A 56932-nucleotide genomic window follows, 5' to 3' on the forward strand; every position below is an offset into this window, starting at 1 on the left:
CCGCTCGTGCGCGTGCATCCGGAGACCGGAGAGCGCGCGTTGTATGTGAGCCCGGGCTTTCTGAAGTCGATCGTCGGCCTGACGCCGCGCGAGAGTCAGGCGCTGCTCGAATTGCTATGGGAACACGTGACGCGACCGGAGTTTACGGTCCGCTTCAAGTGGGAGCCAGGCAGCATCGCGTTCTGGGACAACCGCACGACGGCCCACCTTGCGCCGACGGACATCTTCGATCTCGACTTCGACCGTCAGCTCTATCGCACGACGCTCGTCGGCGATGTGCCCGTTGGACCCGACGGCAAGCGGTCTATCGCGATAGAAGGGTCGCCTGTCGGCGCGGCGGCTGCCGTCGCGTTGAACTGAGCGCAGCGGCGACCGGGTCGCCGCGCATCCTCATCACAGGACAGGCAGCGGCTAAAGCAGCTTGGCGGCGGCCTTGAATCTGCGTTTTTGTTCTTTCTCCAGCACCCGCAACGCGCGGTCCGCCGCGCCGTCGGGCAATGCCGCGCGGTGCTCGAGCAGCAGATCGCGGCTCGCGACCACATCGTTCAGTTCACCGAAGCGCTTTTGCACGCGCTTCAGGTTCTTCAGGCCCTTGCGCTGCTTCTTGCCCAGAAGCGGCTCGAAGAATTCCAGCAGATAGCGAACCTTCTTCCCAGCCTTGCGGACTTCATGAAACGACTCATAGTCCGAGCGGCCCTTGCGTGATGCCACGCGCATGCGCTTCTTGAGCTGCTTTTGCGCTGCAACGACGCGCTGTCTGGCAAATTTCGTCAGCGGCGTGCGTTGCGCGGCCGTGTTCAACTCGCGATTCGCTTCGCTCATCGCTTCACGCAGCGTTTGCTTAACACTAGCATGAGCGAGCGTTTCGAGGCTCTTTCGCGAGGCTTCGGAGCGGCTCTGGCGGAATGCGTCGAGCAGTTCGCGGTCGCCGGTCGCTTCCACGAGACCGATGAGAATGTCCCAGTCGCGCGTATTGCCTGCGGCGTTCGCGAGAAATTTATAGATGGCGCGCTGCTGCGTATCGAAGTCTTCGTGAAGAATGGGCCGGTACGCCCACAGCAGCGTGCGCAGGCGTCGTAGCGCCACGCGCAGCTTGTGCAGTTGTTCCGCCTCGCCTTCATTTTCCAGCGCGGACGCCTGAGCGATGGCTTCACCGACGAGCGGCTCCGCGAACGTCGAAAAGTTCGTCTCAGCGGTCGCCGGGCGATTGTCGGCGTTCTCGTCGTCCTTTTTCATGATCGTTTCCCGGTGTGATGCAACGGCATCTACGAGGCAAGATTCATACCGCATCAGCCATGCGGTACGAACCTTGTCCGTCGCCGGGACTTTGTCACAAGAGCTTCATATTCAACGGCGGCGTTGCTTCTGAAGGACGATGGTTTCGAACAGTTCGTACTCGGCGGTGGGCGTCTTGTCCGCGCCCGGCGCGTGGTAATAGTTCATCGTGATCGACGTCTTTCCGCCGCGTTCGCCCGGATCGTGATCGAACACGGCGATGCCGTAGCCCGTGCCGGTATCACGTTGTGCGGACCAGATGGCGTCCTCCACCGCGTCGGCGGCAGGGCGCACGAAGGTGCCCGCCGTCTTGCCGGGCACCGGCCGATTCGGCTTGGTGAAGACCTGCGCTTGCGGATTGCCCGTGCCCGCATCGGTGCCGTAGACGTCGAGCGGCGCGCTCGTGCCGCCGCCGCCGAGTATCAGATGCACGGTTCCGTGCGTCGTGTCGATCGGATCGTTGGCGCGCTGCGTGGTGGTGACCGGGCGCGGCTGCAACGTGTCGACGCTTTCGCCCGTCACGGCATCGCGGCCCGCGTGATGGTTGCAGCCGCGCACGGGATGGCTGCGCTCGTAGTCGTGATCGTGGCCGCACAAGACGAGGTCGACGCCGTAGCGGTCGAAAAGCGGCAGCCATGCTTCGCGAATGCCCTTGTCGGAGCCGTTGCCCGTCTTCGACGAACTGAGCGCGTCCTGATGCATCTGCACGACGATCCAGTCGATGTCGTCATCGTGCTTCGCCTCGCGCAAGGTCTTCTCCAGCCAGCGTGTTTGTTCGCCGCCGCTATAGCCACGCACATAGAACGACGTGCCCGGTTGAATCGCGGGATGGCCGGTGCTCGCCGCCGGCACCAGCGGCGACGGTCCCGCGACGAACGCGGCGGCGTCCTGATACACGACATCGTCCGCATCGAGCGAAATGAAGAGCACGGAGCTCATCCGAAAGCTGTACCAGCGGCCGCCAAAGCGCGTGCCGTTGTCGGGCAATGTGTAACGCGACAGGTACGAATCGAAGCCCTGCGGGCCGTTATTGAACTCGATCTCATGGTTACCGGGACACGGCATCCACGGGCGATTCGCGGCCGAGACTTGCGCGTTGTTGCCGAAGTCGCGCCACACGTCCGGCTGATGCGTCGGGTTCAGATTCGCGTAGCAGAGGTCGCCGTTCAGCAGATGAAAGAGCGGCTCAAAGCGTTCGACGGCCTGCACGGCGAAGCCGCTTTGCGGCGACGACAGCACCCATCCCGTGTTGGGCGTCGCGAGATCGCCGTAACTCGTGAAGCGGAATTTGCAACGCCCGCGAGGCGCTGTGCGAAAGCTCGCGCAGAACGGCTGCGCCGCGCTGCTGTCGTTGTCAGCCGTTACTTCGTAGCGGTAGGTCGTGTCCGGATGCAGACCGTCGAGCCGCGCGTGGTATGTGCAGACGATTTCGCCATTGAGACCGTCGGTATAGGTGCGCTGCACGGCGTGCATGAGCCTCGCATGACCATCGTGCGTGGTAAGGCGAACGCGCGGCTTGACGGCCGGCGCAAGCGACGCCCAGCTCACGACCACTTCGTGCGCGGGATCTTCGCCCCATGTGAGGTGGATCTGTTCGGGCGTGCCGTCGGGCGAGGCCGCCGCCGCGTTCGCCGCGCCGCTGAGGGCGTTCGCGGCCGTCGCGAGCCCCGAGGCGCCGGCGAGCTTCAAGAAACCGCGGCGCGATGCAACGCGCCCGCTGTCGTGCGAATCGTGTGTCGTCATGGGAGGCTCGGTGTCGTGGGCGCGTCAGTGGGCGTGATGGTGGTCGTCGTGATCTTCGCGGTCGATCCGGCAGAACGCCTCGCCGCGATGCGGCAGGCGCTGCGCTTCGTAAGCCGGAAGATCGGATGCATCCACCGCGAAGACGAAGAAGCGGTTCGGATTGTCGATGCCGTTCGGATGATGCGTATCCGTCACCGTGCCGATGAAGTCGTTGTCGTTCGCGATGAAGAGCGTGTGCTTGAGCGCGCCGTTTATGCGCACGTCGGGGCCGAACGCAAGGCTTTCCAGCTTCGCGGGAATGTCGTTGGCCGCGAAGCCTTGCGCGGACAGCGCCGCGACCACATCCAGAAAGAGCGTCTTCTTTAGCGCGAACGGCGCGAGTCCTGCGGCACCGCTCGCCTGGCTCACATCCTGCGCGCCCGTGAGATCGACCTTGTACACGCGCTTGAACACCGCAGCCGAGTCGTCGCCCAGACCTTTGCCGTCGCGTTCGTCGAGCAGCAATTCATGATCGTTGATGGCGACGATATCGCTGATCGTCGGATAGTTCGGCTTCGCGGTCGTGCCGATGTTGCTGAGCGGATACGCGAATTGCGTCGTCTTGCCCGTGCGCAAGTCGATGCGCAGGATGCGCGTGTAGCCGCCGCTCGTGCCGCCGTCTTGCAGCAGCGGGCTTTGCATCGCGCCGAAAAGCGTCTCGCCGTCGGGTGAAATGGCGAGGCCCTCCATGCCCTTGTTCGCGACGCGTCCCGACGTGTTCTTGCTGATCTCGTCGCTGCCGACGGGCGAGAGCGTCGTGACCGCGAACGATGAGGGCACGCGCACGACCGCCGTGCGATCGCCGGTGCGCCGATCGAAGCGATAGATGTACGGGCCGTACTCGTCCGAGATGAAGACGCTCGCGCCATCGCGCGATACGCGGATGCTTTCGGGATCGAAACGCGCATCGAGCGGATACGTGGAGGGCTGCGTCGGCGTGAAGTTATCCGAGCGGCCGGTGAAGTAATGCGTGTGGTTCGTCGCGTTTAGCGCGGGTGCGCCGTTGCCGACGCCAGCGGCAGCGCCGTCGCCGTAGACGAGCGCATCGCGCGTATGAAGCAAGGTCGTATCGAGCAGACGGGGCGTGAGCGTGTAGGGCAGCGTTCCGTTCTTGCCGGATGCTTCGAGCTTCAGACTCAACGTCTGGAAGCGGTTGATGTACGAAGCGGTATCGTCGAGCGCCTTGTTATACGAGATCGCGTTCGGACCGCGATCGGGCACGGCGACAAAGGTATCGCAGCCCGCATACGCGAGCCCCGAGCCGAGTCCGCCGAGCAGATTGCCCGGCGCGCCGTTTTCGAGCGGCGCGGCGGTCTGCTGCGAGCGGTCCACGCTGTTGCCGCTCAATTGGCCGATGGCGATGAGATCGACGCTCGCCCACGCCGATGAACATGCGGCGCACAGCGCGAGGCTCAACGTCACATGACGCGCAACAGCGGGGGCTCGAAGCATCGATGTCTCCTTCATCCGGCATGCGAAGTGATCGGACTCGCATTATTGCGGGATTGAAGTGACGTTTGTATGACTCATGCAATGAACGGCTCGTCATACCGAAGTCTGCGCCCTCAGCGTACCGGCATGCGCCATTGGTTCACGCGGACCCATACGTATCGCGCAATCAGCCTGAACGGTGGATTGGCGAACAGCACGAGCGCGCCGAGCGCGAGGCATCCGCAGACGAGAAACGTGCCGCGATAGCCGATGGCTGCGACGAGCGCGCCCGATAACACGCCGGAAAGAATGGAGCCGACGCGCGATGCGTTGAAGAACAGCGCAGTCGCCGCGCCGGGATTGCGCGGCATCAGGTCTTGGACATAGGTCATGCCGAGGCACGAGGTCACCGCGACGACGAACGCGTTGAACGCCTGCATCGGAATGAGAAACTGAATGGAGCGAGAGGACGCGACCGCCACGAAATAGACGATATGCACGGCTGCGCATGCCGCGAGCCAGCGTTGCTTGTCGAGATTCGAGCCGCGCGCGCCGAGCGCGAGCATCATCGGGATTTCGAGGAACGCGCCGAGCCCGAGCATGATCGATACTTCTATCTGCGTGCCACGCAGTCCCTGCACGACATAGAGCGGCAGCACGATCATCGTCGCGTTGGCCGCGAGACCGATGAGCGTCAACGCAATCGTCGCGCGCCAGATCTGCGCGCGGCTCGCGGGCACGTGCTTCGCCGCATCGTGCGGTTCGTCGTGCTCCGTCATCGTCGTGACTTCGAGCAATGAGGCAGGATCGCCCGCATAGTGGGCGTTCGGCGCGATCGGCTTCTCCTTATCCTTGATGCGCCAGGCGATCGCGCCACACGCCGCGAACGATGCCGCCGCGAACAGAAAGAGGCCGTGAAAGCCCGCGGCGGCCAGCACCAGCGCGCCGACGGACGGACCGAAGACCCACGCCATCGAGAGCACGGTGCGCAGCGTGGCGAGCGCGAAGGAACGCTCCGCGTCGTCGGTGACCGGCAGCGCCGCGCGGCCGAAGGAGAACACGAGCGTCATGGCCGCGCTGCCCACGCCGAGGAACACGATGCCCACCGTCACGAGCGACGCATAGCTGCGCAGCACGCACAACAGCACGAAGCCGAGCGCCGACGCGGCCAGCGCGCCCATCAGCAACACGCGATGATGACCGTGCCTATCCGACCACTTGCCCGCGAAGGCGCTCGCGAGCACGCCGCTTGCCGCGATGAGCGTCATGAAGAGCCCGAGTTGCAGCGGCGTCATGTCCGCCTCCTGCACGCCGAAGAGCGACAGAAACGGCGCGGTGAAAGACATGGCGACGCCCAGCATCAGCGTGACGCCGGCAAGCGGCATGAACGAATGCAGGCGCGCAAGACGAAAAAAGCGAGCGTCCATCGACGGGGAAATCCTTCGGAAAATGCGGGCGCGGAATGCGTGCGCGTGACAGTAGCGCAATCGACATTCCGCGCGTAAAAGAGTGAGCGATGCCAGGTGGAGACGCGGGGATCACGCCTGCGGCGGCTGTCCGTTGGATGCGCTCAAGCCACCGTCCACGGGAAGATTCACGCCCGTCACGAAGCGCGCATCGTCGCTCGCGAGAAACGCGATGACGGCGGCGATGTCGTCCGGTTGCGCGGCGCGGCCGAGCGGAATGCGCTCGCGAAACTTGGCCATGAGTTGTTCGTCGCCGAGCATGTCTTCGGTCAGTTCCGAGGCGGTCAGGCTCGGGCATACCGCGTTCACGCGCACGCCGTCGCGGCCATGATCCATTGCGAGCGCGCGCGTGAAGTTCGTCACCGCGCCTTTCGCCGCGTTGTAGAAGCTCATGCCCCAGTCGCCGCCGAGGCCCGACACCGACGACACGTTCACGATCGAGCCTTTCGCCTGAATCAGATGGCGAATGGCGGCGCGGGAGCAATAGAAGACGCCGTCGAGATCGGTCGACATGATCGCGCGCCAGTCATCGAGCGATGCCTCGTCGATGCGGCCCGTCGGCGCGACGCCCGCATTGTTCACAAGCACGTCGATGCGCCCGAAGCGCGCGATGGTGGCGTCGATCAACTGCTGCGCGTCTTCGAAGCGCGAGACGTCGCACGCGTGGACGAGCGTGCGCGAGGCATCGAGATCGCGCGCCACGCGTTCGAGCTTGTCCTGCGTGCGGCCGGCGAGCACCACGGAGGCGCCCTCGGCCGCGAAGCGGCGCGCGGTGCCTTCGCCGATGCCGGAGCCCGCGCCTGTCACGATGACGACTTTCGAAGCGAAGCGGGAAGACTGCGTGGAAGCGTTCATGGTGATGGTTCCTCGTTAAACGAATCACCCGAACGCGCAGATTTCGTTCCAGCGTCAGTCACTTCGTGCGCCACGCTTCTCCGTCCGGAAAGTGATGCTTGTCCAGCGACGGCGCGTGCATTTCGATGCTGTAGCCCGGCCGCTGCGGCGGCATATAGCGGCCATTGCGGATCACCACCGGATCGATGAAATGCTCGTGCAGGTGATCCACATATTCGAGCACGCGATTTTCGAGCGACGCCGATACGCAGATGTAGTCGAACAGCGAAATATGCTGCACGTACTCGCACAATCCGACGCCGCCTGCATGCGGACACACCGGCACGCCGAACTTCGCCGCCATCAACAGCACGACGATCACTTCGTTGAGACCACCGAGACGGCAACTGTCGATCTGACAGAAGTCGATGGCCTCCGCCTGCAGCAACTGCTTGAACATGACGCGATTCTGGCAATGCTCGCCCGTCGCCACGCCGATGGAACCGAGCCGGCGCCGAATGGCCGCGTGCCCGAGTATGTCGTCGGGGCTCGTCGGTTCCTCGATCCACCACGGGTCGAACTCGGCGAGACGCCGCATGTTCGCGACGGCTTCATCGACTTCCCATACCTGATTCGCATCCATCATCAGCTTCGCGTCTGCGCCGATTTCTTCGCGCAGAATGCGGGCGCGGCGCACGTCCTCTTCGAGATTGCCGCCCACTTTCTGCTTGAAGTGCGTCCACCCTTGCGCGACGCCTTCCCGGGCCAGGCGGCGGATCTTCTCGTCGTCATAGCCGAGCCATCCTGCCGATGTCGTATAGGCCGGATAGCCTTGCGCGAGCATCTCCTTCTCGCGCTCGCTCCGCGTGCTGGCGTGGCGGCGCAGCAGCGCAATGGCTTCGTGAGGCGTGATTGCATCCGTCACATAACGGAAGTCGAGACAACGCACGAGTTCTTCCGGCGTCATGTCGACGAGCAGCTTCCACACCGGCTTGCCTTCGGCCTTCGCCCACAGGTCCCATACCGCATTCACGACGGCCGCCGTCGCGAGATGAATCGCGCCCTTGTCCGGACCGATCCAGCGTAGCTGACTGTCGGAGGTGATCTCGCGCCAGAACGCGCCCATGTTCGCCGCGATGTCTTCGAGCTTCTTGCCGACGACGAGATGACTCAGCGCCTCGACGGCGGCCACGCAGATTTCGTTGCCGCGTCCGATGGTGAACGTGAGTCCGTGTCCGCTGGTTCCGGCCGATGAATCGGTGTCGAGCGTGACGTATGTGGCGGAATAGTCGGGCGCGGCGTTCATTGCATCTGAACCGTCGAGCGAACGCGAAGTGGGAAAGCGGATGTCCCGAACGGACAGCTTGGTGATCGTTGTCATGGGTATGCCTCCGGGGCAATGTGCGATCGACTACGCTCTGCGGGAAAACACTGATGAGCTTCGACGCAGCAAGGCGATGCAGGCAGCTTTGTGCGTTCTTAGGCGTTTGCACGCGTTGACAACGTCGAATCTGCTTTCTAGCATGCTAGCATCTTCAACGGAAATCAAGCCCGCCGTGAGCCCTTCATCCGATGCGGTCATCGTGAGTAGTCCGTATGATGCGCTGCACAAGATTGCCGCCGGCCAACGCGGCAGTCTGACCGGCGCGGTGGAAGAGGCATTGCGGGAAGCCATCGTCACGCTGGCGCTCGAACCGGGAATGATGATCGACAAGATAGCGGTTTGCGAGCGCATGGGCGTCTCGCGTTTTCCCGTATCGGCCGCGCTGGCGAGGCTGGAGCACGCCGGTCTCGTCGAAGTCTTGCCGCAGCGCGGCACGCGCGTGAAGCCCATCGCGCTGCGCGATATCCGTCAGCATTTGTTCATTCGCAGCGCGCTCGAAGTGGAGACCGTGCGCGGCGTCGCTGCCATGCATGACCCCGCCATACTCGAGGCGCTTGAAACCAACCTCACGCAACAACGCGAAGCCATGGTGAACGGCGCGCGCCTCGCGTTTCATGCACTCGATCTGGCGTTTCACGAGATTCTGCTCGACGCCATTGCGCTGCCGCGCGTGAAAGAGATCGTCGCGGTGTCGCGCAATGCGCTCGACCGCGCGCGGCAGTTGCTCGCGAGCCCCGAGCGCCTCGTGCATACGCTCGACGAACACGAACGCATCTTCGACGCGCTCAAGAAAGGCAAGGCCGATGCCGCCGCCAAAGCGATGCACGACCATCTGGATCAGGTCGTCGCCGAATTGCACCGCTCGGCGAAGGACAGGCCGGACCTCTTCGAGCCATGACCCGCATGTGGGCTCCCCGGTCGCACTATGAACGCTCATCCACGACGACTCCATGACTCCGCTCATTTCCGTCAGCAATCTCAGCAAGCGTTTTCCCGGTGTACGCGCGCTGCATGAAGTGCAGTTCGAACTCATGCCGGGCGAAGTCCACGCGCTCATGGGCGAAAACGGCGCAGGCAAGTCCACGCTCATGAAGATTCTCGCGGGCGTCTATAACCGCGATTCGGGCGAGATGCTCGTCGATGGAAAGCCCGTCGAATTCACGAGTCCGCGCGAGGCGCAGGCGCTCGGCATCGGCATCATTCATCAGGAACTGCATCTGATGAACCATCTGACGGTCGCGCAGAACATCTTCATCGGACGCGAGCCGCGCAAGCTCATGGGCCTGCTGCTCGACGAAGACAAGCTCAACGCGCAAGCCCGCGAAATACTCGATCGCATGCATGTGAAGCTCGATCCGCGCGCGGTGGTCGATACGCTGACCGTCGCGAGCCAGCAGATGGTGGAAATCGCGAAGGCGTTGTCGTTCGAATCGCGCGTGCTCATCATGGACGAGCCCACGTCGGCGCTGAACGACGCCGAGATCGCCGAGCTATTCCGCATCATTCGCCAGCTGAAGGAGCGCGGCGTCGGCATCGTCTATATCTCGCACAAGATGGACGAGCTCAAGCAGATCGCGGATCGCGTCACGGTGTTGCGCGACGGCGAATACGTCGCCACCGTCAGCGCGCGGGAGACGAGCGTCGAGAGCATCATCGGCATGATGGTCGGCAGAACGCTGACCGACCTCACCTCGTTCCTCGGCGGCGCGCATCAGGGCGAAGTGGCGCTAGAAGTGCAGCATCTGAACGCCGGGCCGCTCGTGCGAGACGTGAGCTTCACGCTGCGCAAGGGCGAGATACTTGGCTTCGCGGGACTCATGGGCGCGGGCCGCACGGAAGTGGCGCGCGCGGTGTTCGGCGCGGACCCGGTGGAGTCCGGCGAGATCATCGTGAAGGGCGCGAAGGCGACCATCAAGAAGCCGAGCGACGCAGTGGCGCGCGGCATCGGCTATCTGTCCGAAGACCGCAAGCGGTTCGGGCTCGCGACGGGCATGGACGTGGAATCGAACATCGTCATGTCCAATCTCGGCAAGTTTCTTTCAGGGCGCGTGTTTCTGCGGCGCTCGAAGATCCGCAAGACGGCAACGCATTTCATCAAGCTGCTCGGCATTCGCACGCCTTCCGCGACGCAGCCCGTGCGCCTGCTATCCGGCGGCAACCAGCAGAAGATCGTCATTGCGAAGTGGCTCGAACGCGACTGCGACGTGCTGTTCTTCGACGAGCCCACGCGCGGCATCGACGTCGGCGCGAAGAGCGAGATCTATCGCTTGTTGCGCTCGCTCGCCGAACAGGGCAAGGCCATCGTCATGATCTCGTCCGAGCTGCCCGAGGTCCTGCGCATGAGTGATCGCATCGTCGTGATGTGCGAAGGGCGCATCACGGGAGAACTTTCCGCAAGTGAAGCGACGCAAGAACGCATCATGCAGCTTGCGACGCAACGCCCGACTCTACAAGCGGCATGAGCCGCCAAGGACTTAAGATGACACAGCCTACCGATACCGCCGCGCTCGCCAGCGACAAACCCGCCAACGGCCTGCGCTCGCGCGTGTTCTCGCCGACCGCGCTGCAGAAGCTCCTTGCATTCGCGAGCCTGATCGTGCTGCTCGTGTTTTTCAGCTTCGCGTCGCCCGCCTTCATGCAGATGGATAACATCCTCGGCATCTTGCAGGCGACGGCCGTGAACGGCGTGCTCGCCATTGCATCGACATTCGTGATCGTGACGGGCGGCATCGACTTGTCCGTAGGCACGCTCATGACATTTACCGCCGTGATCTGCGGCGTGTTCCTCACCTACTGGCACATGCCGATGTGGGTAGGCATCATCGCGGCCATTGTGACGGGCGCGGTGTGCGGCACTATTTCCGGCACGCTCACGGCCAAGATGAAGATTCCGCCCTTCATCGCGACGCTCGGCATGATGATGCTGCTCAAAGGTCTTTCGCTCGTGGTGTCGTCGGACAAGCCGATCTACTTCACCGATACCGAGAACTTCTACATGATCTCGCAGGACTCGCTCATCGGCTACTTTCTGCCGAGCGTGCCGATTCCGAATGCGGTGCTGATCCTGTTCGTCGTGGCGATCGTGAGTTCCATCGCGTTGAACCGCACGGCGCTCGGCCGTTATACGTTCGCGCTCGGCAGCAACGAGGAAGCGGTGCGTCTGTCGGGCGTGAATGTGGATCGCTGGAAGATCGCCATCTACGGGCTCGGCGGCGCAATTTGCGGCATCGCGGGCCTGCTGATCGCTTCGCGTCTGAACTCGGCGCAGCCTGCGCTCGGACAAGGCTATGAGCTCGATGCCATCGCGGCCGTCGTGATCGGCGGCACGTCGTTGAGCGGCGGCTCGGGCACGATCCTCGGAACCATCATCGGCGCGTTCATCATGAGCGTGCTGACCAACGGTCTGCGCATCATGTCGGTCGCGCAGGAATGGCAGATCGTCGTGACCGGACTCATCATCATTCTCGCGGTGTATGGGGATATTCTGCGTCGCAGGAAGCGTTGAGCATCAGGCGCGCAAAGAAGACGTAACAGCAAATCAAAGAGACAGTCTATCCAGGAGGAGAACCTTCATGTTCAAAAGAAGAATCATCGGTGTCCTGATCGGTTTCGGCGCGATCGCCACGGCGGCCAGCACGGCCTACGCGGACGAAGCGTACATTCCGCTCATTTCCAAGGGGTTTCAGCATCAGTTCTGGCAAGCGGTGAAGTCGGGCGCGGAGCAGTCGGCGAAGGAGCATAACGTCAGGGTGACGTTCGAAGGCCCCGAAACCGAAGCCATGGTAGACAAGCAGATCGACATGCTCTCGGCCGCGCTTTCGAAGAAGCCGCAGGCTATCGGCATCGCGGCGCTGGACAGCAAGGCGTCCGTTCCGCTGCTGAGGCGCGCGCAGAACAACAAGATTCCGGTCATCGCATTCGACTCGGGCGTCGATAGCGACATTCCGCTCACGACCTGCACGACCGATAACCTCGCCGCCGCCGCGCTCGCCGCCGACAAGATGGCCGACGCCATCGGCAATTCCGGCGAAGTCGGCGTGATCGTGCACGACCAGACGAGCCGCACGGGCATCGACCGCCGAGACGGTTTTCTGAACGAGATGAAGTCGAAGCACCCGAACATCAAGATCGTGTCCGTGCAGTACGGCGGCGGCGATCACCTGAAGTCGGCTGAAATCGCGAAGGCGATGATTCAGGCGAACCCGAACATCAAGGGCATTTTCGGCGCGAACGAGGGCTCGGCGGCAGGCGCGGCCATCGGCATCAAGGAGTCGGGAAAGAAGCTCGTGCTGATCGGCTACGACTCGGGCAAGGAGCAGAAGGAGGACATCACTTCGGGGCTGATGTACGGCGCGATCACGCAGAACCCGATCGGCATCGGCAGATGCGTGGTCGATTCGGCGGTGAAGGCGCTCAAGGGCGAGAAGCTGCCGAAGAAGATCGATACCGGCTTCTACTGGTACGACAAGAGCAACATGAGCGATCCGAAGATCGCGGCTGTGCTTTACGACTGATCGTGGCATAGCGGCGCATCGCGCGGCTTCGTGCGATGCGCTGCTTTGCTACTGGCCCGTGCCGCCGTTTCTCGTCGATCCTGTCGATGACTCTCGGCCGGTCGGCGTGCCGCCATTGCCGCTGCCCGGCGTCGCGGCGGTTCGGCCGCCGCCCGTTCCGCCGCTATTGCCCGTTCCGCCGACGCCGCCTGTGGTCCCGCCGGGGCCGCCTGTCGCGCCAGTGGCCGCGGCGCTGGTTCCGCCGTTGCCGCCCGTCGATTCACCCGCGCTGACGCCGCCTGTATGTTTCGCGTCGCCCATGCCGCCGAGGCCGGCGCTGCCTGCGGCGAATGCCGCGCTGGAAAGCGACACGATCGCGGCTGCGATCAGTGTTCTGGATACGTTCGTCATCTGCGTTCTCCGTTCGACTGCCCTTGACTGCCTTTGACGCCCGCAATGCGCATGCCATTGCAGCGCAGCAGCGCGTTAGAGCGCATCGACGGATGAAGCGAACGCGCGCGCCGTCTCGATGAAGTTCGCGGTCTTGGCGCGCGTCGCTTCTATCCGCGAAGCCAGCGCGAGCCGGATCGAAATGACCTTGCCCGACACCTCGCGGTACGCGACGCCTTCCACCTGAATCTGGCAGACGGACGCGGGCACGAGCGACACGCCGAAGCCCGCCGCCACCAGATTCACGACCGACGAAAGCTGCGGCGCCTGCTGGCCCGCAATCGGCTCGAACCCGGCCTCCCTGCATGCGCCGACGATCACGTCATGCAGCGTCGGACTCGCCACGCGCGGGAGCATCACGAACGGGTCGTCCGCGAGCGCGGACAGCGCGATCTTTTTCTTCTGCGCGAGCGGGTGCGTGCTGGGCAGCACGGCCCGCATCGGCTCGATGGCGATGTGATTGAACTCGACGCCCGCTGGCGACTGACTGCCGAGTCGCACGAACGCGACGTCGACGGTGCCTGCATCGAGCCACGCGAGCAACTGCGCCGTGTTGCCTTCGGCGAGCGTCAACACGACGTTCGGATACGACTGGCGATACGCGCGAATGAGCTTCGACACGACCGGATTGAACGCGGCCGAACCCGTGAAGCCGATGTTCAGTTGCCCCATCTCGCCGCGCCCCGCGCTTTGCGCGTTCTCGACGGCGGCGCGGGCATCTTCCAGAATGCGCCGCGCGTCGGTGGCGAACGCTTCGCCAGCTTCCGTGAGCACGACGCCGTGCCCCGTGCGGCGAAAAAGCCGCACGCCGATTTCGTCTTCGAGCGCGTGAATCTGCTGGCTCAGCGGCGGCTGGCCGATGCCGAGGCGTTCGGCTGCGCGCGTGACGTTCCGCTCTTCCGCAACGGCCAGGAAATACCGGATATGACGCAGTTCCATTCGATATATGCCAAACGTATTTCAGATAGAGGAGATAGATATTGGACAGTATAACAATCGCGCGACAAAATACCGCTGTCGCGCAGTCCGCGCGTCTGTTACGCGCCCGTCATGCGCCCGCGAACATCGTCAGCCGGCCCGCAGAGAGGCACGCGACGAATCGCGACCCACGCGTGAGGGCAGCGTCTGCGTTCATCGGGATTCAGAGAAAGAAGGGGTCTAGCATGGCTGAAGCCGTAAAAAAACCAAGGCCCGAGTACCGGAACATCGGGCTTGGACAGATCGCGAAGTATCGCTTGCCGTGGGCGGGCAAGGTGTCCATTCTGCATCGCATCAGCGGTCTGTTGCTCTTCATCGCGCTGCCCTTTCTGCTGTATCTGCTCGACCAGAGCCTGACGTCCGAGATCAGCTTCGAGGCGTTCAAGGGCTTTCTCGCGCACCCCATCGTCAAGATCATCACGCTCGTGCTGTCGTGGGCGTATCTGCATCACTTCTGCGCGGGTATCCGCTTTCTCGTGCTCGACATGCACGTGGCCGTCAATAAGGAAGGCGGACGACAGACCGCCATCGCGGTGCTGGTCGTCTCGCTCGTGCTGACGCTTGCCGTCGCGCTGAAACTTTTCGGAGCCTTCTAACATGGGAACGCAAAACCGGGTCGGCCCGAAGCGCCTCGTCGTGGGCGCGCATTACGGCACAGGCGAATGGCTCGCGCAACGCGTGACGGCCGTCGCCGTGGCGGTGTACACGCTCTTGCTGCTCGTGCTCTTTTTCGGCGCACATAACTTCTCTTACGAAGGCTGGGCCGGCATCTTCGCGATGCAGTGGATGAAGCTCGCCACCTTCGTCGCCTTGCTCTCGCTCTTCTATCACGCGTGGGTCGGCATGCGCGACATCTGGATGGATTACGTGAAGCCCGTCGGATTGCGCCTGGGCCTGCTGGTGCTCACCGTCCTGTGGCTCATCGGATGCGCCGGCTACGCTGCACAGATTCTCTGGAGAGTTTAAAGAACATGGCTGCAATCAAGACTTCCTTGCCGCGTCGTCGTTTCGACGTGGTGATCGTGGGCGCGGGCGGATCGGGCATGCGCGCGTCGCTGCAGCTCGCGCGCGCGGGCCTGTCCGTCGCGGTGCTCTCCAAAGTGTTTCCGACGCGCTCGCATACGGTGGCCGCGCAAGGCGGCATCGGCGCATCGCTCGGCAACATGAGCGAGGACAACTGGCACTACCACTTCTACGACACGATCAAGGGCTCCGACTGGCTCGGCGATCAGGACGCCATCGAGTTCATGTGCCGCGAAGCGCCCAATGCGGTCTATGAACTGGAACACATGGGCATGCCGTTCGACCGCAATCCGGACGGCACCATCTATCAGCGCCCGTTCGGCGGCCACACTGCGAACTACGGCGAGAAGCCGGTGCAACGCGCGTGCGCCGCGGCCGACCGCACGGGTCACGCGTTGCTGCACACGCTCTATCAGCAGAACGTCGCGGCCAAGACGCACTTCTTTGTCGAGTGGATGGCGCTGGACCTGATCCGCGACGCCGACGGCGACGTGCTCGGCGTGACCGCGCTCGAAATGGAAACGGGCGAAGTCTATATCCTCGAAGGCAAAACCACGCTCTTCGCCACGGGCGGCGCGGGTCGCATCTTCGCGGCATCGACCAATGCGTTCATCAATACGGGCGATGGTCTCGGCATGGCCGCGCGCTCGGGCATCGCGCTGCAAGATATGGAGTTCTGGCAGTTCCACCCGACGGGCGTCGCGGGCGCGGGCGTGCTGATTACCGAAGGCGTGCGCGGCGAAGGCGGCATTCTGCGTAACGCGAACGGCGACCGCTTCATGGAACGTTACGCGCCGACGCTCAAGGACCTCGCGCCGCGCGACTTCGTTTCGCGCTCGATGGACCAGGAGATCAAGGAAGGCCGCGGCGTCGGCCCGAACAAGGATCACGTGCTGCTGGACCTGTCGCACATCGGCGCCGAGACGATCATGAAGCGTCTGCCGTCGATTCGCGAGATCGCGCTGAAGTTCGCCAACGTCGACTGCATCAAGGAGCCGATTCCCGTGGTGCCGACCATCCACTATCAGATGGGTGGCATCCCGACGAACATGCACGGGCAAGTCGTCGGCACGGCGAAGGGCTACGACGATCCGGTCAACGGTTTCTATGCAGTGGGCGAATGCTCGTGCGTGTCGGTGCACGGCGCGAACCGTCTGGGCACGAACTCGTTGCTCGACCTCGTCGTGTTCGGCCGTGCGGCGGGCAATCACATCATCAAGCACGCGACCGAGATGAAGGAGCACAAGCCGCTGCCGGTCGATGCCGCCGACTTCGCGTTGGAGCGTCTCGCGGTGCTGGAGAAGTCGACCTCGGGCGAATACACGCAGCATATCGCCAACGACATCCGCGCGACGATGCAATCGCACGCGGGCGTGTTCCGCACCTCGAAGCTGCTGGAAGAGGGCGTCGAGAAGGTGGCGGAATTGGCCGAGCGCGTGAAGCACGTGCATCTGAAGGACAAGTCGAAGGTGTTCAACACCGCGAAGGTCGAGGCGCTGGAGCTGGCGAATCTGATCGAAGTGGCGCGCGCGACGATGGTCTCGGCCGAGGCGCGCAAGGAAAGCCGCGGCGCGCATGCGCACAGCGACTACGAACATCGCGATGACGAGAACTGGATGCGTCATACGCTGTGGTTCAGCGAAGGCAATCGCCTCGACTACAAGCCGGTGCAGATGAAGCCGCTGACGGTCGAATCGGTGCCGCCGAAGGCGCGTACCTTCTAAGGCAAGGGCAAGGATATCCAAATGGCAAAGAGAATTTTTGAAGTCTACCGGTACGATCCGGACAAGGACGCCGCGCCGCGCATGCAGAGCTACGAGCTCGACCTGACGCACGAACGCATGCTGCTCGACGCGCTGGTGAAGCTGAAGGAGCTGGATGAAACGCTGTCGTTCCGTCGCTCGTGCCGCGAGGGCGTGTGCGGCTCGGACGCGATGAACATCAACGGCAAGAACGGGCTCGCGTGTCTCACGAACCTGAACGATCTGCCGCAGCGCATCGTGCTGCGGCCGCTGCCGGGGCTGCCGGTGGTGCGCGATCTGATCTGCGATTTCACGCAGTTCTTCAACCAGTATCACTCGATCAAGCCGTATCTGATCAACGACACGCCGCCGCCCGAGAAGGAGCGTTTGCAGTCGCCGGTGGAGCGCGACGAGCTGGACGGTCTTTACGAGTGCATTCTGTGCGCAAGCTGCTCGACGTCGTGCCCGAGCTTCTGGTGGAATCCGGACAAGTTCGTGGGTCCGGCGGGCTTGTTGCAGGCGTATCGCTTTATCGCCGATAGCCGCGACCAGGCGACCGGCGAGCGACTCGATAATCTGGAAGACCCGTATCGCCTGTTCCGCTGCCACACGATCATGAACTGCGTCGATGTGTGCCCGAAGGGTCTCAACCCGACGAAGGCCATCGGCAAGATTCGGGAAATGCTGGTGCGGCGGGCGGTTTAAGACACGCATCGTTCCGACTCGCGGCTCATCGCGGGCCGCGCCTGACTACCGCAAAGCTCAACGCGATCGATCCGGTCGCGCGTCTGTCCTCTTCTTCGCTCTCGACCGCCCGGTAACGCGGCGGTCGAGACGATGTCTTTGTTTCATCTTTCACCGAAGCCGCTTCAGCCTGCATGTCGTTGCCGCGACGCGCAGCGCGACGACGCACGGTCGTGCGAGATGTCATGTCCGTTCCTTGAGTTCAATTCCAGCCCTCATTCAACGACTGCGCGTTCCATTTGTAAAATGAATGATTTTCCGCATCTGATAACGGCGTCGAATGGAATTGAAACTGTTGAAGACGTTTCTCGCGGTGGCCGAACTGCGCCATTTCAGCCGCGCGGCGGACGCGTTACACGTGAGTCAGCCCGCCCTTAGCAAGCAGATCGGCGCGCTCGAAGCGAGTCTGGGCGGCAAGCTGTTCGAACGCGGCAGGCATGGCGCGGAGCTGACGCTCTTCGGTGAAGCGTTTCTGCCGGATGCGCAGGCGCTGATGCGCGACGCCGACGATATCCTCGCCCGCGCGCGCGATGCCAGCAGCGGCAGAACCGGGCATTTGCGCATCGGCATTTGTCTTTCGGTGCTCACGCTGGTGCCGCGGCTCATTGCGGACTTTCGCCGGCAGAATCCCGGCGTGGCGATCACGCTCTCGGATCTCTCATCGTCGGAGCAGAGCCGGCGCATTCTCGCCGGCAAGCTCGATGCAGGCTTCATGCGTCTGCCGGCGGCGAGCGGACTGACATCGTTCAGAGTGATCGACGAAGGTCTCGCGCTCGCGATGCCCGCGGATACCCGCTACAAGCGCCTTCCGAAGGACCTCGGCGTGCTCAACGACATCGGCTTTATCGCGTTGTCGCGCGCACGCGGTCCCGGTCTCGCGGCCCAGATCGACCGATGGTGCGGCGAACGGCGTTTCGTGCCGAACGTCACGCAGCACGCGGAAGACGTGCAATCGGTGCTCACGTCCGTTGCGGCGGGCGTGGGCGTCGCGTTTATCCCGTCGCGCGCGCAGCATTTGCTACGCGATGCAACCGTCCTGCCGCTGAACGGCAAACATGCGAAGTGGCGCGTGGGTTTGGCGTGGCCATCGGCGAAAGAGAACGCGGTCACGGCCCGCTTCGTACGTCATGTGCGCGAGGCATTGAAGGACGCCGCAAGATAATAAGGACGACGAACGTTATTTCCGTAGCTCGCCCGGTCCCTTGCCCGTCCAGCGTTTCAACGCGCGACGGAAGTTCGCCGTATCGCTGAAGCCGAGCAGCATCGCGACGTCGTCGGTATTCATCTTTGTGGTCTTCAGGTATTCGAGCGCGAGGGAACGGCGCACATCGTCGACGATCGCGAGAAACGACGTGCCTTCTGCTTGCAGACGCCGCCGCAGCGTGCGCGTTGTCATGTGCATGTGCTCGGCTGTCGCCTCCATGCCGGGAAAGACGCCGGGCGTGCTCATCAGTATCTGATAGACCTCGCCCGCGACACCGCTCGATGTCTTCGCCTGACCGATGAGCCTGTCGCACGTTTCCTGCAACAGCGACGCCGTGAGCTGATGCGCGAGTTGCGGCTTGCGATCGAGAATCGCGCTGTCGTAGATCAGCTCGCATTGCTCTTGCTCGAAGTAGCAAGGACAGCCGAGATACTCCGGGTAAATGTCCGCATGCGCAGGCGCGGCATACGAGAAGCATGCCTTGATCGGCGGACACAGCCCGCCCGCGACATCCTGCAGATGCGTGACGTGCTGCGTGTACTGCTGCTCGATGATGAACTCCCGTAACTCGCGCGACGGACTGGAGATGAACGCGTCGGGAAAAGTCCAGACCATGCGGTCCGGATACTCGGTCCATTCGATGGCAACCGTCGGCGTGGCGAGCCGATGGTACTTCACGCCCAGCTTGAAGTAGTCCCGCAGCGAGAGACAGGACATGAGCGCATAGCCATACATGCCGTAAGCCGAAAGATGCAGCTTCCTGCCGACCTTGAACGGCGTCGCGGGATCGCACGACAGCGAGATCGCGTTCCTGCACACGGTGGCGTACTGGCCGATGGACGTGAGCACGGACGCATCCTGCAGCGCCTCGACGCTGACGCCCGTGCCCCGCAGACTGTCGGCGGCGGCGATGCCTTGCTCCGCCAGCACCTCGACCAGCGCCGCGATTTTGTACGGCGCGTACATGCGTTCGTTGAGTGGGGGCCGGATCGTCGCCATGACTCGCTCGCTGGATTCGCTATGTCCTCGCAGGACTCTCGCCTGTCCGGAAATGACCTTTCCGGCCGGATGCTAACTCAATAACATCAGTGTCACAAGCCGCCGTTGCGCGAAGCGCGGCGGCATCATGGAGACGAGGACAGCATCATGAGCAATCCCGGCCGCAAGGTCATCATCTCGTGCGCCGTCACGGGCGCCACGCACGTTCCTTCGATGTCGGAGCATTTGCCGCTCACGCCCGACGATATCCGTACACAGTCCATCGAAGCCGCCGAAGCGGGCGCCGCCATCATCCATCTGCATGCGCGCGATCCCATCGACGGACGCCCCACGCCGAGCCCCGACATCTTCAGGCAGTTCGTGCCCGCTATAGCCGAGGCGACCGATGCCGTCATCAACATCACGACGGGCGGCAGCACCCGCATGACGCTCGAAGAACGGCTCGCATATCCGCTGGCAGCGGCTCCCGAGATGTGCTCGCTCAACATGGGCTCGATGAACTTCTCGATTCATCCGCTGGCATCGAAGATTTCGACGTGGCGCTATGAGTGGGAGAAGGGCTATGTGGAAGGCATGGAAGACATGATCTTTCGCAACACCTTCAAGGACATCAAGCACATCCTGCTCGAACTGGGCGGCAAGGGCACGCGCTTCGAATTCGAATGCTACGACCTCGGGCATCTCTACAATCTCGCGCATTTCGTGGATCAGGGGCTCGTCAAGCCGCCCTTCTTCATCCAGTCGGTCTTCGGCATTCTCGGCGGCATGGGCCCGGACCCGGAGAACATGACGGTGATGCGCGCCACCGCGGACCGCTTGTTCGGTCGCGAGAACTACTTGTTTTCCGTGCTCGGCGCAGGACGCCATCAGATGCCGCTCGTCACGATGAGCGCCATCCTCGGCGGCAACGTGCGTGTCGGGCTGGAAGACAGCATCTATCTCGCGAAGGGCGTGAAAGCCGAATCCAACGCGCAGCAGGTCAGGAAAATCCGCCGCATTCTCGAAGACCTGTCGTTCGAAATCGCGACGCCCGCGGACGCCCGCGCCATGCTCGGCCTCAAGGGACGCGATCACGTCACGCTCTGATTAACGCAGTTATCGAATCCACACGGCCTGCCTAAAGCAACACATAACAACGGCAGCCATTCTTTCAGGAGACAACATGAACACCGGCGCTCTCAACGACACGGTCGACGCGATCCATCGCGCCGCGACGCGCAAGGCGATGCTGCGGCTCATCCCGCTCATGTGCGCGATCTATTTCATGTCCTTTCTCGATCGCACGAACGTGGCGCTCGCGAAGGTGCAACTTGCCGCCGACGTGGGCATCAGCGCGGCCGCGTACGGCCTCGGCTCCGGCATCTTCTTTATCGGCTATGCGCTGCTCGAAGTGCCGAGCAATCTCGCGGCGCATCGCGTGGGGCCGCGCCGCTGGATCGCGCGCATCGCGGTGAGCTGGGGCATTCTTTCCACCGCGATGATGTTCGTGCAGGGCGAGTGGTCGTTCTATGTGCTGCGCGTGCTGCTGGGCATCGCGGAAGCGGGGCTCTTTCCCGCGCTCATGTACATGGTCACGCTGTGGTTCGCGCCCGCTGACCGGCCTATCGCGGTAGGCTGGATCTACACGGCGCCGGCGCTCGCGCTGGTGCTCGGCAATCCGATCGGCGGCGCGCTGATGCAGTTGGGCGGCATCGGCGGCCTGCATGGCTGGCAATGGATGTTCATGATCGAAGGCATTCCCAGCGTGCTCGCGGGCGTGCTGCTGTACTTCAAGCTGCCGGAGCGTCCGCATAATGCGCGCTGGCTCTCGTCCGATGAAGCGCAAGCCCTCGAAGCGCGCGCGGTCATCGATACGCACGGGCATCCGGAGCTGACGTCGGCGGACTGGCTCGCGGCGCTCAAGCGGCCGACGACCGTGCTCATCGGGCTCATCTACTTTCTGAATCAGGTCGCCTTCGTCGGGCTTTACTTCTTCACGCCCGCGATGATTCATCAGATGCACGTTAACTCGCCGTTCATCGTCGGTCTGCTGTCGAGCAGCGTGGGCGTGGGCTTTCTGCTCGGCGTGCTGATTCTGCCGCGCATCCATCGTCGTTATGGCAACGACTGCGTGTATCTGGGCATACTCACGGCTGGGCTCGTCGCGGGCGCGTGTGCGTTCGTGGCGACGGCCCATCCCGCGGCGCGCATGACATTGCTCGCGGTCACGGCGTTCTTCGGCGGCGGCGTCCTGCCTTCGTACTGGGCCATCGCGATGAAGCGGCTGCAAGGCATTCAGGCAGCGGCGGGCCTCGCGTTCATCAATACGATCGGGCTGATTGGCGGATTCGTCGGACCGTATCTGTTCGGCATGACGGAGACGGTCACGGGGCGCAGCGATTCCGGCTTCCTCGTGATCGTCGTGGCCTCGGTGCTCGGGCTCGCGCTCGTGCCGGTTTTCGCGCGAGCGATCCGGCGCGAAGCGGGCGCGGCGTCGGCAATGAGCAATGGCAAGGCGGCCATCCACTCCTGACTGACACGAGAAGACTTCAACGATGAGACTCCAGAACAAAGTAGCGATCATCACGGGCGCGGGACAGGGCATCGGCGCGGCCACGGCATTGAAGTTCGCGCGCGAAGGCGGGATCGTCGTCGCGTGCGATATCAACGACTCAGCCGCGAAGGACGTGATCGCGCAATGCCGCGAGGCCGGCGCCGAGGCTTCGGCGTTTCGCGTCGACATGTCCGACCGTGACAGCGTGGACGCGATGGTCGCCGCCGTGCGCGAGCGGCACGGCAAAATCGACGTGCTCGTGAACAACGCGGGCATCACGCGCGATGCGCGCCTGCAGAAGATGACTATCGAACAGTTCGACGCCGTGATCGACGTGAATCTGCGCGCCGTGTTCCATGCCAGCCAGGCGGTGGTGGACGGCATGATCGCGCAAGGTTCGGGCGTGATTCTCAACGCGAGCTCAGTGGTCGGCATCTACGGCAACTTCGGGCAGACCAATTACGCGGCGTCCAAGTTCGGCGTGATCGGCTTTACGAAGACCTGGAGCCGCGAGCTGGGGCCGAAGGGCATTCGCGTGAACGCGGTCGCGCCGGGTTTCGTCGAGACGCCGATTCTCTCCACCATTCCCGACGACGTGCTCGGCAAGATGCGCGCGCAAGTGCCGCTCGGGCGGCTCGGGCGTCCCAAAGAAGTCGCCAACGTCTACGCCTTCCTCGCAAGCGACGAAGCGAGCTATATCAACGGCGCGGTCATCGAGGTATCCGGCGGCATGACGCTTTAATGCCTCGATGCCTCGATGCTTCGATACGGTCCCGCGCTAACGCATGGTCCACCTGAACATGAACACATTCGAACTTCTGAAACCGCAGCCGGGCTTGCGCGTCCTCATTAGCGGCGCGGCGTCGGGCATCGGCGCGGGCATTGCACAAGCCTTTCTTGAGACGCAGGCGCAGGTATTCATCTGCGATGTGGATGCCGCGGCGGTCGAACGCTTCACGGCCATGCACGCGTCGCTGCATGGCTGCGTGGCCGACGTGAGCGATCCGCAGCAGGTCGATCACGTCATCGACGAAGCGCGCGCCGCGCTCGGCGGCCTCGACGTGCTCGTGAACAACGCGGGCATCGCGGGTCCGACGGGATCGGTCGAAGAACTCGATCGCTCGCAGTGGGAGCGCACCGTCACGACCAATCTCAACAGCCAGTTCTACTTCTTGCGCAAGGCGGTGCCGCTCATGAAGGAGACGTCGGCGCGGGCGAGCATCATCACGATGTCGTCGGTGGCGGGACGGCTCGGCTATGCGTTTCGCACGCCGTATGCCGCGACGAAGTGGGCGCTCGTGGGCCTCATGAAGTCGCTCGCCATCGAGCTCGGCCCGAGCAACATTCGCGTCAACGCGATCTTGCCCGGCGTGGTGCAGGGCGAACGGATGGATCGCGTGATCGCGGCGCGCGCGCAGTCGGTCGGCGTTTCGTTCGATGCCATGCGCGACGAGTATCTGAAGAAGATATCGCTGCGTCGCATGGTGACGGTCGAGGATATTGCAGCGATGACGCTTTTTCTTGCGTCGCCGGCGGCGAGGAATATCACGGGGCAAGCCATTAGCGTGGATGGGAACGTAGAGTATTTGTAGGCAGCATGTTCAGTCAGCGCGGAAGCGAAGCCGCGCTGACTAGCAAGCTAACCGCGCTCACTCCCGCTTCTCCCCACCCGCAAGCAAGCTCTTGATCTTCTCCTCCGTCTGCGCGTACTGCCCTTCCCCGAAGTGGCTGTACACGAGCTTGCCGTTCTGATCGATCAGATACAGCGCGGGCCAGTACTGATTGCCGTACGCGCGCCACGTCGCGAACTGGTTGTCCTGCGCGACCGGATACGTAATGCCGTTTTTCGCAATCGCTTTCTTGAGATTGCCCGTGTCGCGTTCGAATGCGAATTCCGGCGAATGCACGCCGATCACCACGAGCCCTTTGTCGCGATAACGCGCGTTCCACTCCTTAATGTACGGCAGCGTGTGCGCGCAATTGATGCAGTCGAAGGTCCAGAAATCGACGAGCACCACCTTGCCGCGTAACTGCTTCAACTGCAGCGGCGCGCTGTTGAACCAGTTGTCGATGCCCGTGAATTCGGGCGCTTGTTCTCCATTCGCGATAGCCGCGGAGCCGAGCGCCGAAGCGCCATTCGACGCGAATGCCGCAAAGCCCGCCGTCGCCGCGATGCCGAGCGCGACTGCTGCAATCCTCAGACGACCGAACATGGTGACTCTCCTTGGGTGGTTGATGTCAGCCTGTATTGCAGCGCGCCGATGTATCCGCACTGTGTCCCGCGTTGAAGCGAATCGCGTCGTCATGTATCGCCGCGCGCCGCAGATACATGGCGATACATAACGCCCGAATCGCGACATTCGCGCGATACATGCCAGCCGTGAAATAGCGCCATCGCTCATTCATGGAGGGCAGTCTCATGTTGCTGATCATCGTGGCTTTTCTGGGCGGCGCGTTCACCGTGCTCAGTCCCTGTATTCTGCCGGTCGTGCCGTTCATCTTCGCACGCACCGACCGGCCGTTTCTCACCGATCGACTGCCGCTCCTCGCCGGCCTCGCCGGCATGTTCACGCTCGTCACCGGCCTGGGCGCGGCGGGCCTCGCCGGCGCGGCGCAGTTGAGCCAGTACGGCCGCTGGCTCGCGCTCGGCCTGTTCGCGCTGTTCGGCGCGTCGCTGCTCTTTCCCGCTATCGCCGCGCGGCTCGCGTTGCCGCTCTCCGCGCTGGCGAACCGCTTCATCGCGCGGTCTGAGGCGCAAAGCGCATCGCGCCGCATTCTTCCCGCGATGCTGCTCGGCGCGGCCACCGGCCTGCTCTGGGCGCCGTGCGCCGGTCCGATACTCGGCGCGATTCTCTCCGGCGCGGCGCTGAATGGCGCCAGCTGGCACACCGGCGCGGCGCTCGCGGCCTACGCGACGGGCGCGGCGTGCGCGCTCGCGGTGGCGTCGTCGCTCGGCAAGCGCGCGCTCGACGGCCTCAAGCGATCGTTCGGCATCGGCGAGCACGTGCGCCGGGCGATGGGCGCGCTCGTGCTGCTGACCGTCGCCGCCATCGCTTCGGGCGTCGACACGCGCGTGCTCGCGATCGTCAAGGGCGTCTCGACCGATGGCATCGAGAGCCGGCTCGTCGCGCTCTTGTCCGCGCGCGCGCCGTCGCCCGGCGAAGCGCAAAAGCCGCGCATCGTGCGCGTGGCGATGTCGTCTTCTGACGCATCGGCGAATCTTCCGGTACAAGGCGCGCTGCCCGCGCTCGACGGCGCGACGCAGTGGCTCAACTCGCCGCCGCTTTCGCGCGATGCATTGCGCGGCAAGGTCGTCGTCGTCAACTTCTGGACGTACTCGTGCATCAATTGCCTGCGCACGCTGCCGTATCTGCGGACGTGGGCGCAGCAATACGGCGGCAACGGGCTTGTCGTGCTCGGCGTGCATACGCCCGAATTCGGCTTCGAGTACGACACCGGCAACGTTCGGCGCGCGCTGCGGGATCTGCGCGTGTCGTATCCCGTCGCGGTCGATAACGATTACCGCATCTGGCAAGCGTTCGGCAATCGCTATTGGCCGGCGTTCTATATCGTCGATCAGGAAGGGCGCATTCGCTATCACCACTTCGGCGAGGGTGGCTACCAGGAGGCCGAGCATGTGATCCGCCAATTACTGGGCGATGCTGCGCGGACGCCGGACGCGGGCGCGCGCCCGGCGGTCGTCGCGAGCGGGACGCAAGTGGCCGCCGATCCGGCGCACGAGGCGTCGAGCGAAACGTATGTCGGCTATCGCGAGGCAGAAGGACAGGCGCTCGGCCAGCAAGTCGTGCGCGATGCCGCCGCCGACTACGCGCTGCCGCCCCGTCTTGCGCTGAACGAATGGGCGCTCGGCGGGCAGTGGAACATCGGCGCGGAGGCGGCCGTGCCTGTCGCGTCGCATGCGCGCATCGCGTATCGCTTTCATGCGCGCGATCTTCATCTCGTGCTCGCGCCCGCCGCCGACGGCAAGCCGGTGCGCTTTCGCGTGACCGTGGATGGCGCGGCCCCGGGCGCGTCGCACGGCGCGGACGTCGATGCGAACGGCAACGGCGTCGTCGATAGCGCGCGCCTCTATCAACTGGTGCGCCAGAGCGGAACCGTCGATGACCGCACGTTCCAGATCGAGTTTCTCGACGGCGGCGCGCGGGCCTATGCGTTCACCTTCGGCTGATGTTTGTATCGCTGTGTATCCGGCGCGGCGCATGACACATGCGCTTGCGCTGGGCAGCGCTGGCGGAAACAAGCCAGATACGTTGGCGCGTTCAATACGTCTCATGCAAGGCCGATTCGATTCCGGTCTTGCAGTCAACCCCTCGACGTTTGGAGAACATCATGAAAGCCATGCAACTGATTGCTGCCGCCGCGCTTGCCGTCGCGCCCATCGTTACCTTCGCGCAGAGCGACAGCGACATCACGCGCGCGCAAGTGCGTGCCGAGCTCGTTCAACTGGAGCAGGCCGGCTATAACCCGGCAAGCGATCATTCGCAGTATCCGAAGAACATCGAGGCCGCGGTTGCGCGCCTGCATTCGGGCGATGGCGCGTACGGCGGCGCGGCGGCCGGCGCGTCGCAGGCGGGCGTGCGACGGGGTGAGGTCGTCGGGCTGGGCTCCGTGTATGCGCGTCCGTGATGCGGATGCGTTCGGATCGCGCGGATGTAAAGTCGTCTTGGCGTTCATCGTAAGTTGCCGATTAGGCGCCCTTCCTACCGGTATCGCCTCGCATCGCGCGAGCGAGTCGTGCAGCATGCAACGCGAAACAACCACTCACAAAACCAGCCGCGCCTCCAAGCCGCCGCCTTCTCGCGCATGCAACGTCAACGTGGCATCCATCGCCCGCGCGAGTTGCCGCGCGATGGCAAGTCCCAGCCCCGTGCCGCCCGTATCGCGATTGCGCGAGCTTTCCAGCCGCACGAAAGGCTCGAACACCGCTTCGAGCGACGCCTCCGGGATGCCCGGTCCGCGATCCATCACCGAGATGCGCGCGCGGCCGTCGGCGAGCGACTTCATTTCGATCTCCGCCGCGCCCGAAAACTTCAACGCATTGTCGACGAGATTGCCGACGATGCGCCGCAACGCCTGCGGACGCGTCACCATCGCATGACCGATGCGGCCTTCGAGCGACACGCTCTTTCTCGCGTCGCGGTAGTCGTCGACGATGCTTTCGATGAGCGCATCCGGATCGATGCGCACGGGCGCTTCCTGCGTGCCGTGCAACGTCCGCGCGTACGTCACGCCTTCTTTCACGAGCGTTTCCATCTCCTGTAAGTCCTGCCGGAGCTTCGCGCCAGTCGCGCTGTCGTCCATCACGTCCACGCGCAGGCGCATGCGCGTGATCGGCGTTTGCAGATCATGCGTGATCGCCGCGAGTATCTGCATGCGCTGCGCCATGTACATCGCGACGCGATCCTGCATCGCGTTGAACGCCTTCGCCGCGCGCAGCACTTCGTCCGGGCCTTCTTCGGGCAGCCGCTGTCCCTTCAGATCGGGACCGAGCGTGTCGGCCGCGTGCGCCAGTTCCGCGAGCGGGCGCGTGGCGAGGCGCACCGCGATCCAGCAGCACGCCACCACCACCGCGAGTTGCAACGCGAGCACGAAAGGCAGCCAGCTCGACAGCGGCGTGCCTTTCATCGGGCGCATGTCGATGGTGAGCGGCGAGCCGTCGGAGAGGCGCAAATGGATCTGAAACCGTTCGGCGTGGCCGGGCACGGCGTTCGCCTTCAGCGGATAACGCTTGCCGATGCCCTCCGCAATCGACTGCGCGAATCGCTCGGACAGCGCGGCGTCGGGCGGCGCGCCGCTCACGCCCGGACCGAGAATGAAATCGTACGTGCGCCGCGCGAGCCGCGGCAGCCACGCGGCGCGCTCGCCGGGCGGCAGATGATCGAGCAGCGCGACCGAACTCGCCACTTCGCGCTCGACGTAGCCCGTCATCACGTTCGTCATGCTTCGGTCGCGCTCGGTCATGGTGAGCCAGAACGCGGCCGCCTGCGCCACCGCGAGCCCGATCAGCAAGATGACCGCTAGCCGCGCGAAGAGCGTGCGCGGCAGGCGCAGCCACGCGGCGGCTGCGCGCGGCGCGTCCTCCGATACCCCGATGCGCGCGCTCATGGCGTGCCGCCGAGCGGCGTCACCGCGGCGGAGAACACATAGCCCTCGCTGCGCAGCGTCTTGATGTAGCGCGGCTCGCGCGCTTCGTCCTTCAGGCGCTGACGCAGGCGGCTCACGAGCAGGTCGATGGAACGGTCGAACGGATCGGCCTGACGGCCTTGCGTCAGATTGAGCAGCTGATCGCGCGTGAGCACGCGCTGCGGGTGATCCAGAAACACGCGCAGCAAGCGATATTCGGCGCCCGAGAGCGCGACCATCGTACCGTCGGCGTCGACCAGATGGCGCGCGGTCGTGTCGAGCCGCCAGTCGCCGAAAGCCAGCACGGGCGCCGTCTCCGTCACCTGCATGCCGGGCGGCAGCATGCGCGTGCGGCGCAGGACGGAGCGCATGCGCGCGAGCAGTTCGCGCACGGCGAACGGTTTCGGCAGATAGTCGTCCGCGCCCATTTCGAGGCCGAGAATGCGATCGGCTTCCTCGTTGCGCGCGGTCAGCATGAGCACCGGAACGGAGCGGAACTTGCCCGCGCGCAACTCGCGGCATAGCACGAGTCCGTCTTCGCCCGGCAGCATCAGATCGAGCACGATCAGATCCGGCGCGCCCTGTTCGAGCACGGCGCGCATTTGCCGGCCATTGGCGGCAAGCGACACGCGCATGCCGTTCTTCTCCAGATACGTCGCGAGCAGTTCGCGGATGCCGCGGTCGTCGTCGACGATCAGCACGTGGTCGGTGGTTTCCATCGATCGCTCATGGCTTCTTGCGCTTGGATTGCACCCGGGCGGGCGTGAGCAACAGGCACTGCACCGGATGCGCGAGTTCGGCCGCCAGTCCGCCCGCGAGAAAGGCGACGATTGCCAGCATGCGTTTCACGGATGACTCCAGCGTTGACATGCAAGCTTTATAGCCCAAAGCGCGCGCGGTTTCGACACGCGGGCGGCGCGTTTTGTATCGCAGTGTATCCGCGGCTTTGGGCGATACATAGCGTTGCATGCGTCGCTCACGTAGCGACCCGCGCGGCGCCGCGTTTGTATCGCCTTGTATCCGGAGGCGGCCTGATACAGAGCGATTCGAACACGGCGCTTATCTGAAACATGGCGGATACACGGGCGCGTTTCAATGGCGTCACGGCAGCAGACGGTGCAGACAACGCAAGTACACACGCAAGTACGCACGCAAGTGAGCGCGCGCCGGCACCTGATAAGCGTCGTCACTTTCAACCTCAAGGAGCTCAATAATGAAAACTTCGATCATCGCTTTGTTCGTCGCCGCCAGCGCATTTGCGGGAGCCGCGCAAGCCGCAGTCAACGATACCGCGCCCGCGTCGCAGGATGCGCAGTCGTCGGCGGTGCATCGCGTCATGGGCAAGACGCGCGCTGAAGTCCGCAGTGAACTCGTGCAGGCGCAAAAGAGCGGGCAGATCGCGGCGCTGGCGAGTCTCTATCGCGGTAGCTAAGCGCCTGAGCATTCATCGCCTGATTTCGAACCATTTGAGGATCACCATGACGACACACATGGATACTGTGCTCTATACCGGCAAAACGCGCGTGACCGGAGGCCGCGAAGGACACGCGCGCAGCTCCGACGGCCGGCTCGACGTGAAGCTATCGACGCCCGGCGCGGCCGGCGCGGGCACCAACCCGGAGCAGATGTTCGCGGCGGGCTGGTCGGCGTGTTTCATCGGCGCAATGCGCAAGGCCGCCGCCGTGCTGCAAGTGAAGCTGCCCGACGATACGGCCGTCGACGCCGAAGTGGATCTCGGCACGCACGACGGCGCGTATCTGCTGCGCGCGCGGCTTGCGGTGAGCGTGCCGGGCATCGACCGCGATACGGCGCACGCGATCGTCGAGGGCGCGCATCAGACCTGCCCGTACTCGAAGGCGACGCGCGGCAATATCGACGTGACCATCGAGGTCATGTGAGCGCGGCGGCATGGCGGCGGCGCGAGGATGCGCTCGCTGCCGCCGAAATGTCGTGACTTCCGGGGATGCGTAAGAGCGGGCATGGCGCGTGCCTCGACCGAACGCGGTCGTCGCAAGGCCCGAACCGCCGTGCGATTGCGCGGTCCGCGGTTGAACGGCGCGAGACGACCTGATATGTTCGCTTGAACCTCACTCAGCTCTCGGAGTCACGATGCAGTCCAAGTTGCGCGAAGAAGATATCCGAACCCGTGCCTATCTCCTCTGGGAGGCCGACGGCCGACATTCCGGGCGCGATCACGTTTATTGGCAGCAGGCCATCGCTCAACTGAAGGAAGAAGGCGTCGCGCCGTCGCGCGATGCGGTCATCGACGAGCATGCGGCGTCGAGCGCAAAGAAGCCGGCGAAGGCCAAGAAGGGCGCTGCATCCGCGAACTCTGATGCGTCCGATGCGTCCGAGGCCGACAAGAAGACGAAAGCCAAGACGAAGACGCCGGTAAAGACCGCAGCGAAGACCGCAACCAAGAGCGCAACCAAGACGGCGGCGAAGTCGGCGCCGAAGTCCGAACCGAAGTCCGCCGCGAAGAAGCCCGCGAAGGCGAAGGAACCGGCGGCCGAAGCGAAGGCCAAATCTGCCGCCGCTGCGAGCGAGCCGAAAGCCAAACGCGGCAGCAAGACGGCCGATGCCGACGCTCCCAAGCCCGCGAAGAAGCCGCGCGGGACGAAGGCCGTCGAAGGACAGGCCGAGTCGAACTAGGACTGCGGCGAGCGTCCTATAGGCATATCGACGCGAGGCGCGGTTCGCTACGCTTGCTTGCCGCCGCGCCTGCTCACGATAGCCAACGCCACCGCGCCCAGCGCCAGCGCCGCAGCCGCGATCCACAGCGCGTACGAGAACGATCCGGTTCGCTCTGCGATCGGCGCGGCGACGATCGGCCCGACGATCTGTCCGAGGCCATACGCGCCCGTCGCGTAGCCCATCAGGCCGGCTGCCGCATCGCCGCGCAAGCGGCGCGCCTCGCGCATGGCGAAGAGCGTGATCGCGGTGAACGGCAAGCCGAGCAGCACGGTGCCCGCGCCCAGCCCGATGGCGGTCGGCGACACGACGCCGAGACCGATGCCCGCCGCCTGCACGACGTAGCACGCAGCCAGCAGGCGCCGGTTGTCCCATGCAATCGGCAGACGGGCGCCGAAGACCGCGCCCACCATCAGCGCCAGCCCGAACGCCGGCCAGAACAGATCAGGCCACGGCGACCCCGGCAACGCGTGTCGCGCGATGACCGGCAGGAACGTCGCGGTGATAATGTAGCCGAAGCCGGCGAGACCATACAGGCTGACGAGCCAGAACGCATCGCCACGCGTCGAGGCGTGCGCGGTGGCGCGTGCAGCGTGCGCGTGCCCGGAGGCCGGCGAGGGCGTCAGCGCGAACGCCTGCCAGATGAACGCGATCGCCACGGCCGAGCACGCCGCGAAGCCCGCCCACACCCACGGCGCGCTGACGCCGTACGCGGCGGCACCCGCGCCGAGCAGACCAGTCGCGACGATGCCGACACCCGGTCCCGCGTAGATCACGCCGCTCATGCCGTGCGCGTTGAGTTCCGCGAGACGCCGCAGGCCCCATTGCGATGCGAACACGAAGGCCCACGCGCTGACGACGCCCGCCGCGAAGCGTATCGCGGTCCACACCCAGAAGACGTGCACGAGACCCATCGCCAGCGTGAAGACGGCGGTCGTCACGAGCGCGAGTCGCACCATGCGGCCGTGATCGATGCGAATGGCCGCGCACGTTAGCGCGCCGATCAGATATCCCGCGTAATTGGCCGATGCGAGCCATCCGCCCTGACGAATATCGAGCGCGCCGCTCTTGAGCATCAAGGGCAAGAGCGGCGTGAACGCGAATCGACCGACGCCGAGCGCCACGGCGAGCGCGACGGCACAGGCGAGCGCCGCATCGCGCGCGGGATGCGTTGACGGTGCGTGAGCTTCAGCAGACGTAGCCATGACAGATCGAGAAAGACGAGCAGTTTCTCGATGCTAGCTTGACCGCCGCATCTTGAAAAATGAATAATCAAGATGCGATCAATCTCGGATGCAGATCATGGACCTGGGCTCATTGGCGATTTTCCGGACTGTCGTGCGCGAAGCGGGCGTGACGAAAGCGGCGGCCAAGCTGAATCGCGTGCAGTCGAACGTGACGACGCGCATTCGCCAACTGGAGGAGACGCTCGGCACCGAGCTTTTCGAGCGCAACGGCCGAAAGCTCGTGCTCACGCCCGCAGGCGAGACGCTGCTGCCGTACGCCGAGCGCCTGCTCGCGCTGGCCGACGAAGCGCGTCACGCGGTCCGCGAAAACCGTCCGCAAGGGCGTTTGCGTCTCGGCACCATGGAAAGCACGGCCGCGAGCCGGCTGCCGCGCGTGCTCGCGGCTTACCATCAACGCTGGCCGGACGTGACGCTGGAACTGGCGACGGGCGTGACCCGCGCGCTCATCGACAGCGTGCGTGCGTATGAAGTCGATGCCGCCGTGCTCGCGCGTCCTATCGAGCCGAACGCGCTTCCCGCCGAGCTGTTCGAAACGGTGCCCGTGTTCGAGGAAGAACTCGTGCTGGTCACGCCGCGTGGGCAGCATCCGACCGCCATGGCGCAGCAGATCGCCGGGCTCACGCTCGTCGCGTTCGAGCGCGGCTGCGCGTATCGCGCCTATGCGATGCGCTGGTACGAAGAGCAAGGCATCCGGCCGGCGCGCGTGCTGGAGCTGGGTTCGTATCACGCGATCGTCGCGTGCGTGTCCGCGGGCGCGGGCGTGGCCGTCGCGCCGCGCTCGGTGCTGGAACTCGCGGGACTGGCCGACGAAGTGGAACTGCATTCCCTCGGCGATCTCGGCCGGGTGAGCACGCTGCTCGTGTGGCGCAAGGGACACTTCTCGGCGGCGCTCGGCGCATTGCGCGACTTGCTGCTCGCGCGGTCGTGAGCGCCTACGCGTCGCCCGCGTCGCCCGTCATGAGGCTTGGCCGATGCTCAACTGCACCTGATCGATCGCCGCCATGACGAGATCGTCTGCGTGGCGAATGCCTTCGGCGGATGCGGCGAGCCCGTCCAGACGACCATCGATCAGCAGCAAGGCGAGCCCGTGCACATACGCCCACGCTGCGGTGAGCGCGACGGCGCGCGAGGCGTCCATCGGTCCGAAAGTGTGCTTGCCCGATGGCGGCGCGGGCGGCGCGTCGCCAAATACGCCGGCCAACGCGAGGCCAGCGGTTCGTCGCGCCTCGATCAGCGATGGCCTTTCGGCATCGAACATCTCGCCGCGCGACATCAGCCGCATGAGATCCGGGTTCTTCTTCGCGAACTCGATATATCCACGCGCGATGGCCCTCGGTCTGTCCGACGCGTCTCGCGCGTCCCGCGCGCTATTCGCAATGCACGCCGACAGACGCATGAAGCCATCGGCCGCGAGTTCGCTCAGCACGCCAGCCGTATCGCCGAAGTGATGCTGAGGCGCGGTATGCGAGACGCCCGCCTCGCGCGCGATGGCTCTGAGGCTCAACCCGCTGATTCCTTCGCGCTTCAGAACCACTTCGGCGGCCTGCAACAACGCTTGCGGCAGCGATCCGTGGTGATAGGGCTTGTGCTGTTCTTGTTCCGTTGACTTCGTCGCGCGCTTTCTCGCGCGCGTCGGCTCGGCGAGACCGCTTTCGCTCTTGTCGACCATGACGGCTGCATCGCATATTTACATTGGAAACTTATGGTGATGCGTTCACGGCGAAATGTCAAAGACCGCTTCGCATGGCGAGTGCGCGCGGTCTGTCCGGTCACGGCAAAGACGACTCACCGCGCGATGGCCGTTCATCCGTCATCGCGCGATGCGCGGCTGCAACGGGCGCTTCGTCCGCGAACGAGCCGAACCGCGCGGCGAGCCATTCCTGCGCCCATTGCCGCGCGAAGGCCACGGCGTCGTCGCGCAAGTCGAAGCCTGCGAGATCGCCGCTCATGAGGACGTCGGTCTCGCTGCCGTCCGCGTTGGTCGCACTGATGCGCGCGTGAGCGATGTATTCGCCGTCCGCCCTGCGGGGCGTCGGGTCGATGCGATAGCGGGATGAAGTCGGTTGCATGATGCCTTCCTTCGATGCGGCGTGTCAGCCGTTGTGCGGGTCAATCGAAGAGCGTCCGACCCTTCGCGCACGTGTCGATCATTGTCTCGGCATACGCGGTCGATGCGCGCCGCGCGTCGCCCGCGTTGCGGAACGGCTCTCGCGCGTCGAGCCTGAACACGCGGCTTCGCGTCACGCCGTCTGCGACGCCCGGCTCCTGAATGCGCACGGCGGCGTCGAAACCGTCGTCGTAATTGTGCGCGCGGCCGGCGACTGCCGGCCGATGCGGAAACACGAGCGGATAGATTTCCAGACCACGGTAGAGACGGAAGTCGGCTGTCATGAGATGCTCTCGCGCCGCGCGGTGGCGGCAAATATGTACAGGGCGTGGAAGGTATCGGTAGTGATGACGCATTGGCCGCGTTGCACGGCCACGAACCATGCGGGAGTCATTCGCCGTCGGTCACGAGTCGCTCAGCTAGTCCATCGTACGCGCTTCGGAGACTTTGTACAGCGAAATTTCCGGCTTGCCTCACGAGCGGCTCGAAGTGCTAGGAAGAGGCCGAAGCGTTGCGCGGTTATGTGCCTATAATGGACCGCGCTCGACACATGCTCGCGGCAAGGCGCATCATTGCGGCACCTCGAGCGCCCCATCATCCGTACCCATTCTTATCGCGGCAAGCGGCGATCGCCTGTACGTTCATGCGAACGACGATTGACCGCTAGCGTCCGTCGCCGGCTTCTCGTCATCGGCCGAATGCGCCATGGCGCTTCAACAGGACACTCACTCATGCAAGCGCATATCCTCGATGTCTATTCGAGCCCGAATGGCGACACATGGCGCTTGCGTATCGGCGCCGACGAATTGCGCGTCGTTCAGCATGTCCCTAATGCGGCTTCGGGTGGGCAGGCATCGGAGATGTCGGTCGAGGCGTTCCTATCGTCCGACGAAGCAACGCCGCAACGCGAAGCGCTAGTCGCCTTGCTCGACCAACTGCGACGCGACGCCGACCAGCCGAGCACGCAGGCTTCGAATGAACGCGCAGTGCCCCGCAAGTCCGCTGCCGATCCGCTATTGCTCACCGCTGCGCGCGTCAGGACCTTCGCGGACGAAGCGCATCTGACGAATGCGAGCGGGTTTTTCTTTGCTCGCGACGGACGGCTTTTTCTCGTGACGAGCCGTCATGTGATGACCGATGCGCCGAGCGAGCACTTTCCCGATCGGCTCGAAATTGAACTGCACATCGACGCCGACAACCTCGGCGCTTCGACATGGTTCTCGTTACCGTTGTATGCGGATGGCGTCGCGCTCTGGCGAGAAGGCGCGGATGATGGCGGCGCGATCGATGTCGCCGTGCTCGAACTTGCGCGTGATCGCCTGCCCGCGACCGCGCGCTTCGATGCGTTCGGTCCCGAGCATCTGCCGGAGCCCGACGGCGCGCTGCCGGTCGGCGCTTCGGTGCTGATCGTCGGTTTTCCGCTGGGCTTTCACGACTCGCTGCATCATCTGCCGGTCGTGAGGCAGGGCGTCATCGCGTCGGCGTTCGGGCTGCGCTTTCAGGGCAAGGGATGCTTCATCACCGATGCGCGCACACATCGCGGCACGAGCGGCGCGCCGGTCGTCACGCGCGACGCGTCGAAGGTAGGGAGTACTGATGAATCACGCCTGCCGTGGCTGCTGCTCGGGATTCACTCATCGACGATCGACATGGGCTCGCGCGATGTGCAGTCGGATGAAACGCTCGGTCTCAACAGCGCGTGGTACTCCGACATCCTCATGACGCTGACGCGTTGAGCGCGCGCGCCGTCCGGACGCGATTTTCACCATCCTGTTAAAATAGGCGCTCTTCGCACGTCCCGACGCATCGCATGCGCGCATCGCAGCTATCGCGTTGCCAGCGGGCCGAGCTTCTGTTGTCTCCGTGTCCGGCGCACTCGCGCCGCACGTCTTCGTCCGAATCCATACCGCCATGACCCAACCCGCGACCGGGACTCACACGCGCGTCGTCTCGCGCCTCTCATTGCCGTCATCACGCGCCGAATGGGTGCGGGAGATTCTCGCGGGCGTCGTGACGAGCCTCGCGCTGATCCCCGAAGTCATTTCGTTCGCCTTCATTTCCGGCGTCGAGCCTCGTTCGGCGCTGTTCGCCTCCGTCGTGCTGCTGATCGTCACGTCGCTGCTCGGCGGACGGCCCGCCATGGTGACGGCCGCGGCGGGTTCGGTGGCGCTCGTCGTCGCGCCGATGGTCCACGCGCACGGCGCAGGCTACATTCTCCCTGCCGTGCTGCTCGCGGGCTTGATTCAGATCGCGTTCGGCGCGCTGGGCTTCGCGCGCATCGTGCGCTTCATTCCGCGCTCGGTCATGCTCGGTTTCGTCAACGCGCTTGGCGTGCTCATCTTCTGCGCGCAGATTCCGCATCTCGTCGACAAACCGCTTGCGGTGTACGTGCTCTTCGCGATCACGCTCGCCATCGTCGTGATCGGGCCGCGCGTGACGCGGGCGGTGCCGGCGCCGCTCATCGCGATCATCGTGGCGACCGTGCTTGCCATTGCGTTGCACTGGTCGGTGCCGACGGTCGGCGGCGATCGTCCCATGTCGTCGGACTTGCCCGGCCTCACGCTCTGGTCCGTGCCGTTCGATCTGAGCACCTTGAAGATCGTGTGGCAGACGGCCGTGTCCATTGCGTTCGTCGGCTTGCTGGAGACGCTGCTGACCGCGAAGCTCGTCGACGAAGTGACCGCGACGCGTTCGCACAAGTCGCGCGAATCGTGGGCGCTCGGCCTTGCGAATCTCGGCGCGGGCGCGTTCGGCGGCATCGCCGGCTGCGCGATGATCGGGCAGACGGTCGTGAACGTGGAGATCGGCGGGGCGCGCACGCGCGTGTCCACGCTCGCGGCGGCGGCCACGCTGCTGCTGCTCATCACCGGGCTGAGTTCGGTGATGGCGCGCATCCCGATGGTCGCGCTCGCCGGCGTGATGATGGTCGTCGCGGTCAAGACAGTGGACTGGCACAGCCTGCGCCCGGCCACGTTGCGCCGCATGCCGCTCATGGAAACGTCCGTCATGCTCACCTCGATTGCCCTGACCGTGTACACGGGCAATCTCGCGATCGGCGTGGTCGGCGGCGTGCTGCTGGCGACGGTGCTGTTCGCTCGGCGCGTCGCTCACGTGATCCGCACGACGCGCGCCGTATCGGACGACGGCGACAGCGTGCGCTACGAAGTGCACGGACCGCTTTTCTTCGGCAGCAGCAACGATCTCGTCGACCAGTTCGAGTACGACGCCGATCCGCGCTCGGTCGTCATCGACTTCGCGAAATCGCAGGTGTGGGATGCATCGACCGTCGCGGTGCTGGACTCCATCGAGAGCAAGTACCGGCAGCGCGATGTGGCCGTGCAGTTCGTCGGGCTGGACGAGCGCAGCCGGGCGTTTCACGCGCGGTTGAGCGGCAACCTGAATGCCGGTTGAAAGGCGTTGCGATCCGCTACCGAATGACGTGCCGAAGTCAAAGGTAAGACGAATTCGTCGGATACGTTAAACACCGCACAATTGCGCGTTTGCCCAGCGTGTACTGTTCTCCCTGACCGCCCGACTTGAGAGGCGGAACAAGCGAAAACAGATACGGGGAAGCAAATGAAATCACGTGCAGCGGTTGCGTTGAGTGTCCTGTTGGCTGCGTGCGGTGGCGGTGGCGGCGGGGGTGCATCGAACGGCGGGACGACGGCGGCGTCGGCCGCGCCGGCGTCCGGTTCCACGGCCACGGTGTGCTCGGGCGGTCCTTTCACCACGGACGCGAGCAAAGTGTGCTCGGATGCGTCGGGCAAGGTCGTCACGGCCTACGTGTACGCGCAGCCGCAAACCGTCATCGCCGATGGCACGGTCATCTCCGCGAATACGACGTGGCCCGCGAGCGGCTCGCCGTACTACATCGCGGGAACGGTGCAGGTCGCCAAGGGCGCGACGCTCACGATTCCGGATGGCGTCGTCGTCGAGGGCCTGAAGCCGGTGCCTTGCGCGGCCGACTGCATCGGCACGGTGCCGACCAAGGGCATCATCAACGTGGCGGGGCAACTGAACGTCGGCGGCAGCAACCAGTCGCAGTTGCTCGGCGTGACCGTCAGCAACGTGGACGGCACCGTGGGCGGCGGCACCGTCAGCATCCAACACGCGCTGCTGCAAGACGCGTTCGTGCAGATCAGCCCCGCCGCGCCGTTCTCGATGACCTACAGCCAGGCGTACCGGATGAACGTCACGCGGATCGTTCGCGCGGGCGTCACCACCTATCAGGCCGGAACGAACGGCTATCCGAGCTTCAAGAACGCCACGCTGAAGTACAACACGTTCGTCGACTCGGCCGCGTTCGCCTTCGATCCTTCGGTCGTCATGCAGAACAACCTGTTCGTGAACATGGTGGACGGGCTCGTGCTGATCGACGATTTCCCGGCGACGGGCGCGCCCACCGGCATCGCGAAGAACAATTCCTTCCTGTTCAAGAAGGATTCGCCCAATATCAATCGCCAGGTCATCGCGGCGCACGGCACGTACAACGCGTCGGCGGTCCATACGCTCGATTTCTCGAACAACTTCTGGGGCGTGACGGACAACACGACGATTCAATCGCGCATTCTCGACAGCACGAATTCGAGCAGCCCGCGACTGCCCAACATCGTGAACTACGCGCCTGCGGCCACCACGGCCGACCCGGCCACGCCGGCCGATCCGCAAAGCGGCACGCCCAACGTCTGATCTCTGGCCGCTGGAACAGTCGACGGCCGCATCGAGCTTTCGGGCTCGGCAGCCGTCGGCCGTGGCATCCTGCACAAAAGGCGACGAACGCAGGGAAAGCGCGTGGCATACTCGACACGGTACTCACCGGAACGTCGGGTTCATGCGAAGCCGTTTTACTCGGACCATTGGCACACTGTTGGGATTGCTTGCAATCCTGATGGCGTCGCTCGCCCCGACCGTTTCGCAGACACTCGCCGCGTCGCACCACGAGCACGCGGCCGCCGACATGGACTGTTCCATGCCGGAAATGCAACATGCGCCCGCCGGAAAGTCGCACGACGGCACCTCGATGTCCGACGGGCAGGCGTGCGGCTATTGCGGCCTCTTCGCGCACATGCCCACCCTGCCGATCGCGCAAACCCGCTTTGCGCTGACGGTCGAGGCCATCGTCCATCAGGCGACGACGCGCTTCGAAAGCGTTCGGCTCGTGGCGCGGGTGTCGCCGTCGCAGCCACGCGCGCCTCCTGTCTTGTCCTGATGTGAACTTCATCGCAGTGCCCCGCGCATCGGCTAACCGACGCGCGGCGGCATGACGACGACCTCATTCAAGGACACGACATGCACGTCATCCCGACGCGCTGCGGGCATTCGCTGCCTGCGGCGTCACTCGCTTCGGCCATCGCGGCCGTCATGCTTTTCATGCCTGCTGTCGCCGGGGCGCACTCCGTTGCCGGCGATCGCATCTTTCCCTCGACGATGGCGGTCGACGACCCCGGCGTCGGCGACGAGGCCAATCTCCAATTCGGGCACATTCGCGTGCCCGGCGACGACGGCGATCAGAGCATCAATACCTTCGAGTTCGAATACGACAAGCTGATTACGCCGAGGCTCGCGGTGTCGGTCGGCGGCGCGTACGCGATGCAGAACAATCCTACGGCGCACGGCTTCGACAACTTCGAGGTCGGACTCAAGTACCTTCTTTACGTCAACGAGGCGCACGAGTTCATGACGTCCGTCGGCGTCAGCGCCGAACTGGGCGGCACCGGAAGCCGCGCGATCGCGGACAGCCATTCGACGATTTCGCCGACGCTTTATGCCGGCAAGGGCATGGGCGATCTGCCGGACTCGCTCGCGTACTTGCGTCCCGTGGCGATCACGGCGGAAGTCGGGCCCGCGCTGACCACGGGCTCGGGGCAGCCGAACGCCTTCAACTATGGGTTCACGGTGCAGTACAGCCTGCCGTATCTTCAGCAGCACGTGCGCGACGTGGGCTTGCCGCTGCCGTTTTCGAACATCGTTCCGCTCGTCGAGATTCCGCTATCGAGAAGCCAGGGCCAGACGACGGGCACGGTCAATCCCGGCTTCATCTGGATGAATCGCTACGGTCAGTTCGGCGTCGAAGCGCAGATTCCGCTCAACCGCGCGAGCGGCTCGCATGTCGGCATTCTGGTTCAGGCGCACATTTTCTTCGACGACGTCGCGCCGAGGACGCTCGGCAAACCGTTCTTTAAATAAGCGAGGCCGAAAATGAAAAAGGATCGAAAGGCCGGGCGGTGGCTCGCGAGCGGTGCGGCGTGGGCGGTCGGGTTGATGCTGTCCGGCGCCGCGTGGGCGCATGTGTTTCCGCAGAAGCAGGAACCGGGCGCGGGCGCGACGGTGGCCGCGCCGCCGCGCATCCGCATTGTCTTCGACGGGCCGCTCGAGCCCGCCTTCTCGACGCTGACCGTTACCGATGCGAGCGGCAAGCAGGTCAACACCGAGAAGTCGAAGGTGGATGCGCAGCAGCCGTCCATCGCCACACTTGCGCTGCCGGCGTTGCCGGCGGGGCGTTACACCGTTCACTGGGCGGCTGTCGCGGACGACGGGCATCGCACGCACGGCGATTACAGCTTCGAGGTCAAGTGATTCGCGCGAGGCTTGCATGCGGGTTTGGGGCGCGCGCGGGGTGGGGCTTCGCGCTGCCCGCGACTTGTGGCTCGGCGGATGCGCCGCCCGACGCGTATCGGTAATCCGCCACCCGCGCGTTGCTTGATGACGACGACCACCGCGCGCGCCTCGCTTGCCGGAGGTGGTCTACACCGCAGGCGGTGTCCCGTCGGCCGAGGCCGTCGCGACCTTCCGGGCGAGGCGGCGCGTCATATGCGCCCGCCGCCCCCAACTCGTGGCTCGCCGGACGCGTCGCGCAACGCCGCAAGCGGGGCATATCGCAGATTCGGCACTCGCGCGTTGCTTGATCTACGACGACCCCGCGCGCGCCTCGCTTGACGGAGGTCTCGTACCGCGCAGGCTGCTCCCTGGCCGAGTCCGCGACCTTCCGCGCGAGGCGGCGTCGTGCCGGGACGAGCGCCGGCGGCCGCGGTCATTCACTTCGTCATGTCCCAGTCGCACGGCTCGGACGCGCCGCAACCCGCGCTCTTAACCGCCAACGCCGATTCCCTCGCGCCCGATGAAATCGGCCACGCCACCATCCTGCGCAAGCCGGTAGACCACGACGCGCTCGTTTTCGAAAGCCGCAAAGCGCCGCCGAGGTCGCGGCACAACGGTTGCGTAGCCCGAAGGGACTTCCACGCCGGCGGCCTCATGACTTGCGTTCTTCTGGTCGATGACGACACACTCTCCCTTAACGCGCTCGAAGCGGTCTTCGAGTCGCGCGGCTTCAACGTGCTACTGGCACGAAACGGTGTGGACGCGCTCGCCACCGCCATTCGCATGCTGCCGGACCTGGTCGTGACCGACTGGGAGATGCCGCTGTTCGACGGCGTGACCCTGTGCGAGCGACTGCGCTCCGTTCCCGGGCTGGCGCGGATTCCTGTCGTTCTCACGTCGGGAAAAATGCGCCCCGCCGATGGCCCGCAAGCCTGGGACGTGTTCCTTCAGAAGCCGCTGGACTTGCGCCTGCTCGAACCGATCTTCCGGAGGTTCTAGTCAAACGTTCGTCGCGGGCCGCATGTTCTGAAACGGAGAAACCGCCATGGATCGAACGGAAACGGCGCTGATCGTCGGCGCCGGGCAGGGCCTCAGTGCATCGCTGGCCCGGCTCTTCGCAAAGGAAGGCATGCAGGTCGCGCTCGCCGCGCGCGACACGACCAAGCTCGCGCCACTCGTCGATGAAACCGGCGCGTTCGCCGTCGCATGCGACGCGAGCGAAGCGCGCGACGTCGAGAATCTCTTCGCGCAGGTGAGCGCCCGATTCGGCGCTCCGGACCTCGTCGTGTACAACGCGAGCGGCCGGTATCGTTCGCCCGTCGGACAGATCGACGCCGGCCGGCTGCGCGATGCGATCGACGTCACAGCCATAGGCGGCATGCTCGTCGCTCAGGCGGCGGCCGTGGGCATGCTCGCGCGGGGAAGCGGCTCGATCCTGTTGACCGGCGCAACCGCGAGCGTGAAGGGCCTGCCGGGCTCGACGCCGTTCGCGATGGGCAAGTTCGCGCTGCGCGGCATGGCGCAATGCCTCGCACGGGAACTGGCACCGAAGAACATTCACGTCGCGCACTTCGTGATCGACGGCGGCATTGCGAGCAGCGCGATGCAGCGCGACGGCGCCGACGCGCCCGACGCATGGCTCGACCCCGACGCGATCGCGCGGGAATATCTGCACGTTCACCGGCAACACCGCAGTGCGTGGACATGGGAGATTGAACTGCGGCCGTGGGTCGAGCGGTTCTGAAGCCAATGACCCGCGCAGCATAAGCTCAAGTTCAGGGAAGAATTGCCGATACCAAACGGCCCGCAAGGCCGCGCAAGCAATTCCAGCTAAAGCGCCCCTTCATCCTTGCCGATAAGAACGAACGAAAACGTTCACAAGAAAGCCGCAAGAGATGTTGATCCCCTGTGTCACATCGCGACGCCCGCGTCTCGCCGCCGCGTCGCTGCCTTTGCTCGCCGGTGCAGTCGTGGCCGCAGCATTGAGCGCATGGACCTCGCCCGTTGGCGCCGCGTCGGCGGCGTCGCTGGCGGGCGCTTCCGCACAGGCCGACGGCAGCGCGAGCGACGACCTCGCGTCGATGCCGCTCGAATCGCTGATGAGCCTCACCGTGAGCGGCGCGACGCGCATCGAGCAGTCCGCGTCGAGCGCGCCTGCGGCCGTGATGGTCCTCACCGCGACCGACATCCGCGATTACGGCTGGCGCACGCTCGGCGACGCGCTCGCCACGCTGCCGGGCCTCTATGTCAGCTCGGACCGCACGTACTCGTATCTCGGCGCGCGCGGCTTCCAGCGTCCGGGCGACTACAACAGCCGCTTCCTGCTGCTGATCGACGGCATGCGCCTGAACGATGCCGTCTATGGCCAGGCGCCGATCGGCCTCGATTTTCCGGTGGACATGGATCTCGTCGAGCGCATCGAGTACATACCCGGTCCGGGATCGGCCGTGTACGGCTCGAACGCGTTGTTCGGCGTCGTCAACGTCATCACGAAGAAGGGCAGCGCAATCGGCGGCGCGCAGGTCGCGGGCGCGGTCGGCAGCTTCGGCGAAAAGGAAGCGCGCGGCACGTACGGCTGGCATGGCGCGAACGGCGCCGATCTCGTGCTGTCCGCCACGGCCTACGAGCGCCACGGACAAGACCTCTACTATCCGGAGTTCGATACGCCGGACCAGAACCACGGCATCGCGCAGAACCTCGATGGCGAGCGCAACCAGACGGTGTTCGCCAAGTTCGGCATGGGCGGCTTTCGCATCAGCGCGGGCTACGGCAACCGGACGAAAGACGTGCCCGGCGCGCCGTATGACGCCGTGTTCAACGCGCCGATGAGCGTGACCGACACGCATTCCTTCGTCGATGCCGCGTACACGCAGCGCGTGCGCGAGGACATCGCGATCGATTACGAACTCTATGCCGGCCGCTACGACTACACGGCCCGCGAGCTGGGAGCGCCGGCACCCGGCATCGCGAACGTCGACGGCGATCATGCTGCCTGGTATGGCGGCGATGTCCACGCGACCGTTCGCACAGTGCCGCGCAATCGCATCATGGTGGGCGTCGATTACACGATGAACGCGGCGCAAAACCAATGGAACTACAACGTCGCGCCTTATGACAAGCTGCTCGACGATCATCGCATGAGCCAGCGCGCGGGCTTCTATATCGACGATGAAATCAAACTCGCCGAACCGCTGACGCTCGATATCGGCGTGCGCTTCGATACGGAGACGCACGTGGGCGGCAACTTCAGCCCGCGCATTGCGCTGATCTGGCAGCCGACCGCGAGCGATACGCTCAAGCTGATTTACGGCGGAGCGTATCGCGCGCCGAACGCGTACGAGATGTACTACGCGATTCCCGGCGATGGCGGCCAGCTCGCGAACCCGTTGTTGAAATCCGAGCATATCGACACGCAGGAAATCGTCTACGAACGCGCGCTCGGCAGCCTCGGGCGCGCGACCGTCACGCTCTTTCGCTATACGCTGCGCGATCTGATCACCGAGTCGGTCGATCCGGACACGGGCCTCTATGCCTTTCGCAACGTCGATCGCGCGCAGGCACGCGGGGCGGAACTCGCGTGGCAGCAGCAGTTCGCCTCGGGCGTGCGCGCGCGCATGAGCTACTCGTATCAGTTTTCGCGCGATTCCATCAACGGCGGCGCGTTGCAGAATTCACCGCGCCACATGGGCAAGCTCAACGTGAGCGCGCCGTTGTTCGCGAAGTGGGCGCGCGTGGGCGCGGAAGCGCAGTGCATGTCGTCGCGGCTGGCGGAAGCCGGTTCGGCTGGCGGCTACTGCGTCGCGAACGTGTCCGTGCATAGCCGCAAGCTCGTGCCGCGCGCGGACGTGTCCTTGTCCGTCTACAACGTGTTCGATCGCCGCTACGCCGATCCCGCCGGCCCCGGCTTCGTGCAGGACGTCATCGCGCAACAGAGCCGCACGTTGCTCGCCAAAATGGTCTACGGGTTCTGATGATGTGGATGCGTCGCTGCATAGCGTTGTCTCTCTGCGCGGCCGGATCGGTCGCGGCATGGCACGCGCACGCGCAGGCGGACATGCATAAGTTGGAGAGCGCGTACATCTTCAATTTCACGCAGTTCACGCAATGGCCCGCCGAGCGCATGCGCAACGGCGAGTTGCGCGTCTGCGCGAGCGCGCGCAGCTCCATGCGCGAGGCGCTCGCCGCGCTCAACGGACGCGCGGTCGGCTCGCGCGTGTGGCGCTTCATCACGCTGGCGGAAAAGCGCTTTGCCGATTGCGACGTGCTCGCTCTCGATGACGGCGACAACGCGAACGCGGAGATCCGCGATGCGCTCGCCTCGGACGATGCGCTGCTCGTCGTCGCGGGCGTGGGCGCGAGCCCGCCGGGCGAGCCGGTCGTCGCGCTAATCGCGCAGGACGATCATCTGCGCTTCGATATCAACAATGCCGAGGCGGTGCGCCGCAAGCTCGTGCTCAGTTCCAAACTGCTGCGACTTGCAAGGAGACTCAAGTGACCGCCATCAAAACGCGCAGCGCAAGCACGAGCCGCCTCACCGTCCGCGCGAATCTGGTGAGCGTGGGCATCGCGCTCGTGGTCGCGAGCGTCGTGCTGCTGCTGTATCAGGCCGTGGCCTTTCGCAGCGCGCTTTACGACGATGCATCCTTGCAAGCGACGGTGATCGCGGAGAACGTGAGCGCGTCGCTCATGTTCGACGACGAGGGATCGATGCAGGACGTCTTGCGCTCGCTCGGCCGCGTGCCTTACGTCGAGACGCTCAGTGTCTATAAGAGCGATGGGCGGCTCTACACGCGCTATGCGCGCGAAGGCATCACCCGCGAGGAACAGGCGGAAGGCACGCTGGAGTCGACGGAGCATCGCGACGCCCTTTCGCTCGGCGACGTCTTCGTGCGCGCGCCTATCGAACACAAAGGCCGCATTCTGGGGCATGTGGTGCTCGTCGCGACGAGTGAGCTCGTGCGCCGGCACCTCGCGCAATATGCGGCGTTTCTAGGCATTGCCTCTCTCGGCGCGATGTGGATCTCCACGCTCGTGATGAACCGCATGCGGCGGCGCGTGAATCAGGCTGAACGCGAACTGGAGCGTCTTGCGCGTACCGATCCGCTGACCAATCTGCCGAACCGTCGCACGTTCTATGAAATGCTGGAAGAGCGCGTCGCGAGCGCGAAGGAACCGAGCCGTTATTTCGGCATCGTATTGATCGACCTCGACGACTTCAAGACCGTGAACGACACGCTGGGCCACGGCGCGGGCGATGAACTGCTGCAACACGTTGCGCGCGTGCTGAGCGACACGGTAGGAAGCCGCGCCGTCGTGAGCCGCATGGGCGGCGACGAGTTCGCGGTGACGCTCACGACCTCATGGAAGCGAACGGCGGTCGCGGAACTGGCGCGCGAGATCGGCACGGCGTTGTGCCGCCCGGCGACCTTCTTCGGCCGCGAGATCAACGTGACGGCGAGCGTGGGGTATGCGAGCTTTCCCGAGGCGGGCGACGATAGCGGCAGCCTGATCACGAGCGCCGATATTGCGTTGTACGAAGCAAAAGCGCTCGGCAAGAACACGGTGGTCGGCTTCTCGCCGGAGATGATGCACGCGGCGCAGCGGCGCGCCTATCTCGAAGCGGAGTTGCGCAAGGCCGTCGACAGCGACGCGCTCGAACTCGTGTTTCAGCCTCAGTTCGACTGCCGCAGCGGCATGCTCGTGGGCGCTGAGGCGCTGGCTCGCTGGACGCATACGAAAGAGGGCGCGGTGTCGCCGGGCGAGTTCATACCCATTGCGGAGAACAGCGATCTGATCGTGTTGCTCGGGCGCTCCGTGCTGCAGCGCGCGTGCGTGGCGGCCGCGACGTGGAATGCCGCGTGTCCCGGCGTTGCCGTGCGCGTCGCGGTGAATGTGTCGGCGCGTCAGTTGCGGCATCCGGCTTTCGTCGGCGACGTAATGGCGGCGCTTGCCACGAGCGGCCTCGCGCCGGCGCTGCTCGAACTCGAATTGACCGAGAGCCATCTGATTGCGAATCGCGAGACGGGTATCGCCGTGATGAATCGTCTTCGCGCAGCAGGCGTGTTGCTGTCGATCGACGACTTCGGCACGGGCTATTCGTCGCTCTCTTATCTGCATGCGTTTCCGGTGAACGCGCTCAAGATCGACCGGTCGTTCATCGAGCGGTTGCCCGAGGACGGCCAGCCGATCGTGACCGCGATCCTTTCGATGGCGCATAGCTTCGGGCTCGATGCGGTGGCAGAAGGAGTCGAGGATCCGAAGCAACTCGATTGGCTCGTCGGTGCGGGTTGCGACGTGGTGCAGGGCTTCTTGACGGGGCGGCCGATGTCGTTGCAGCAGTTCCGGGAGTTGGTGGAGAGAGAGCGGGAGGAGCGCGCTGAACGGGAGGTTGGAGGCGGGAGTGCGTTGGTGGCCGAGGCTTGAATGTAGCTTGTTATTGTCGGAACCCTCCAGTGCCATTTCGTATGAAGCTCAATCGAAGTGTCCGACACGCACCTTAGTAACTACACGCATGGCTGCGCATTGAAACAGTTAGACGTTTCAATTCAGTTCGCGAAAGACCTCGCGACGACCGTTGAGCTCTTTCACGAGAACACTCATAAGCAAACCGACAATTTATTTTTTGGAGAACTTACATTCGGGCCGGGTGCTGGCGTTATGCTTATGCGTCCCGACGCTACGGGCTACGCATAGGAGTGCGTGTCTTAACGGGCGAAACAATTTCAGACAGCTTCATAGTCACTCAGTCATCTTATCAAATGAAGTTTGACGCGCGGAGGTTTCGGCTATGGTCCAAGTTGTCATTCTGAGCCTTGCGAGATTAACCGAAGACAGCGAAGGCGAGTGTGCCGTCCCCTTTCGGTTGAGTGATCAGAGCGGTTCCGTTCTGGATCAAGGAATTCTTTCCTCGAAGCGTATCAAACGTATTACCATTTCTCGCGACTCTCGCGGGAACACAAAACCCTTGGCGGGGGCGACTCGAAGTCCTTCAGCTTTGACGTATCTAACGCTCGAGTTGATCAGGAGAGACGGCACTAGTACTTCGTGTCGCATCCCGTTGATTGGTCAATTCGTCACGCACACAGTCGATCTCGTGCCCGACGAGCTTCCGGGCTGGCTCCGGTGGGCTGCGGCAGATGTCGACTTGTCGGAACGGGCGAGGGCTCGCTTTATCGACACCCGCGCGCATGACATTTGGGGTCGACTCTGGACGCGGCGCTTAAGTACGTGGCGCGCGGGCAGTCTCAGGATCGAGCAGGAACAGCGAAATGCGTATTCGGCACAGTTCGAACTGACGATAAACGAACCATCGGTACTGGAAATCGGTGGGCCGGAGCTTCGTTCGAGATTCATAGTCCTGCCGCAGGGGCGAATAAAGGTACTGCTTGCGCCCAACAACGCATGTCTCGCGACCGAAGATCCATTGCGAGTCGTCGTGACTCGATGCTCGTCTTCCGCGAGAAACGTCCTGCTTTCTTTGCTTTCGATAAACCAGAACATATACTCGGCCGACGTAACACGCGAGCTTTCGACCGACTTCGACTGGAACGCCATTGGCCAGGACACATTGAGCGGATGTGCGCTGGGCTACGCCGCGCTGCGGCTGGGCGCATTAGATCTCTTCTCCCAAAGCGACGCGGAAACTCTTTTTGAAATGGCGCACGCTTCGTCTGACGCCGCCATCCTCCTCGCGACGCGAACCATGGCAGAGGGCACGACTGATTCGGCCAAACTGCTTCGATTGCTGGACGTCGGCATCGGCCGCGGATTACCCGTGCTTGCCCAGTCACTCAGCGCGGCCAATGTCGCCTTAGATCGACTGCGGCGAAGCCCGAATTCCGTCAGCCAAAAGAAGCTCGACACGCTAGCGGAAAAAGGACGAACGTATGCGCGAGTCCGGGCCGACGTGTCGCCATTCATGAGTTTCTACGGATATTCGCCGGAATCGCCCGGGCTCTCTCGAAACACTGACTCGAGGAGGCACGGAACATTGCATGGCGCGACCGCTGCGGCGGCTGCACTGATGTCATCCCTCCGACCCATGCCGTGGGCAACATTAGTGTGTAGCGAGAAGACTACCGTTGCACCGCAGCATAAACATGTCGATATTCTCTAGACCATAGCATCAGCCCGTTCGCCGCACTTAATCCGAGGAGCGAAAAAGCTGTACTTCGCTCCTCCAGATTTTTTTCGGTGATAGTGTTAGAAACAGCAGCTAAAGACTTCGTGCCTTCGACGCAGTCGCTATTTCACGATCGGCAATAGGCCAGCCGGTCCCAATTATTGGTCAGGTGGATGTCCGCATACTCGATATGGACTCCGAATAATCCTATCAAATTACAAAAAGAACGCTGTGAAATGGCGGATTAAGACCGGCACGATTTCGGTTGAAACGTTTTCTTAACCGGGTGCCCGTTAATGTGTGGGTTGCCGCACGTACATAAACTTTCGTTAACCCGAATGTAGCACTCTCCAGAAATAATTACGCTCAACGACAGTCGATTCACGCCTTGGCTCAAAAGCTTCTTTCGCTGGAGTCCCGGTGATGGATGCGTATCGACCTATCAGTCAGTGAGATGGCTATCGCAGGACATACTGTAAGGAACTTGTAGATGAACACACCTATCCTTGGTCTTGACCCAGTGCCGCCCAGGAGGGTGGACGACTCATTTTCTGCAAGCGATTTCTGGAAGTTGATCGTTGATAACGTTTGGCTGGTACTCAGCATCGTCGTTCTGGTGACGGGCGCGGCAACGCTCTATGCGTTTATTGCCACGCCGGTTTATTCGTCTGACGCGTTGGTCAAGGTGGAGTTTCCTAATCCGAATGCGTTGGGCGTCAACGCACAGACGCAACCGCAAACCGTGCCTTCCACGCTCCCGACCGACGCGGAGATGCAGATCATTCAAAGCCGTGCGGTGCTTTTGCCGGTGATCAAGCAATATAACCAGAACGTCGTTGTCAAACCTCATGAAGTGCCGTTGTTGGGCCGCATCTCCGAGTTGTTCGCGACGACAGGCGAGCCGTCCGCGCCGCTTCTCGGGCTGAATTCCTTTGCGTGGGGCGGCGAGGTCGTGAAAGTCGCGAAGCTGGAAGTTCCCGCGCGTCTGGAAAACATGACGCTGAGCTTGCGAGCTCTGCCGCAAGGCGCGTTCGAGCTAACCGATCCCAGCGGTAATTCCATTCTTCACGGTAATGTCGGCCACCCGGCAACCGCGGACGGCACGACTATTTTGATCGACAGCCTTGTTGCCAGGCCGGGCACCGAGTTCAACGTCGTGCGCTATAGCGACTATCAGGCCATGACGCGATTCCTGAAGAGTCTGAAAGTCATGGAGTCGATGAAGGACTCGGGCGTCGTGCAGATCGTCTATGAAAACGAGGATCCGAATCTCGCGCAGGAAATCACGAACGCCATCGCTCAGAAATACATTGCGGCTCACGTTAATGAGCACCGGCAAGAAGCGAGCGTGACGCGCGATTTCATCATCGGCGAACTCCCGCGTCTGGAGCAGGAACTGCAACGCGCAGAAAGCGCATTGACCCAATACCGCACGTCCGCAAGTTCGATGACGCCGGGCACGGAAGCGTCGTCTTATCTGCAGGGCAGTATCGACATCGAGCGGCAGATTGCGGCGCTTCAAATGCAGCGTACCCAGACGGCGAGCCGCTACGCGCCTACCACTCGCGAAGTACGCACCATCGACGAACAACTTGCTACGTTGAACGCTCAGAAGCAGGCGTTCGACCAGCGTTTCGGGCGGCTGCCTGCGTCCGAACGCAAGTTGATGGATCTGACGCGCGACGCGAAAGTCGCTGAAGATATCTACGTCGCGATGCGCGAAAAGGCCAGTGCATTGGCAGTGACGCGCGCAGGCACGATCGGCAACGTGCATCTTGTCGACTCCGCGATTTACCCGACGGATCCGGCCAAGCCCAAGCGTCCTCTTATCATCGCGGGCGGCGCAGCTGCGGGGATGATCATCGGACTGTTGTTTGTTTTCTTCCGCGATCAACTGTCGCGCAACGTCAAGACGCCGGAGGCAATTGAGCGCCGTCTGAGCTTGCCCGTGTTCGGCGCAGTGAGTTTCAGCCCGGTTCAGGCGCGTCTCGATCGTCGGACGAAGCCGTCGCTTCTCGCCAGCAAGAGCCGCGCGCTTTCGTTGACCGGCAACTCGTCCGCGCGCGCATCCGGCGATGAGTCGGCCTCCGAAGGCGGAATCGACGCGACGCAGCTGCTCTCGGCGCACGGCGATCAGGACATGGCGGTGGACGCGCTGCGCGCGGTGCATGCTTCGCTCATGCATGACATCGCTCCGGCGCAGAACAACGTGCTCGCGATCGTCGGCGCCGCGCCGGGCACCGGCAAGACATTCGTGGCCTCGAATCTCGCGGTGCTGCATGCGCAATCCGGCAAGAGCGTTTTGCTGATCGATGGCGACATGAGGCGCGGTCGCATCGCTTCGATGTTCGGACGTACCAACACTAACGGACTCTCCGAAGTGCTCGCAGGCAAGGTGCATGTGGACCAGGCGGTCGGTGAGACCGACATTCCGGGTCTCTCGCTGATGACGGCGGGGCGCTCGCCGGCCAATCCGTCGAAGATGCTCTCGACCCCGCGCATGCCGATGATCCTCGAGCATGTGCGCGAGCGCTTCGACCTCGTCATTATCGATACGCCCGCCGTGCTTGCCGTCAGCGATGCGAATTTCATCTCGGCCAATGCAGGATCGTCGGTCATTGTCGTGCGTCCAGGGCTGCAGAGCGAAGACGAACTCGAAGACGCCATCAAGCGACTCGATTCGACGGGCGCGCGCATCGCAGGCGTGATCTTCAACGCAGTTCCGAAGCGCCGTAGCGAAAGACGTACGTACGCATACGCGAGCGCTTACATGTCGCACTCCACGGCGGAGTAGCGCAAGCATGCACCTTTCGCGATGGACAGTAGATTCACGAGGAGTGCGGCGGGATAGCGTGGTGTCATCGGAAGGCTGCTTCACTGGAGCTTCGCTGTCGCTCCAGTGCGGCGCTTTCGGCACGGCGCGTAGAAAGCGGCGTTTCATTGCTATGGCCCGTGCCGCCTTGATACTCGCCGCGCCGTTGGCAGTCTTGATCGACGCAAGCCCCGCGCGTGCTCAGGATGCGTTGCAGTTGATGAGCGCGCCCGGTTCACTGATCATCGAAGACGCGGGCGACAAACGACTCAATTTCAAAGTGACGCCCGCGAATGCGTTCGATGGCGAAGCCATCGCAACGCTTTATCGCTACGACGATAACGGTGAGGTCTCGCAGTCGCCGCTCAAGGACTACCGCATCTCGCCCACCAAGGGTTCCGGCGGCCAGCAGATATCGGTGAATGTTTCTTTACCGGGCGCGGGACTGTACGTGCTCGATATAAAACTCTCATCGAAAAGCGGTGATGAGATCGCCTCGCAGAAAGTTAGTCTTGCAGTTCTCGCAGCCGGAAAAGGCAGCTTCAGCGAAGCAGGCGTGCAAACTCACTTCGCCCATAGGAAGGGCGTGCCGTCGATCGTGTTGCCGCTCGTCAAGCGAGCGGGCTTCACATGGATCCGCGATGAAGTCTATTGGAGCGCCATCGAAAAGACGCCCGGGCAGTTTCAGTTGCCACGCAACGACAACGACTATGGTGGATATGTCCGCCAGGCGGTTCGCATGAATCTGAAGCCGCTCATCGAGCTCGACTTCGGAAACAGGCAGACGTACCCGAATCTGTTCAAGGGACCGCAAGGCTTTCCGCAGACGCAGGAAGAACGCGAGCTCTTTCTGCGCTATGTCGATAAGGTCGTCGGTTTCTACAAAGGCTACGTCAAGACCTGGGAAGTATGGAATGAACCGAACTTCGCCAGCATGGGGGGCTACGACACTTACCTTGCGTTGCTGAAGCCCGTCTATAGCCTCATCAAGAAACAGAGTCCCGACGCCACCGTGCTTTCTTGTGGTGGAGGCGGAGCAGGCGGCGGCCCCGGCGGCGACTGCATTGCGGCGATTGCGAAAGCCGATGCGCTCGCTTATCAGGACGGCTTCAGCATTCATCCGTACATGTCTCCGTACGATCCCGACCACGGCTACAGCGCGAAAGGCTCTCCGCTTTCTCAGGTGAATGTGCCGAGCGTATGGCAGCATTTGCAGCGCATGACGCAATCTCATCCGAAACCGGGTGTCGGGCCGCTCGGGGTGTACGTCACGGAGATCGGATGGCCGTCGAGTCCGGAGGATGCGGGCTTGTCGGAGCGCAAACAGGCTGCGGCAGCGGCGCGCACTTACCTGTTGTCACGGCGCTTCAACACGATGAAAACGGTCATGTGGTATGACTTCGTCGATGACGGAGTGAATCCACGCGACAAGGAAGCCAACTTCGGTCTCCTGCGACTGGATCTCTCGCCAAAGCCGGCGTATGCCGCGGTCGCCACGGTCTTTCGGACGATCGGGAATCGGATGTGGAAGCAGTCGTTCGCCGATAACGAGACGACCAAGGTCTACCAATACTGCGAGAGCGATTGCGTGATCGCGGGTTGGAGACGCGACGCCGATGACGGTCCGGTCGCCACGTCCGTGCCGGTTCCGCCCGGCAAATACACACAGATCGACTGGCAAGGTTCGACGTCGACCATCGAAGTCAATGACAACTTCGAGTGGAAGCTCGGCGTCATGCCGAAGTATCTCGTGCCCGCCAGGAAGTAGCGACGGCTACTGCGGAAGTGTCACGGAGCGCTTTGATTCATTGCGAATGAGAGCGCTCCTTGCGTGATGGATCAAACGGGATTGGCTTTAACGAAATTCTTAAAGGTGTTGTAAGCCGGTGTCTTCGTGACCCCGTCGTTCTTGATAAGTCCGAAGCTGTCGTCGATCACGGCATACATTATGACGGACTGAAGGTTGTACTTGTCCTTCACCGACTTGTACTCGGCCAGCGCTTTGTTGACATATGCAACTTGCTGGTCCGGCGTGTCGGTCTGACCGTGGAAACCCCATTCCGTCAACCAGATCGGTACGCCGAACGCATCTTTCAGCGACTGGAGCACGTCGAAGCACTGATTGTTGATCCATCCACAGACCACATCGCCCGAGCTTTCGTACCAGTGATAGCAAGTGAAGTCCCAGCGGATAGTCGCGGCGCCCGAGACGCCATTCGCGGAACCATCCGGCGTAATGCCGTTCCACAGCATCTGCAGTGCGCGGAAAGCGAGAGGAATACCGACGCCCACGCCGACCTTGATGGTCGGATCGACCGCGCGCACGCCGTCGACCATGCCGCGAATCACGCCACGGAAAGAGCCCCACGCCTTCGGGTCCCAGTTGCTCGTCAGGTTGCCGTTGCCGTTCGAACGCGCATTCACGTCCAGCTCGTTACCGCATTCGATGTACTTCACCAGGCCCTTGAGCACCTTCGTCACGCTCGTGGCAAGGTTGTAGCCGAGCGTATAGGCTGCCGACTCGCTCAGTGAGACATTCCAACCGATCGACGGCGGATTCAGCACGGGCAGAATCGACACGCCGCTATTTTTGAACGGTCCGTTCAGCGCGTTCGCGAGAATCTGGGCCATCGCGGCCGTGCAGACGTCTGCACGATAGTTCGTCACGCCCAGGTCCTTGAGGATAGCGAGCTGCGCGGCGGCCGACATGGTGTTGTAGATGCTGCCCGAACCCCAGGCCATATGGCCGTTCATGCCGTAGAACAGCGAGTTGTTGCTGACAGCGTTGGCGGTGGTCGTTCCACGCGGATCCGCCGAACCGATGTTCGCCCACGGGCTGCCGTTCTTGTACCAGACGCCAGATGAGTTCTTCGCGTAGATCGTTCCGTTGAAATACAGGATGTTGACCAGCGCGACAGAGGATCCGGTCGACACATTGGAGCCGTTACGCGTGACGTGGCCGCTGGAAAGCGCCCACACGTTGCCCGAACTGTCGGTGATGGAGGACGCCGGGGGAATCACCGTGCCGCTCGCCGACGCGGCTTTGGAGACGCCGGTGGCAACGTTTGCGACGCTGCCCGACGAACCGTCGCCTTCGCTGCCGCCGCCGCAAGCCGCCAAGGCCGCGCTGCCGGCACCGGCCATGAGGACAGACAAAAAGCTTCGACGCGAGATGAAGTCGTTTTTACCGTCGATGCCAACAGGTAAAACATTCTTAACTTGGGTAGAGAGTTTTTTGAACACAGTAAGAGTTTCGTTGTTTTTCAGAGTGGGCGCAGTATATGTCTGATAAGTCTCCTAAGATGTTTCTGAATGTAACGGTATCGGAAAAAAGAAATTCTGTATTTTCTTACTATCATAAGGGGGAAAATGCTCCTAATGAGGCGGGGCATCGGGAAGAACTGACCACCCCGATTCCGGCATCGAGGGTGCATCAGGTAAAAGGATCGCTTTGTGATCCTTAATATTGATCAACCGCTTGCCGACCAGTAGTTTTTACTCAGCACTACTTTGTGGCATAAATTGCGGGCGAGGGCGCGACGAGTAGTTTTGACCGCATCGACTGGTCGTTTTAAGCGCTTGATCGGGGTGCTAATGCGCCGAGGCGTCGCCCACAATGCGCGACGGTGGCTCATTCATTGGGGTAGGTGAAATCCCTGTCATAGTCGTGACTTGCAAGACTACGTTCGGAATAGATGGCGCAACTTAATTCGGCGTACGCTCACAGATGAGTGCGGACTCTTCATTGCGCCGAGGACGTTCGCCCACTTACGAACGAACGTCCACTTCTCTTGCAGAAGGCAGGCGCGATTAACGAAGGCGGGGCTACGGCGTGACGGCGTTTATATGGCCATACACCCGTCGGGCTCTTTGCGTGGTCTGTCGCGGGACGGCATCGAAGACGACGCCGGCGATATTCGCCCGCACTCGATCGAGTCGTCTCACGGCCTCCTGAAGATTCCCCACCGCGTAAGTGTCGGGTTGTTCGACGAGCAAAGTGCATGCGCCGAGCGGCGCGATCAAGCAGGCGTCGTCGGCCGACAGCACTTCAGGCGCGGCGATGATAACGAGGTCGTACGCAGGAGTTAGCTCGCGCATCAGATGCGCAAGACGCCGATTAGAGAGTGACAGCTCCGGGGCCGGGAGCAGATCGCCAACGGGTATGACATCGAGGTTCTTCGATCCTCCAACAGAATGAATGACATGTTGAACTCTGATGTTGCTTTCGAGAACTTGCGCAAGGCCTAGTGAATTGGATAGCCCGAACGAATCAGAGATCGCACCGTGGCGGAAATCGGCGTCAATGAGCAGTACGCGGTTGCCCGCTTTCGCATTCATCGAGGCCAACTGGGCCGCCAATACCGTTTTCCCGTGGTTCGACCGCGAACTGGTCACGATCATCACGTTGCGCTTCCACGGCGTATAAGGCAGCTTGAGCCGTTCCCGGCGTCTGAGCTGGAAGTGTTCCAGCGGAAAGAGTTTGAAGCTGGCTGCCGGAAACGAACTGCGCTTCGCGCGATAAGCCTTGAATCTCGGCCAATAGAGAACGAGGTAGCCGATCACCACGAACGACGTCACGGTAGTGATACTGACCGTCGAGGTGATGAGCAAGAGAAGCAGCATCAGGAAGCCGTCACTCGCCGTGAAGGCAATGAAGCCAAGCAGAAGCAGCGCGCTGAACAAGCCCATTTCTGCGAAGCTCGCAGGAAGGCCCGCGAACGGCACGCCGGAAGAGATTTCATACTCGACCAGACGAAACGAAGGCAGATACATATACCGCGAGCGTACGTCGTCGGCAGTGACGCCTCGCAATATGTCCTCCAGCGACGCATCGAACATGAACGGGTAACCACCGAGTCGGTGTGAGAATGTGG

General features: G+C 63.4%; 54 protein-coding genes (2 of these 54 only partly in view). 34 read left to right on the top strand and 20 right to left on the bottom strand.

Annotated features, from left to right (window positions below; genetic code table 11):
• Window positions 1-360, top strand: partial view of a TauD/TfdA family dioxygenase gene (locus LDZ24_RS24015; RefSeq protein WP_248323698.1) — the final stretch only. Its footprint begins 597 nt before the window's first position; 360 of the gene's 957 nt are visible here — the last part of the coding sequence; its start codon lies off the left edge, out of view; the stop codon is at window positions 358-360.
• A gap of 51 nt (window positions 361-411) precedes the next feature.
• Here the strand turns inward: LDZ24_RS24015 and LDZ24_RS24020 are convergent, their stop codons facing one another.
• The 6 genes from LDZ24_RS24020 to LDZ24_RS24045 all read right to left on the bottom strand — a co-directional run bounded on the left by LDZ24_RS24020 (window position 412) and on the right by LDZ24_RS24045 (window position 8169).
• Window positions 412-1236: a CHAD domain-containing protein gene (locus LDZ24_RS24020; protein WP_248323699.1), complete on the bottom strand. Its 825-nt coding sequence runs from the start codon at window positions 1234-1236 to the stop codon at window positions 412-414.
• A 111-nt stretch (window positions 1237-1347) separates the two neighbouring features.
• Window positions 1348-3018: a metallophosphoesterase family protein gene (locus tag LDZ24_RS24025; protein ID WP_248323700.1), complete on the bottom strand. Its 1671-nt coding sequence runs from the start codon at window positions 3016-3018 to the stop codon at window positions 1348-1350.
• 24 nt (window positions 3019-3042) lie between these two features.
• The gene (locus LDZ24_RS24030; protein ID WP_248323701.1) at window positions 3043-4509 is read right to left on the bottom strand and encodes an esterase-like activity of phytase family protein; all 1467 of its coding nucleotides are present in this window, start codon (window positions 4507-4509) and stop codon (window positions 3043-3045) included.
• Between the two features lie 113 nt (window positions 4510-4622).
• A complete protein-coding gene (locus LDZ24_RS24035; protein ID WP_248323702.1) occupies window positions 4623-5915 on the bottom strand; it encodes a sugar efflux transporter in 1293 nt (430 codons plus the stop codon).
• Between the two features lie 111 nt (window positions 5916-6026).
• Entirely contained in the window at window positions 6027-6809 is a 783-nt protein-coding gene (locus LDZ24_RS24040; protein ID WP_248323703.1) for an SDR family NAD(P)-dependent oxidoreductase, read from the bottom strand.
• Window positions 6810-6867: 58 nt separating this feature from the next.
• Window positions 6868-8169: an L-fuconate dehydratase gene (locus LDZ24_RS24045; RefSeq protein WP_248323704.1), complete on the bottom strand. Its 1302-nt coding sequence runs from the start codon at window positions 8167-8169 to the stop codon at window positions 6868-6870.
• A gap of 142 nt (window positions 8170-8311) precedes the next feature.
• Here LDZ24_RS24045 and LDZ24_RS24050 point away from each other — a divergent pair, with 142 nt between their 5' ends.
• From LDZ24_RS24050 to LDZ24_RS24065, 4 genes are all read left to right on the top strand, one after another.
• On the top strand, window positions 8312-9070 hold the full coding sequence (locus LDZ24_RS24050) for a GntR family transcriptional regulator (protein ID WP_248323705.1): 759 nt from the start codon (window positions 8312-8314) through the stop codon (window positions 9068-9070).
• A 52-nt stretch (window positions 9071-9122) separates the two neighbouring features.
• The gene (locus LDZ24_RS24055; protein WP_248323706.1) at window positions 9123-10634 is read left to right on the top strand and encodes a sugar ABC transporter ATP-binding protein; all 1512 of its coding nucleotides are present in this window, start codon (window positions 9123-9125) and stop codon (window positions 10632-10634) included.
• A 17-nt stretch (window positions 10635-10651) separates the two neighbouring features.
• The gene (locus LDZ24_RS24060) at window positions 10652-11677 is read left to right on the top strand and encodes an ABC transporter permease (protein ID WP_248323707.1); all 1026 of its coding nucleotides are present in this window, start codon (window positions 10652-10654) and stop codon (window positions 11675-11677) included.
• A 67-nt stretch (window positions 11678-11744) separates the two neighbouring features.
• Entirely contained in the window at window positions 11745-12686 is a 942-nt protein-coding gene (locus LDZ24_RS24065) for an ABC transporter substrate-binding protein (RefSeq protein ID WP_175943916.1), read from the top strand.
• 48 nt (window positions 12687-12734) lie between these two features.
• Here LDZ24_RS24065 and LDZ24_RS24070 read toward each other — a convergent pair whose 3' ends face one another.
• A complete protein-coding gene (locus tag LDZ24_RS24070) occupies window positions 12735-13076 on the bottom strand; it encodes a hypothetical protein (protein ID WP_248323708.1) in 342 nt (113 codons plus the stop codon).
• Between the two features lie 75 nt (window positions 13077-13151).
• On the bottom strand, window positions 13152-14054 hold the full coding sequence (locus LDZ24_RS24075) for a LysR family transcriptional regulator (RefSeq protein WP_206469874.1): 903 nt from the start codon (window positions 14052-14054) through the stop codon (window positions 13152-13154).
• A 224-nt stretch (window positions 14055-14278) separates the two neighbouring features.
• Between LDZ24_RS24075 and sdhC the strand changes: the two genes are divergently transcribed.
• From sdhC to LDZ24_RS24100, 5 genes are all read left to right on the top strand, one after another.
• Window positions 14279-14689, top strand: coding sequence for a succinate dehydrogenase, cytochrome b556 subunit (sdhC, locus tag LDZ24_RS24080; RefSeq protein ID WP_159834264.1), 411 nt, complete (start codon window positions 14279-14281; stop codon window positions 14687-14689).
• Window position 14690: 1 nt separating this feature from the next.
• The gene (gene sdhD / locus LDZ24_RS24085; RefSeq protein ID WP_175940907.1) at window positions 14691-15059 is read left to right on the top strand and encodes a succinate dehydrogenase, hydrophobic membrane anchor protein; all 369 of its coding nucleotides are present in this window, start codon (window positions 14691-14693) and stop codon (window positions 15057-15059) included.
• A 5-nt stretch (window positions 15060-15064) separates the two neighbouring features.
• Entirely contained in the window at window positions 15065-16840 is a 1776-nt protein-coding gene (sdhA, locus tag LDZ24_RS24090) for a succinate dehydrogenase flavoprotein subunit (protein WP_248323709.1), read from the top strand.
• Between the two features lie 21 nt (window positions 16841-16861).
• Window positions 16862-17563 (top strand): succinate dehydrogenase iron-sulfur subunit, encoded by a 702-nt coding sequence (locus LDZ24_RS24095; RefSeq protein WP_244849783.1) that lies wholly within the window; start codon window positions 16862-16864, stop codon window positions 17561-17563.
• Window positions 17564-17882: 319 nt separating this feature from the next.
• Window positions 17883-18764 (top strand): LysR family transcriptional regulator, encoded by an 882-nt coding sequence (locus LDZ24_RS24100; RefSeq protein ID WP_248323710.1) that lies wholly within the window; start codon window positions 17883-17885, stop codon window positions 18762-18764.
• A gap of 15 nt (window positions 18765-18779) precedes the next feature.
• Here the strand turns inward: LDZ24_RS24100 and LDZ24_RS24105 are convergent, their stop codons facing one another.
• Window positions 18780-19805, bottom strand: coding sequence for an AraC family transcriptional regulator (locus LDZ24_RS24105; RefSeq protein ID WP_248323711.1), 1026 nt, complete (start codon window positions 19803-19805; stop codon window positions 18780-18782).
• Window positions 19806-19952: 147 nt separating this feature from the next.
• On the opposite strand from LDZ24_RS24105, the gene LDZ24_RS24110 reads away from it, so the two are divergent.
• From LDZ24_RS24110 to LDZ24_RS24125, 4 genes are all read left to right on the top strand, one after another.
• Window positions 19953-20891 carry a 3-keto-5-aminohexanoate cleavage protein gene (locus tag LDZ24_RS24110; RefSeq protein WP_248323712.1) on the top strand — a complete coding sequence of 313 codons (939 nt, stop codon included), beginning with the start codon at window positions 19953-19955 and terminating at the stop codon, window positions 20889-20891.
• Between the two features lie 76 nt (window positions 20892-20967).
• The gene (locus tag LDZ24_RS24115; RefSeq protein WP_175942492.1) at window positions 20968-22317 is read left to right on the top strand and encodes an MFS transporter; all 1350 of its coding nucleotides are present in this window, start codon (window positions 20968-20970) and stop codon (window positions 22315-22317) included.
• Window positions 22318-22339: 22 nt separating this feature from the next.
• Window positions 22340-23080 (top strand): beta-ketoacyl-ACP reductase, encoded by a 741-nt coding sequence (locus LDZ24_RS24120; protein ID WP_248323713.1) that lies wholly within the window; start codon window positions 22340-22342, stop codon window positions 23078-23080.
• A 58-nt stretch (window positions 23081-23138) separates the two neighbouring features.
• A complete protein-coding gene (locus tag LDZ24_RS24125; protein WP_248323714.1) occupies window positions 23139-23930 on the top strand; it encodes an SDR family oxidoreductase in 792 nt (263 codons plus the stop codon).
• Between the two features lie 57 nt (window positions 23931-23987).
• On the opposite strand, the gene LDZ24_RS24130 is transcribed toward LDZ24_RS24125, so the two are convergent.
• Both LDZ24_RS24130 and LDZ24_RS24135 read right to left on the bottom strand, forming a co-directional pair.
• Window positions 23988-24551: a thioredoxin family protein gene (locus LDZ24_RS24130; RefSeq protein ID WP_248323715.1), complete on the bottom strand. Its 564-nt coding sequence runs from the start codon at window positions 24549-24551 to the stop codon at window positions 23988-23990.
• A gap of 25 nt (window positions 24552-24576) precedes the next feature.
• Window positions 24577-24759 carry a hypothetical protein gene (locus tag LDZ24_RS24135; RefSeq protein ID WP_248323716.1) on the bottom strand — a complete coding sequence of 61 codons (183 nt, stop codon included), beginning with the start codon at window positions 24757-24759 and terminating at the stop codon, window positions 24577-24579.
• Between LDZ24_RS24135 and LDZ24_RS24140 the strand changes: the two genes are divergently transcribed.
• On the top strand, window positions 24758-26527 hold the full coding sequence (locus LDZ24_RS24140; protein ID WP_248323717.1) for a cytochrome c biogenesis protein DipZ: 1770 nt from the start codon (window positions 24758-24760) through the stop codon (window positions 26525-26527). The two genes, LDZ24_RS24135 and LDZ24_RS24140, sit on opposite strands and share 2 nt — an antisense overlap.
• Before the next feature lie 161 nt (window positions 26528-26688).
• Window positions 26689-26985: a DUF4148 domain-containing protein gene (locus LDZ24_RS24145; protein ID WP_248323718.1), complete on the top strand. Its 297-nt coding sequence runs from the start codon at window positions 26689-26691 to the stop codon at window positions 26983-26985.
• Between the two features lie 135 nt (window positions 26986-27120).
• Here LDZ24_RS24145 and LDZ24_RS24150 read toward each other — a convergent pair whose 3' ends face one another.
• From LDZ24_RS24150 to LDZ24_RS28025, 3 genes are read right to left on the bottom strand one after another with little or no spacing between them, the layout of a single operon-like run.
• Window positions 27121-28464: a HAMP domain-containing sensor histidine kinase gene (locus tag LDZ24_RS24150; protein ID WP_248323719.1), complete on the bottom strand. Its 1344-nt coding sequence runs from the start codon at window positions 28462-28464 to the stop codon at window positions 27121-27123.
• Window positions 28461-29201, bottom strand: a complete 741-nt coding sequence (locus LDZ24_RS24155) for a response regulator (protein ID WP_248323720.1) — start codon at window positions 29199-29201, stop codon at window positions 28461-28463. The genes LDZ24_RS24150 and LDZ24_RS24155 overlap by 4 nt, the downstream gene beginning before the upstream one ends.
• Before the next feature lie 7 nt (window positions 29202-29208).
• The gene (locus tag LDZ24_RS28025) at window positions 29209-29331 is read right to left on the bottom strand and encodes a hypothetical protein (RefSeq protein WP_256465420.1); all 123 of its coding nucleotides are present in this window, start codon (window positions 29329-29331) and stop codon (window positions 29209-29211) included.
• 364 nt (window positions 29332-29695) lie between these two features.
• Here LDZ24_RS28025 and LDZ24_RS24160 point away from each other — a divergent pair, with 364 nt between their 5' ends.
• From LDZ24_RS24160 to LDZ24_RS24170, 3 genes are all read left to right on the top strand, one after another.
• Entirely contained in the window at window positions 29696-29914 is a 219-nt protein-coding gene (locus tag LDZ24_RS24160) for a DUF4148 domain-containing protein (protein ID WP_206470525.1), read from the top strand.
• 46 nt (window positions 29915-29960) lie between these two features.
• The gene (locus LDZ24_RS24165) at window positions 29961-30380 is read left to right on the top strand and encodes an organic hydroperoxide resistance protein (protein ID WP_284506683.1); all 420 of its coding nucleotides are present in this window, start codon (window positions 29961-29963) and stop codon (window positions 30378-30380) included.
• 211 nt (window positions 30381-30591) lie between these two features.
• Window positions 30592-31134, top strand: a complete 543-nt coding sequence (locus LDZ24_RS24170) for a DUF2934 domain-containing protein (RefSeq protein WP_248323721.1) — start codon at window positions 30592-30594, stop codon at window positions 31132-31134.
• A gap of 47 nt (window positions 31135-31181) precedes the next feature.
• On the opposite strand, the gene LDZ24_RS24175 is transcribed toward LDZ24_RS24170, so the two are convergent.
• Window positions 31182-32378 carry a YbfB/YjiJ family MFS transporter gene (locus tag LDZ24_RS24175; protein WP_248323722.1) on the bottom strand — a complete coding sequence of 399 codons (1197 nt, stop codon included), beginning with the start codon at window positions 32376-32378 and terminating at the stop codon, window positions 31182-31184.
• A 97-nt stretch (window positions 32379-32475) separates the two neighbouring features.
• On the opposite strand from LDZ24_RS24175, the gene LDZ24_RS24180 reads away from it, so the two are divergent.
• A complete protein-coding gene (locus LDZ24_RS24180; protein ID WP_206469894.1) occupies window positions 32476-33348 on the top strand; it encodes a LysR family transcriptional regulator in 873 nt (290 codons plus the stop codon).
• A 27-nt stretch (window positions 33349-33375) separates the two neighbouring features.
• Here the strand turns inward: LDZ24_RS24180 and LDZ24_RS24185 are convergent, their stop codons facing one another.
• The 3 genes from LDZ24_RS24185 to LDZ24_RS24195 form a co-directional block, all read right to left on the bottom strand.
• Window positions 33376-34089 (bottom strand): TetR/AcrR family transcriptional regulator, encoded by a 714-nt coding sequence (locus LDZ24_RS24185; protein WP_248323723.1) that lies wholly within the window; start codon window positions 34087-34089, stop codon window positions 33376-33378.
• A gap of 100 nt (window positions 34090-34189) precedes the next feature.
• Window positions 34190-34489, bottom strand: coding sequence for a hypothetical protein (locus tag LDZ24_RS24190; protein WP_371747477.1), 300 nt, complete (start codon window positions 34487-34489; stop codon window positions 34190-34192).
• 40 nt (window positions 34490-34529) lie between these two features.
• Window positions 34530-34811, bottom strand: a complete 282-nt coding sequence (locus tag LDZ24_RS24195; protein ID WP_248323724.1) for a hypothetical protein — start codon at window positions 34809-34811, stop codon at window positions 34530-34532.
• A 447-nt stretch (window positions 34812-35258) separates the two neighbouring features.
• Here LDZ24_RS24195 and LDZ24_RS24200 point away from each other — a divergent pair, with 447 nt between their 5' ends.
• The 14 genes from LDZ24_RS24200 (at window position 35259) to LDZ24_RS24265 (ending at window position 53826) form a co-directional block, all read left to right on the top strand.
• Window positions 35259-36263, top strand: coding sequence for a serine protease (locus LDZ24_RS24200; protein ID WP_350029450.1), 1005 nt, complete (start codon window positions 35259-35261; stop codon window positions 36261-36263).
• Window positions 36264-36438: 175 nt separating this feature from the next.
• Window positions 36439-37938: a SulP family inorganic anion transporter gene (locus LDZ24_RS24205; RefSeq protein ID WP_248323725.1), complete on the top strand. Its 1500-nt coding sequence runs from the start codon at window positions 36439-36441 to the stop codon at window positions 37936-37938.
• Window positions 37939-38103: 165 nt separating this feature from the next.
• On the top strand, window positions 38104-39216 hold the full coding sequence (locus LDZ24_RS24210; RefSeq protein WP_248323726.1) for a hypothetical protein: 1113 nt from the start codon (window positions 38104-38106) through the stop codon (window positions 39214-39216).
• 199 nt (window positions 39217-39415) lie between these two features.
• Window positions 39416-39736, top strand: coding sequence for a DUF2946 domain-containing protein (locus tag LDZ24_RS24215; RefSeq protein WP_248323727.1), 321 nt, complete (start codon window positions 39416-39418; stop codon window positions 39734-39736).
• 80 nt (window positions 39737-39816) lie between these two features.
• On the top strand, window positions 39817-40713 hold the full coding sequence (locus LDZ24_RS24220; RefSeq protein WP_371747478.1) for a hypothetical protein: 897 nt from the start codon (window positions 39817-39819) through the stop codon (window positions 40711-40713).
• 12 nt (window positions 40714-40725) lie between these two features.
• A complete protein-coding gene (locus tag LDZ24_RS24225) occupies window positions 40726-41103 on the top strand; it encodes a copper resistance protein CopC (RefSeq protein ID WP_248323728.1) in 378 nt (125 codons plus the stop codon).
• Window positions 41104-41571: 468 nt separating this feature from the next.
• Window positions 41572-42123, top strand: a complete 552-nt coding sequence (locus LDZ24_RS24230) for a PleD family two-component system response regulator (protein ID WP_248323729.1) — start codon at window positions 41572-41574, stop codon at window positions 42121-42123.
• Between the two features lie 46 nt (window positions 42124-42169).
• A complete protein-coding gene (locus LDZ24_RS24235) occupies window positions 42170-42868 on the top strand; it encodes an SDR family NAD(P)-dependent oxidoreductase (protein ID WP_248323730.1) in 699 nt (232 codons plus the stop codon).
• Window positions 42869-43205: 337 nt separating this feature from the next.
• Window positions 43206-45095 carry a TonB-dependent siderophore receptor gene (locus tag LDZ24_RS24240; RefSeq protein ID WP_248324222.1) on the top strand — a complete coding sequence of 630 codons (1890 nt, stop codon included), beginning with the start codon at window positions 43206-43208 and terminating at the stop codon, window positions 45093-45095.
• Between the two features lie 83 nt (window positions 45096-45178).
• Entirely contained in the window at window positions 45179-45619 is a 441-nt protein-coding gene (locus tag LDZ24_RS24245) for a YfiR family protein (RefSeq protein WP_248323731.1), read from the top strand.
• Window positions 45616-47547: a bifunctional diguanylate cyclase/phosphodiesterase gene (locus LDZ24_RS24250; RefSeq protein WP_248323732.1), complete on the top strand. Its 1932-nt coding sequence runs from the start codon at window positions 45616-45618 to the stop codon at window positions 47545-47547. The genes LDZ24_RS24245 and LDZ24_RS24250 overlap by 4 nt, the downstream gene beginning before the upstream one ends.
• A 364-nt stretch (window positions 47548-47911) precedes the next feature.
• Window positions 47912-49240 (top strand): hypothetical protein, encoded by a 1329-nt coding sequence (locus tag LDZ24_RS24255; RefSeq protein ID WP_248323733.1) that lies wholly within the window; start codon window positions 47912-47914, stop codon window positions 49238-49240.
• Between the two features lie 577 nt (window positions 49241-49817).
• On the top strand, window positions 49818-52040 hold the full coding sequence (locus tag LDZ24_RS24260; protein ID WP_248323734.1) for a polysaccharide biosynthesis tyrosine autokinase: 2223 nt from the start codon (window positions 49818-49820) through the stop codon (window positions 52038-52040).
• A gap of 151 nt (window positions 52041-52191) precedes the next feature.
• The gene (locus tag LDZ24_RS24265) at window positions 52192-53826 is read left to right on the top strand and encodes a beta-glucosidase (RefSeq protein WP_248323735.1); all 1635 of its coding nucleotides are present in this window, start codon (window positions 52192-52194) and stop codon (window positions 53824-53826) included.
• 71 nt (window positions 53827-53897) lie between these two features.
• On the opposite strand, the gene LDZ24_RS24270 is transcribed toward LDZ24_RS24265, so the two are convergent.
• Complete coding sequence (locus LDZ24_RS24270) at window positions 53898-55301, bottom strand: glycosyl hydrolase (protein ID WP_248323736.1); 1404 nt, start codon at window positions 55299-55301, stop codon at window positions 53898-53900.
• A 582-nt stretch (window positions 55302-55883) separates the two neighbouring features.
• On the bottom strand, window positions 55884-56932 hold the 3' portion of the coding sequence (locus tag LDZ24_RS24275; RefSeq protein ID WP_248323737.1) for a CpsD/CapB family tyrosine-protein kinase. Its footprint extends 742 nt past the window's final position; only the last 1049 of its 1791 coding nucleotides appear in the window; the start codon falls outside the window, past its right edge; it ends in the stop codon at window positions 55884-55886.

Source organism: Caballeronia sp. Sq4a, assembly GCF_023170545.1.
Taxonomy (GTDB): Bacteria; Pseudomonadota; Gammaproteobacteria; order Burkholderiales; family Burkholderiaceae; genus Caballeronia.

Coding starts and splice junctions, on each gene's coding strand:
- LDZ24_RS24220 (WP_371747478.1), top strand. CDS start 39,817: ATGCACGTCATCCCGACGCGCTGCGGGCATTCGCTGCCTGCGGCGTCA.
- sdhC (WP_159834264.1), top strand. CDS start 14,279: ATGGCTGAAGCCGTAAAAAAACCAAGGCCCGAGTACCGGAACATCGGG.
- LDZ24_RS24210 (WP_248323726.1), top strand. CDS start 38,104: ATGAAATCACGTGCAGCGGTTGCGTTGAGTGTCCTGTTGGCTGCGTGC.
- LDZ24_RS24120 (WP_248323713.1), top strand. CDS start 22,340: ATGAGACTCCAGAACAAAGTAGCGATCATCACGGGCGCGGGACAGGGC.
- LDZ24_RS24205 (WP_248323725.1), top strand. CDS start 36,439: ATGACCCAACCCGCGACCGGGACTCACACGCGCGTCGTCTCGCGCCTC.
- LDZ24_RS24160 (WP_206470525.1), top strand. CDS start 29,696: ATGAAAACTTCGATCATCGCTTTGTTCGTCGCCGCCAGCGCATTTGCG.
- LDZ24_RS24140 (WP_248323717.1), top strand. CDS start 24,758: ATGTTGCTGATCATCGTGGCTTTTCTGGGCGGCGCGTTCACCGTGCTC.
- LDZ24_RS24165 (WP_284506683.1), top strand. CDS start 29,961: ATGACGACACACATGGATACTGTGCTCTATACCGGCAAAACGCGCGTG.
- LDZ24_RS24020 (WP_248323699.1), bottom strand. CDS start 1,236: ATGAAAAAGGACGACGAGAACGCCGACAATCGCCCGGCGACCGCTGAG.
- LDZ24_RS24155 (WP_248323720.1), bottom strand. CDS start 29,201: ATGGAAACCACCGACCACGTGCTGATCGTCGACGACGACCGCGGCATC.
- LDZ24_RS24255 (WP_248323733.1), top strand. CDS start 47,912: ATGGTCCAAGTTGTCATTCTGAGCCTTGCGAGATTAACCGAAGACAGC.
- LDZ24_RS24195 (WP_248323724.1), bottom strand. CDS start 34,811: ATGACAGCCGACTTCCGTCTCTACCGTGGTCTGGAAATCTATCCGCTC.
- LDZ24_RS24130 (WP_248323715.1), bottom strand. CDS start 24,551: ATGTTCGGTCGTCTGAGGATTGCAGCAGTCGCGCTCGGCATCGCGGCG.
- LDZ24_RS24045 (WP_248323704.1), bottom strand. CDS start 8,169: ATGACAACGATCACCAAGCTGTCCGTTCGGGACATCCGCTTTCCCACT.
- LDZ24_RS24135 (WP_248323716.1), bottom strand. CDS start 24,759: ATGAGACTGCCCTCCATGAATGAGCGATGGCGCTATTTCACGGCTGGC.
- LDZ24_RS24225 (WP_248323728.1), top strand. CDS start 40,726: ATGAAAAAGGATCGAAAGGCCGGGCGGTGGCTCGCGAGCGGTGCGGCG.
- LDZ24_RS24190 (WP_371747477.1), bottom strand. CDS start 34,489: ATGCAACCGACTTCATCCCGCTATCGCATCGACCCGACGCCCCGCAGG.
- LDZ24_RS24115 (WP_175942492.1), top strand. CDS start 20,968: ATGAACACCGGCGCTCTCAACGACACGGTCGACGCGATCCATCGCGCC.
- LDZ24_RS24075 (WP_206469874.1), bottom strand. CDS start 14,054: ATGGAACTGCGTCATATCCGGTATTTCCTGGCCGTTGCGGAAGAGCGG.
- LDZ24_RS24035 (WP_248323702.1), bottom strand. CDS start 5,915: ATGGACGCTCGCTTTTTTCGTCTTGCGCGCCTGCATTCGTTCATGCCG.
- sdhA (WP_248323709.1), top strand. CDS start 15,065: ATGGCTGCAATCAAGACTTCCTTGCCGCGTCGTCGTTTCGACGTGGTG.
- LDZ24_RS24240 (WP_248324222.1), top strand. CDS start 43,206: ATGCCGCTCGAATCGCTGATGAGCCTCACCGTGAGCGGCGCGACGCGC.
- LDZ24_RS24050 (WP_248323705.1), top strand. CDS start 8,312: ATGCTAGCATCTTCAACGGAAATCAAGCCCGCCGTGAGCCCTTCATCC.
- LDZ24_RS24170 (WP_248323721.1), top strand. CDS start 30,592: ATGCAGTCCAAGTTGCGCGAAGAAGATATCCGAACCCGTGCCTATCTC.
- LDZ24_RS24180 (WP_206469894.1), top strand. CDS start 32,476: ATGGACCTGGGCTCATTGGCGATTTTCCGGACTGTCGTGCGCGAAGCG.
- LDZ24_RS24215 (WP_248323727.1), top strand. CDS start 39,416: ATGGCGTCGCTCGCCCCGACCGTTTCGCAGACACTCGCCGCGTCGCAC.
- LDZ24_RS24145 (WP_248323718.1), top strand. CDS start 26,689: ATGAAAGCCATGCAACTGATTGCTGCCGCCGCGCTTGCCGTCGCGCCC.
- LDZ24_RS24200 (WP_350029450.1), top strand. CDS start 35,259: ATGCAAGCGCATATCCTCGATGTCTATTCGAGCCCGAATGGCGACACA.
- LDZ24_RS24110 (WP_248323712.1), top strand. CDS start 19,953: ATGAGCAATCCCGGCCGCAAGGTCATCATCTCGTGCGCCGTCACGGGC.
- LDZ24_RS24070 (WP_248323708.1), bottom strand. CDS start 13,076: ATGACGAACGTATCCAGAACACTGATCGCAGCCGCGATCGTGTCGCTT.
- LDZ24_RS24245 (WP_248323731.1), top strand. CDS start 45,179: ATGCATAAGTTGGAGAGCGCGTACATCTTCAATTTCACGCAGTTCACG.
- LDZ24_RS24125 (WP_248323714.1), top strand. CDS start 23,139: ATGAACACATTCGAACTTCTGAAACCGCAGCCGGGCTTGCGCGTCCTC.
- LDZ24_RS24235 (WP_248323730.1), top strand. CDS start 42,170: ATGGATCGAACGGAAACGGCGCTGATCGTCGGCGCCGGGCAGGGCCTC.
- LDZ24_RS24095 (WP_244849783.1), top strand. CDS start 16,862: ATGGCAAAGAGAATTTTTGAAGTCTACCGGTACGATCCGGACAAGGAC.
- LDZ24_RS24265 (WP_248323735.1), top strand. CDS start 52,192: ATGGCCCGTGCCGCCTTGATACTCGCCGCGCCGTTGGCAGTCTTGATC.
- LDZ24_RS24100 (WP_248323710.1), top strand. CDS start 17,883: ATGGAATTGAAACTGTTGAAGACGTTTCTCGCGGTGGCCGAACTGCGC.
- LDZ24_RS24030 (WP_248323701.1), bottom strand. CDS start 4,509: ATGCTTCGAGCCCCCGCTGTTGCGCGTCATGTGACGTTGAGCCTCGCG.
- LDZ24_RS24055 (WP_248323706.1), top strand. CDS start 9,123: ATGACTCCGCTCATTTCCGTCAGCAATCTCAGCAAGCGTTTTCCCGGT.
- LDZ24_RS24060 (WP_248323707.1), top strand. CDS start 10,652: ATGACACAGCCTACCGATACCGCCGCGCTCGCCAGCGACAAACCCGCC.
- LDZ24_RS24150 (WP_248323719.1), bottom strand. CDS start 28,464: ATGAGCGCGCGCATCGGGGTATCGGAGGACGCGCCGCGCGCAGCCGCC.
- LDZ24_RS24105 (WP_248323711.1), bottom strand. CDS start 19,805: ATGGCGACGATCCGGCCCCCACTCAACGAACGCATGTACGCGCCGTAC.
- LDZ24_RS24065 (WP_175943916.1), top strand. CDS start 11,745: ATGTTCAAAAGAAGAATCATCGGTGTCCTGATCGGTTTCGGCGCGATC.
- LDZ24_RS24040 (WP_248323703.1), bottom strand. CDS start 6,809: ATGAACGCTTCCACGCAGTCTTCCCGCTTCGCTTCGAAAGTCGTCATC.
- LDZ24_RS24175 (WP_248323722.1), bottom strand. CDS start 32,378: ATGGCTACGTCTGCTGAAGCTCACGCACCGTCAACGCATCCCGCGCGC.
- LDZ24_RS24025 (WP_248323700.1), bottom strand. CDS start 3,018: ATGACGACACACGATTCGCACGACAGCGGGCGCGTTGCATCGCGCCGC.
- LDZ24_RS24185 (WP_248323723.1), bottom strand. CDS start 34,089: ATGGTCGACAAGAGCGAAAGCGGTCTCGCCGAGCCGACGCGCGCGAGA.
- sdhD (WP_175940907.1), top strand. CDS start 14,691: ATGGGAACGCAAAACCGGGTCGGCCCGAAGCGCCTCGTCGTGGGCGCG.
- LDZ24_RS24230 (WP_248323729.1), top strand. CDS start 41,572: ATGTCCCAGTCGCACGGCTCGGACGCGCCGCAACCCGCGCTCTTAACC.